Source organism: Spirillospora sp. NPDC029432, assembly GCF_040703975.1.
Taxonomy (GTDB): Bacteria; Actinomycetota; Actinomycetes; order Streptosporangiales; family Streptosporangiaceae; genus Spirillospora.
In genome coordinates this window covers 112411-156964 of sequence record NZ_JBEZWH010000014.1, presented here as the reverse complement: position 1 = coordinate 156964, position 44554 = coordinate 112411, and the positions used below count along the sequence as shown (strand labels likewise).

Annotated in this window: 38 protein-coding genes (1 of these 38 cut by a window edge); 10 read left to right on the top strand and 28 right to left on the bottom strand. The window is 73.2% G+C overall.

Features of this window, described 5'->3' with window-relative positions:
• Positions 1–13: 13 nt before the first annotated feature.
• The 9 genes from AB0881_RS14485 to AB0881_RS14445 all read right to left on the bottom strand — a co-directional run bounded on the left by AB0881_RS14485 (position 14) and on the right by AB0881_RS14445 (position 11277).
• Positions 14–397, bottom strand: a complete 384-nt coding sequence (locus tag AB0881_RS14485; protein ID WP_366617194.1) for a hypothetical protein — start codon at positions 395–397, stop codon at positions 14–16.
• 94 nt (positions 398–491) lie between these two features.
• Complete coding sequence (locus AB0881_RS14480; protein ID WP_366617192.1) at positions 492–1709, bottom strand: hypothetical protein; 1218 nt, start codon at positions 1707–1709, stop codon at positions 492–494.
• Between the two features lie 97 nt (positions 1710–1806).
• Positions 1807–2484, bottom strand: a complete 678-nt coding sequence (locus AB0881_RS14475; RefSeq protein ID WP_366617191.1) for a response regulator transcription factor — start codon at positions 2482–2484, stop codon at positions 1807–1809.
• Positions 2481–3815 carry a HAMP domain-containing sensor histidine kinase gene (locus AB0881_RS14470; RefSeq protein ID WP_366617189.1) on the bottom strand — a complete coding sequence of 445 codons (1335 nt, stop codon included), beginning with the start codon at positions 3813–3815 and terminating at the stop codon, positions 2481–2483. The genes AB0881_RS14475 and AB0881_RS14470 overlap by 4 nt, the downstream gene beginning before the upstream one ends.
• Before the next feature lie 145 nt (positions 3816–3960).
• Positions 3961–4947 carry an inorganic phosphate transporter gene (locus tag AB0881_RS14465; RefSeq protein ID WP_366617202.1) on the bottom strand — a complete coding sequence of 329 codons (987 nt, stop codon included), beginning with the start codon at positions 4945–4947 and terminating at the stop codon, positions 3961–3963.
• Positions 4948–5171: 224 nt separating this feature from the next.
• Positions 5172–5789, bottom strand: coding sequence for a DUF47 family protein (locus AB0881_RS14460; protein WP_366617187.1), 618 nt, complete (start codon positions 5787–5789; stop codon positions 5172–5174).
• A gap of 325 nt (positions 5790–6114) precedes the next feature.
• Positions 6115–6312: a hypothetical protein gene (locus tag AB0881_RS14455; RefSeq protein ID WP_366617186.1), complete on the bottom strand. Its 198-nt coding sequence runs from the start codon at positions 6310–6312 to the stop codon at positions 6115–6117.
• 140 nt (positions 6313–6452) lie between these two features.
• Complete coding sequence (locus AB0881_RS14450; RefSeq protein ID WP_366617185.1) at positions 6453–10556, bottom strand: hypothetical protein; 4104 nt, start codon at positions 10554–10556, stop codon at positions 6453–6455.
• Positions 10557–10755: 199 nt separating this feature from the next.
• Positions 10756–11277 carry a gamma carbonic anhydrase family protein gene (locus AB0881_RS14445; RefSeq protein WP_366617183.1) on the bottom strand — a complete coding sequence of 174 codons (522 nt, stop codon included), beginning with the start codon at positions 11275–11277 and terminating at the stop codon, positions 10756–10758.
• 338 nt (positions 11278–11615) lie between these two features.
• Here AB0881_RS14445 and AB0881_RS14440 point away from each other — a divergent pair, with 338 nt between their 5' ends.
• Entirely contained in the window at positions 11616–12887 is a 1272-nt protein-coding gene (locus AB0881_RS14440; RefSeq protein WP_366617182.1) for a DivIVA domain-containing protein, read from the top strand.
• Positions 12888–12963: 76 nt separating this feature from the next.
• Positions 12964–13491, top strand: coding sequence for a peptide deformylase (def, locus tag AB0881_RS14435; RefSeq protein ID WP_366617181.1), 528 nt, complete (start codon positions 12964–12966; stop codon positions 13489–13491).
• Between the two features lie 7 nt (positions 13492–13498).
• On the opposite strand, the gene arfB is transcribed toward def, so the two are convergent.
• The 5 genes from arfB to AB0881_RS14410 all read right to left on the bottom strand — a co-directional run bounded on the left by arfB (position 13499) and on the right by AB0881_RS14410 (position 19728).
• Positions 13499–13924: an alternative ribosome rescue aminoacyl-tRNA hydrolase ArfB gene (arfB, locus tag AB0881_RS14430; RefSeq protein ID WP_366617180.1), complete on the bottom strand. Its 426-nt coding sequence runs from the start codon at positions 13922–13924 to the stop codon at positions 13499–13501.
• A gap of 90 nt (positions 13925–14014) precedes the next feature.
• Positions 14015–14878, bottom strand: a complete 864-nt coding sequence (locus tag AB0881_RS14425; RefSeq protein ID WP_366617178.1) for a trypsin-like peptidase domain-containing protein — start codon at positions 14876–14878, stop codon at positions 14015–14017.
• Between the two features lie 236 nt (positions 14879–15114).
• Positions 15115–16578, bottom strand: coding sequence for a HAMP domain-containing sensor histidine kinase (locus AB0881_RS14420; RefSeq protein WP_366617176.1), 1464 nt, complete (start codon positions 16576–16578; stop codon positions 15115–15117).
• The gene (locus AB0881_RS14415) at positions 16578–17327 is read right to left on the bottom strand and encodes a response regulator transcription factor (protein ID WP_366617174.1); all 750 of its coding nucleotides are present in this window, start codon (positions 17325–17327) and stop codon (positions 16578–16580) included. The genes AB0881_RS14420 and AB0881_RS14415 overlap by 1 nt, the downstream gene beginning before the upstream one ends.
• A 241-nt stretch (positions 17328–17568) precedes the next feature.
• Positions 17569–19728 (bottom strand): BTAD domain-containing putative transcriptional regulator, encoded by a 2160-nt coding sequence (locus tag AB0881_RS14410; protein WP_366617172.1) that lies wholly within the window; start codon positions 19726–19728, stop codon positions 17569–17571.
• Between the two features lie 99 nt (positions 19729–19827).
• Here AB0881_RS14410 and AB0881_RS14405 point away from each other — a divergent pair, with 99 nt between their 5' ends.
• Positions 19828–21339, top strand: coding sequence for an MFS transporter (locus tag AB0881_RS14405; RefSeq protein ID WP_366617171.1), 1512 nt, complete (start codon positions 19828–19830; stop codon positions 21337–21339).
• Between the two features lie 49 nt (positions 21340–21388).
• Here the strand turns inward: AB0881_RS14405 and AB0881_RS14400 are convergent, their stop codons facing one another.
• Positions 21389–22978: a HEAT repeat domain-containing protein gene (locus AB0881_RS14400; RefSeq protein ID WP_366617170.1), complete on the bottom strand. Its 1590-nt coding sequence runs from the start codon at positions 22976–22978 to the stop codon at positions 21389–21391.
• A gap of 57 nt (positions 22979–23035) precedes the next feature.
• Positions 23036–24901, bottom strand: coding sequence for a hypothetical protein (locus AB0881_RS14395; RefSeq protein ID WP_366617168.1), 1866 nt, complete (start codon positions 24899–24901; stop codon positions 23036–23038).
• Between the two features lie 299 nt (positions 24902–25200).
• Here AB0881_RS14395 and AB0881_RS14390 point away from each other — a divergent pair, with 299 nt between their 5' ends.
• The gene (locus AB0881_RS14390; protein ID WP_366617166.1) at positions 25201–26061 is read left to right on the top strand and encodes an LLM class F420-dependent oxidoreductase; all 861 of its coding nucleotides are present in this window, start codon (positions 25201–25203) and stop codon (positions 26059–26061) included.
• A gap of 25 nt (positions 26062–26086) precedes the next feature.
• Here the strand turns inward: AB0881_RS14390 and AB0881_RS14385 are convergent, their stop codons facing one another.
• From AB0881_RS14385 to AB0881_RS14365, 5 genes are all read right to left on the bottom strand, one after another.
• Positions 26087–26650: a class IV adenylate cyclase gene (locus tag AB0881_RS14385; RefSeq protein WP_366617165.1), complete on the bottom strand. Its 564-nt coding sequence runs from the start codon at positions 26648–26650 to the stop codon at positions 26087–26089.
• Entirely contained in the window at positions 26647–27666 is a 1020-nt protein-coding gene (locus AB0881_RS14380; RefSeq protein WP_366617163.1) for a helix-turn-helix transcriptional regulator, read from the bottom strand. Before AB0881_RS14380 ends, AB0881_RS14385 begins: the two co-directional genes overlap by 4 nt.
• A 620-nt stretch (positions 27667–28286) precedes the next feature.
• Positions 28287–29351, bottom strand: coding sequence for a hypothetical protein (locus AB0881_RS14375; RefSeq protein WP_366617162.1), 1065 nt, complete (start codon positions 29349–29351; stop codon positions 28287–28289).
• Between the two features lie 126 nt (positions 29352–29477).
• Positions 29478–30242: a crotonase/enoyl-CoA hydratase family protein gene (locus tag AB0881_RS14370; protein WP_366617160.1), complete on the bottom strand. Its 765-nt coding sequence runs from the start codon at positions 30240–30242 to the stop codon at positions 29478–29480.
• An 8-nt stretch (positions 30243–30250) separates the two neighbouring features.
• A complete protein-coding gene (locus AB0881_RS14365; protein ID WP_366617158.1) occupies positions 30251–31024 on the bottom strand; it encodes an SDR family NAD(P)-dependent oxidoreductase in 774 nt (257 codons plus the stop codon).
• Between the two features lie 132 nt (positions 31025–31156).
• Here AB0881_RS14365 and AB0881_RS14360 point away from each other — a divergent pair, with 132 nt between their 5' ends.
• Complete coding sequence (locus AB0881_RS14360) at positions 31157–32005, top strand: SDR family oxidoreductase (RefSeq protein ID WP_366617157.1); 849 nt, start codon at positions 31157–31159, stop codon at positions 32003–32005.
• A 17-nt stretch (positions 32006–32022) separates the two neighbouring features.
• Positions 32023–33042, top strand: coding sequence for a DNA topoisomerase IB (locus AB0881_RS14355; protein WP_366617156.1), 1020 nt, complete (start codon positions 32023–32025; stop codon positions 33040–33042).
• A 48-nt stretch (positions 33043–33090) separates the two neighbouring features.
• Here the strand turns inward: AB0881_RS14355 and AB0881_RS14350 are convergent, their stop codons facing one another.
• From AB0881_RS14350 to AB0881_RS14330, 5 genes are all read right to left on the bottom strand, one after another.
• Positions 33091–33864, bottom strand: coding sequence for a metallophosphoesterase (locus AB0881_RS14350; protein WP_366617154.1), 774 nt, complete (start codon positions 33862–33864; stop codon positions 33091–33093).
• On the bottom strand, positions 33861–34124 hold the full coding sequence (locus AB0881_RS14345; RefSeq protein ID WP_366617152.1) for a BON domain-containing protein: 264 nt from the start codon (positions 34122–34124) through the stop codon (positions 33861–33863). Before AB0881_RS14345 ends, AB0881_RS14350 begins: the two co-directional genes overlap by 4 nt.
• Positions 34121–34765: a hypothetical protein gene (locus AB0881_RS14340; protein WP_366617151.1), complete on the bottom strand. Its 645-nt coding sequence runs from the start codon at positions 34763–34765 to the stop codon at positions 34121–34123. Before AB0881_RS14340 ends, AB0881_RS14345 begins: the two co-directional genes overlap by 4 nt.
• 318 nt (positions 34766–35083) lie before the next feature.
• Positions 35084–35479, bottom strand: a complete 396-nt coding sequence (locus AB0881_RS14335) for an SCO5389 family protein (protein WP_366617149.1) — start codon at positions 35477–35479, stop codon at positions 35084–35086.
• A 112-nt stretch (positions 35480–35591) separates the two neighbouring features.
• Positions 35592–36905: a family 1 glycosylhydrolase gene (locus tag AB0881_RS14330; protein WP_366617148.1), complete on the bottom strand. Its 1314-nt coding sequence runs from the start codon at positions 36903–36905 to the stop codon at positions 35592–35594.
• 843 nt (positions 36906–37748) lie between these two features.
• Here AB0881_RS14330 and AB0881_RS14325 point away from each other — a divergent pair.
• A complete protein-coding gene (locus tag AB0881_RS14325) occupies positions 37749–38267 on the top strand; it encodes a C40 family peptidase (protein ID WP_366617147.1) in 519 nt (172 codons plus the stop codon).
• 56 nt (positions 38268–38323) lie between these two features.
• On the opposite strand, the gene AB0881_RS14320 is transcribed toward AB0881_RS14325, so the two are convergent.
• Entirely contained in the window at positions 38324–39400 is a 1077-nt protein-coding gene (locus AB0881_RS14320; RefSeq protein ID WP_366617201.1) for an alkene reductase, read from the bottom strand.
• 111 nt (positions 39401–39511) lie between these two features.
• Between AB0881_RS14320 and AB0881_RS14315 the strand changes: the two genes are divergently transcribed.
• Both AB0881_RS14315 and AB0881_RS14310 read left to right on the top strand, forming a co-directional pair.
• Positions 39512–42127, top strand: coding sequence for an AAA family ATPase (locus AB0881_RS14315; RefSeq protein ID WP_366617146.1), 2616 nt, complete (start codon positions 39512–39514; stop codon positions 42125–42127).
• A 16-nt stretch (positions 42128–42143) separates the two neighbouring features.
• Entirely contained in the window at positions 42144–43004 is an 861-nt protein-coding gene (locus tag AB0881_RS14310; protein WP_366617145.1) for an ADP-ribosylglycohydrolase family protein, read from the top strand.
• Between the two features lie 3 nt (positions 43005–43007).
• Here AB0881_RS14310 and AB0881_RS14305 read toward each other — a convergent pair whose 3' ends face one another.
• Positions 43008–43421: a PaaI family thioesterase gene (locus tag AB0881_RS14305; RefSeq protein WP_366617143.1), complete on the bottom strand. Its 414-nt coding sequence runs from the start codon at positions 43419–43421 to the stop codon at positions 43008–43010.
• Between the two features lie 24 nt (positions 43422–43445).
• Between AB0881_RS14305 and AB0881_RS14300 the strand changes: the two genes are divergently transcribed.
• Positions 43446–44554: the 5' portion of a cytochrome P450 gene (locus tag AB0881_RS14300; RefSeq protein ID WP_366617142.1), read on the top strand. 163 nt of this gene lie beyond the right edge of the window; the window shows 1109 of its 1272 coding nt (coding positions 1–1109); its start codon is at positions 43446–43448; its stop codon lies beyond the right edge, outside the window.

Genomic DNA, 44554 nt, shown 5'->3' with positions numbered 1-44554 from the left:
CCCACCGCGCGGATCACCGCGCCGGGCGCCCGGCCGGCCGCCGCCGCGCCGCCGGTGCCGGGACCGCGGCCGTACGGCGCGGCGCCTTCGGGCGGGCCGACGGCCTGGACGGGGACGGCGACGGCGAGGACGACGGCGACACGGTCACCGCGGGCACGCCGGGCCGCCACGGCCCCGGCGGCGGCCCGGCCCATCTGTTCGTGCCGCCGGCGGGACGGTCGCCGAGGCCGCCGGCGATCCACTGGCCGGTCACCGCGATCAGCGCCACCGCGAGGACGCCCCAGCCCCACACGTGCCGCCGCCGCAGCGGGGACGTGCCGGGACGGCGGTGGGCCGGGCCCGAGATGCGCACGGGCGGTCGGCTCCCTTCCAGGGAGGCGCGGTTCCTGTCGGTCACCGCGCGAGCCTTACATGATCATCTGAACCGGGAATGGCGGGCACGGGAACGATCGTGTGCGCCCGTGCCCGCCGCGTACCGGGACCGGCCGGCCTCAGCCGCCGGTGAGCCGCCAGCGCTGCAGGTCACCGCCCACGCAGCCGAAGACGCCCACGGTGCCGCCCTGGTTGCCGGGGTCGGTCAGGCAGTGGCCGTTCTCGTCCACGATCGTGTACGTGTCGCCGCCCGCGCCGACCAGCCGCCAGCGCTGCCCCGCGCCCTTCCCGTCCGGGCTGATAAGGGCGAACGGCCCGATGCCCTGGTCCATCCGGTTCGGGTCGTCGTTCTTGCCGAGGGCGTGGCCGGGCTTGATGACCGGCTCGATGTGGACGCGCCCGTCGTCCTGCTTCCTGACGTTCCACTTCTGCCCGTCCGCCTGGTTGGCGGGCATCGCGCGGACCTCGGCGCGTCCCCCGTCCACGTCGGCGGCCCGTCCGGTGCTGACGTTCACGAGGGCCTTGGAGTCCTGCGGCGCCTCGTCCGCGGGCGGGTCCGAAGGCGGGTCGGACGGGTTGTCGGACGGGTCGTCCGAGGGGGTGTCGCCCGGCAGCTCGTCGAGGTTGCAGAACGTCTTGAGCTCCTCGGGCGTCATCGGCCTCGTGCGGCCCGCCCAGGCGTCCTGCGTCTCCGGGTCGGGCGAGGTCAGCTCCACGCCTTCGAGGTGGTGCACCGGCTTGCCCGGGTACATGTAGCGGGCCTCGACGTTCATCTTGACCTTGCGGAGCGCGGGCCGCACCTCGTACCAGCCCATGTGGAACGGCTTGATGGTGAACGACTGCCCGTAGGTGCTGGTGCGGGTGTTGACGAACGTCCAGCCGAACCGCGCCTGGATACCCGGCTTGATCTTGTTCGCCACCTCCTTGTCGACCTGGACCTGGAAGCCGATGTGGAAGTTGGTCCCGGTGGTGTGCGCCTCGCTCTTGCTGGCGGTCGCCTCCGCCTCGCAGGCCGGCACCTCCTTGTTCTTGCCGTCGGCCCACTTCTTGCTGGCCTCGCCCCAGGTCAGACCCAAATCCTCGACCGGCTCGAACTCGCAGTAGACGTGGAAGACCTGCGGCCGGATCATGTGCGGCGGCTGCGGCATCGCGTCCGGATCCGGGATCGGTGTCGGGTTGTTGCAGTCCTCCAGGATCCGCTTCTTCAGCTCGGGGCTGACGTCGTCGGCCACGGCGGAGCCGCCCGGCAGGCCCGCCAGCGACACCCCGGCGGCCACCGCCGCCACGGCCAGCGAGCCCGCGGCGATCGCGGCGGGACGGCTGCGTACCTTGATCATCGACTTTCCTCCGGCGCACTCGACAGGGGAACCAAAGCGCAGGAGGAGACAAACACCGGGCTCGCTTAAGGGACCATGAAGGCCACCGCAACCTTCGTTAGGACGGGACGTCGAAGCGGACCCCGACGCCCCGCACCGTGTGCAGCAGCCGCGGCGCCGCGGCCGTCTCGCCGAGCTTGCGGCGCAGCCACGACAGGTGCACGTCCACGGTCTGGTCGTTGCCGTACGGCTGCCGCCACACCTCGCGGCGCAGCTCGGTCCGCGAGACCACCTGGCCGGGCCGGGACGCCAGGTAGGCCAGCAGCTCGAACTCGCGCGGCGCCAGATCCAGCGGCGCGCCGTCCAGCCACGCCTGGTGCCGGCGCAGGTCCATCCGCAGCCCGCCCGCCTCGATCACGGCGGCCGGGGCGCCGCCCGCCATCCGGCGCAGCACCGCGCCGATCCGCGCGTCCAGCTCGCCGGTGCGGAACGGCTTGACCATGTAGTCGTCGGCGCCGCCGCGCAGCAGCGCGACGACCTCCTCCTCGGCGTCCCGCGCGGTGATCACCACGATGGCCGCGTCCGACACCGCCCGGATCAGCTTCAGCAGCTCGCGGCCGTCCATGTCGGGAAGCCCGAGGTCCAGCACCACCACCCGCGGCGGGCTGTCGGCGACCTCGCGCAGCGCCGCCCACGCCTCCCCCGTCGCGCGGACGGAGTAGCCCCGCTCGGCCAGGTCCTCGACCAGGACGGAACGCACGTCGGCGTCGTCCTCCACCACCAGCACGCTGATCACGCGGCGCCCTCCGGTTCCAGCCGGGTCCAGAACAGGATCCGGGCGCCGCCCGCCGGCGAGCGCCCCATGCGCAGCCCGCCGCCGCCCGACTCGGCGATGCCGCGCGCGATGTCCAGGCCCAGCCCGGTCGAGCCGGCGCCGCTGCCGCCGCGCCGCGCGGCCGCCTCCGGGTCGGCGATCCCCGGACCGGCGTCGGAGACGACGATGACCGCGCCGTCCGTGCCGGGTTCGAGCGCGACCTCGTACGCCGTGCCCTCGGGCGTGTGGTGGAAGACGTTGCCGAGCAGCGCGTCCAGCGCCGTCGCGAGCCGGTCGCGGCCCAGCGGCACGGGGACCGGGCGGTCCGGGCACGAGAGCCGCCACCGCCTCCCCTGGTCCTCGGCCAGCGCCGACCAGTACGCCGCCCGTTCCGCGACCACCTCCGCCGCGTCGCAGGCCGGGTCCGGGCCGTCCGGGATGCCGCCGGGCACCCGCGCGGTCCGGATCAGCAGATCGACCTCCTGCTCCAGCCGGTCCAGCGCCGCCCGCGCCGCGTCCTCGCGGGCGCCGCCGCCCAGCCGGTCCACGCGCAGCCGCAGCGCGGTCAGCGGGGTGCGGAGCCGGTGCGGCAGGTCGCCGGCCATCCGGCGCTCGGCCGCGAGCCGCGAAGCCACCCGTTCCGACATCGCGTTGAACGCGGCCGCCGCCTCGCGCAGCTCCGCCGGACCGGCCGGTTCGATCCGTACCACCACCTCGCCGGTGCGGACCGCGCCCGCCGCCCGCCCGAACCGTCCGGCCAGCCGCGCGCCGCGGGCTCCGAACCGGTGGCCGGCGACCGCCGCGCCGCCGGCCGCCGCGAGCGCGAGCACCGCCAGGCCGGACCAGAGCGCGCCCGTACCGGCCGGGGCCTCCCCCGCGGGCGTCCAGTACTGGATCACCGCCGTGCCGCCGCGCGCCGCCGGAACGGGCTGCAGGACGATCCGCGCGCCGCCGCTCTCGATCTCGACCGCGGCCGTCCGGGCCCGCACCCTGGCCAGCTCGCCGTACGGGACGGGCGGCGCGGCCATCACGGCGGCGCCGGTGCCCACCCGGTGCCCGTCCGGCATGATCACGATGATCCGGCCGCCGCCCGGCCCGTCCGGCAGCCCGCCGCCCGGGGCCAGCGCCGCCGCGACGGCGGCCGGGTCGGCCGACCGCGCCACCACGAACCCGACCGCGGCCATCTCCCGCTGCGCCGCCGCCGGCTCGCGGCCCGCGGCCAGGCTCCGCGCGGCCAGCGCGGCCGGTACGGCGATCACGAGCGCCACCGCCGCCGCGACCGCCAGGGCGGCCAGCGCGAACGTACGCCTCACGCCGAGGTCCGCATCGCCGCCCAACAGGTCATGAGAAATTCGGAGAGATACGAGAGATAAGAAAGGTCCCCGCGCGCCGGGAGGGGCGCGCGGGGACCTGTCTACGCGTTCGAGATCGAACCGGGCAAGCGCCCGCGGGTGAACGTCAGGCGCCGAAAAGGTGGACGAGCCAGTAGACGAGCGCGGCCACGGCGGCGGCCATCGGCATCGTCAGCACCCACGCCATCACGATGTTGCCGGCCACGCCCCAGCGGACGGCCGACAGGCGCTTGGTGGCGCCCGCGCCCATGATGCAGGACGTGATCGTGTGGGTGGTGGAGATTGGAGCGTGCCAGATGTACGCGGCCGCGTACAGGATCATGGAGGCCGTCGCTTCGGCGGCGAAGCCCTTCGGCGGGTCGAGTTCGATGACCTTCCGGCCCAGCGTCCGCATGATCCGCCAGCCGCCCGCGTACGTGCCGAGCGACAGCGCGCCGGCGCACGCGATGATGACCCACAGCGGGACGGTTTCGCCGCTGGCGTGCCCGGTCGTGACCAGCGCCAGCACGATGATGCCCATCGTCTTCTGCGCGTCCTGGAGGCCGTGGCCGAGCGCCATCGACGCCGCCGACAGCGACTGCGCGATGCGGAAGCGGCGGCCGACCCGGCCCGGGTGCGCCCGCCGGAAGATCCACAGGATCGCCACCATCACCAGGTACGCCAGGCAGAACCCGACGACCGGGGAGATCACCATCGGGACCGCGACCTTGTCGACGACCTTGTCCCAGCTGACGTGCGAGGCCGAGGCGAGGCCCGCGCCGACCACACCGCCGATGAGGGCGTGCGAGGACGACGACGGCAGCCCGAAGTACCAGGTGATCATGTTCCAGGTGATCGCGCCGAGCACGCCGGCGGCGACCACGGTGAGGCCGTGCAGCCCGGTCGGCGGGGTGATGACCTCGCTGACCGTCTTGGCCACCTCGACGCCCAGCAGGGCGCCGATCAGGTTCATCACGGCGGCCATGATCAGCGCCGCTCTGGGTGTCAGCGCCCGCGTCGACACCGAGGTGGCGATCGCGTTGGCCGCGTCGTGGAACCCGTTGGTGTAGTCGAACACCAGCGCCACGACGATGACCAGGATGAGCACGGCCATCTGGGCGTCCGAGCGCAGCCCGAGCGCGCCCATCGCCATGACCAGCACCACCGCGACCAGCAGCAGCGGCCAGAACTTCACCGGCCCCCGGCGCGCCTGCTCGGCCAGCGACGGGTCGGCGCCGGGCGGCTCGGCCAGGGCCGTCGCCGCGCCCGTGCCCCCGCCGGCCCCCGCTCCGGAGCCCGGATCCGGCCTCTCGCTCGCCGGTGCCTCTTTCGGCGAACTCATGATTCCTTGACCGCGATGGTCTCGACCGTGTTGGCCACGTGCTCGAAGGCGTCTGCGGCCTCTTCCAGCCGGTCGATGACCTCCTTGAGCTTCATCACCGTCAGCGCGTCGTACTCGCCGCCGAACAGGTGGGCCAGCAGCTTGCGGTAGACCTGGTCGCCCTGGTTCTCAAGCCGGTTGATCTCGATCCAGTACTCGTTGAGCTCCTTCATCGAGCGCAGCCGCGGCATCGCCTCGGCGGTCAGCTCGGCGGCCCGTTCGAGCACCTCCACCATGTGCACGATGCCCTTGGGAAACTCCTCGATCTTGTAGAGGACGACGAGGTCGGCTGCCTCTTCCATCTCGTCCATCACGTCGTCGATCGTCGAGGCCAGCCGGTAGATGTCCTCGCGGTCGAACGGGGTGATGAACGTTTCGTTCAGCCGGCGCATGATCGCGTGAGTGCACTCGTCGCCTGCGTGCTCGCAGGCGCGCATCTTCTCCGCGATCGCTTCCCGGTCGGCGCCGTCGCTGATGAGCTCCACGAGCAGCCTGGCGCCGGTGACCAGGTTGTTCGCCGAGTCGGCGAACATGTCGTAGAAACTGTCCTCACGCGGCGTGAGACGCAAGCGCACGTCGTACTCCTGAAGTGCCGGAACGGTCCGCAGAGGATCGTAGGCGCAACCAGGCGTAAAAAGAACCTTTGCCCCATCTTCGGCTGGCGTCTTCCATCCTCTCACCTACAAGACTGCCCTAGCGGAACGGATGCACACGCGCCGGGGCACCGCACCGGCGGGCGTTGTCGATCACGCTGCGCGCAGTGCCGAGCACGTTGAGACGATCTCGAAGAAACGGTTCCGCGAACCGGCCGTGATATAGATAACAGCCTCGAAGCAGAGAAAAGCGGGGCGTAGCCGAGCCGGGGCGCCTACCTCGGGGCGTCCCCGGCCTCATGCGGAACTATTGATCCTGCGGCGTCAGCTCGCGACGACCGGCCTCGCCGGAACGCACCCCGAGCACGATGTCGATCTCCGCGAGGGTCAGCGGCCGCTCGGCCGCCGCAACCGCGCTGAGGATCTCGGCATAGAGCTCGATCTCGTCCAGTGCGACACGGTCGTGGACGCGCAGGTCGAACATCTGCTGGCGCACCGCGTCCACCTCCGTTCGTTCCCCACACCCACCGTCGAGGCTACGCGTCCCGTACCGGCGGGCACATGACCCAAGAGGGCCATTCGCGGGTCACTCTCCTAGCCGGTCTTCCCGGCCACGCGCCAGAGATGCGGACTATCTGCGGGTGGTCACCCCCGCTGGCGGAAATCCCCCATCATCTGCTCCAGCTCGGACTCCGGCAGGTCACGCGCGGTGAGCCGGGCGACGGTCGCCGCGTTGACGTCCACGCCCGCCAGCCGGGCCGCCTGCCGCGCCGCCGTCTGCTCGAACAGGGCCCGGACGGTCCGGGCGAACGCGAACTGCGGATCCTCCCGAAGCCGGGCGAACCGGGCGAGCAGCTCCACCCGCAGCTCCTCGTCCAGGATGTAGAGGTCGCGCTCGGCGTACGCCTGGAAGAGCCCCACGAGATCGCGGTCGCCCATGCCCTCGAACTCCATGCTGCGCCCGAACTCCGCGCGGAAGTGCGGCGACCCCGCGAGGAAGCCCTCCATCTCGGCGGCCGGGCCGGAGCAGACCACCATCAGCCGGCGGCCGCGCTGCCGCATGCAGCGCAGCAGCTCGGCCACCACGGCCGGGGTGCGGTCCAGCCGGTACGCCTCCTGGATCAGCAGCACGCCGCCCAGCGCCTGCTCGACCATGCTCGCCACCCGGGTGACGGTGTCGGTCTGGTCGCGCCCGGCCAGGTGGACGGGGCGGCACGCGACGACGTGCCCCGAGTCCAGCAGCCCGAGCGCGGCGTAGATGCCGCCGAGCAGCCCGGCGACGGTGGTCTTGCCCGTACCGGACGGCCCGTTGAAGATCAGGTGCAGCGGCTCGCCGCCGCCCACGCCGTGCCGCGCCCGGTCGGCGGCCAGCTCCGCCGCCTCGGCCAGCTCCCGCACCGCCTGCTTGACGTCCTCCAGCCCGGTCAGCTGGTCGAGGCGCTGGAGGTAGCCGTCGATGTCGCCGGGCGGGCGCAGCGCCGGCTCCAGGCCCTCCGCGACACCGGTGAGGTCCTCGGGGAAGAGCACCAGGCGGTCGCGGGACGCGCCGCCCGCCCGTTCGAGGTGCCGCTGGCAGGCCTGGTCCAGGTACGCCTCGACCAGCCGCGCGTTCACCAGGTCGCCCGGGCCGCGCAGCCGTTCCAGGTCGGCGCGGGCGACCTCCAGCGCGGACGTCCCGACCGTGACCCGCCGCTCGTCGCCGAGCAGGTGCAGCAGCGTCATCCGGCGCTCGATGTCGCCGAAGTCGGGCAGGTGGTAGACGCGGAACGTCTCGACGAGCCGCGGGTGGTCGCGCAGCAGCCGCTTGTACGCGCTCGGCTCGCAGGTGGCGATCAGCGGCGCGGAGACGGCCGGGCTGCGCCGCGCCCGGCGGACCGCGGTCGCCACCGCCACCGGGTCGCCCGCGCCCGTGACGACGGAGTCGAGCCGCTCGAACAGGATGGCCGGGCCGGGCCGGGTGAGCAGGGTCGGCAGCCGCTCGGCGGGCGCGTCGCGGACGTCGTCGGCGTCGTGCGCGCGGATCGAGCCGTCGCCCAGCCCGGCGTCCGCCAGGGTCAGCGCGATCAGCCGGGCGAGGCGGCGCTGCCCGCTGTGCGGCCGGCCGACGATCAGCACGCTCGGCACGCCCTCGCCCGGCCCGCCGGAACCGCCGCCACGGCCTCCACCCAGGCCCCCGCCCGGGCCGCCGTCCACGCGGGTCATCCCGCCGACGCCGGCGCCGGCGTCGTCGCGGCGGGTGCCGTAGTCGGCGTCCAGGCGCGTGCTCGGACCCGCGGCGTTCCTGAAGTCGGCGTCCAGCCGGGTGCCCGGGCCGCCGTCGAGGCGGGTTGCGGGCCCGGCACCGGCGGCGGGGCCGCCGTCGATCCGGGTCTCGTCCATGCCGCCGGCGCCCGCCGCGCCTCCGCCGCCCGGGCCCGTCCAGCGCTCCGCCTGCGCGCGGAGGGCGTCGAGCAGCTCGGCCGCGTCCTGCGTACCGGAGATGAAGCCGATCCCGAAGCGTTCGAGCGATCGGCGCTCGGAGCGGTCCGCCGGGGGCGGGATGTTCTCGACGGGCGTCTCGGGCGACGGGGTGTCGTCGAGGAAGTCGAAGTTGCCGACCATGGTCTCGGACATGATCCGCGTACCGCCGCCGTCGGGGGCGGACGGCTTGGGCGGCGCCGGCGGCGTCGCCTGCTGCTGCCCGGTCCCGGCGTCCTCCAGGTCGGCCGGACCCATGACGCGCGTGCGCGGGCGCTCCTCGGGCTGCGCCGGCGGCACGGGCGGGCCCTGCGGGTGCGCGGCACCGCCCGAGCCGTCGTCCATGCGCGTCGAGTACATGTCCGCCGGCGGCTGCTGCTGCGGCTGGGGCGGCTGCTGTACAGGGGACTGCTGCATGGGGGGCTGCTGCTGCACGGGCGGCGGCGGCCCCTGGGGAGCGCCCGAAGGCTGGTAGCCGAGCATCGTGTACGGAGGCACGACGTCCTCTTCCGGCTTCTCCTCTTCGGGAGGCGAGAAGCCGGGAGCCTGGAAGGCCGCCGCCGCGGGCTGCTGCGGCTGCGGCTGCTGTGGTTGCTGCTGCGGCTGCGCGTACGGGTGCTGCTCGGGCGCGGGCGGCACCGGCGGCGCGGGCGGGTTGGGCGCACCGGGCATCCCGAACGCCGCTCCCTGCTGCGCGGCAGGACCGGGCGGCGGAGGCGGCGACGGGGACGGGGACGGGGACGGGGAGGGCCCGGGAGCGGCGCCGGGACTCTGGAAGCCGAGTGCCGTGTACGGCGGCGCCGCGCCCTCGTCCTGCTGCTGCTCCTGCTTCGCCGACTGCGCGGGCGGCTGCACGAAGGGGCGGTCGGGCTGGTTCGGCTGCTGCGACGACGCCCGGGCGTCCGGCGGGAAGCCGGGCTGGGACTGCGCCCCGGACCACTCCGGCGGCACGGCCTTCGGCGGCGGCGTGGTCTGCCCGGTCGGCGCCATCGTCGGGGCGCCCGCCGTGGCCCGGACGCGGCCGCGCCCGATGAGGCCCGCGACGACGGCGTTCGGTACGGGGAACCCGCGGGGACGCGCGGGCATCCCGCCGGCGAGCTTGCACCAGGCCAGGTCCAGCTCGTACATCGTCGCCAGGAGCGTCTCGGCCTTCTCCCCCGACACCGAACGCAGCGGCCGGGAGAGGCGCATGTCGTCCGGCCATAGGCGACGCAGCGGATGGCCGTTCTGGTCCAGTACGGCTTGCACGGTGTACCGGATCTCAGGGTCCAGCCAGGGGACGACGTTGGCGGCCACGTCCTTGCGGACTACCGCGAGGTCCGCCGCCAGCAGCGCGGCGGCGACCAGGCGGGGCTCCACGTAGGAGGGGTCGCCGGGGTCGCCCACATGGCGCGCGACCTCCTCCGAGAGGGAGTAGAACGCGTGCCGGAAGTTGTCGCCGGGGGAGCTCTCGTTGCGCAGCGCCGGTACGAGGTTGGGCGGGCAGCGGGTGAGCCACTGCTGGACGATCGCCTGGTCTCCGTAGGGCAGCGCGCCGTAGTCGACGGTCGGGTTGCTGAGCGTCGCGCTGAGCATGGACAGCAGCGCGTCCGCCCTGACCTGGAAGCGGGCGTCCTCGCGCAGCGCGCTCGCCACGGCCCACATGGTCCGCAGCACGACCACGGCCGCGTCGACCCGGCCGGCGCGCAGCCGCTCCGCGTACAGCGCGACCAGGCTCTCCAGGGGCGGCGGGGTGAGCCAGCGCGGCCCGTCCACGTCGGGCAACGGCTTGGCGCGGTACTGCTTCCAGTGGTCGAGCATCTTCGCGTCGAGGCGGGAGTCGAAGACCGGCGCCGACGCGCTCCACAGCATCACGCCCCAGGACGCGGCCACGGTGGACGGCGTCTGCGGCGTGAACTGCCCCGACCAGTGCGGGTACTCCTGGACGGACAGCGCCGCCGCGGAGTCGACGGTCGCCCGTACCCGCAGGCTCAGGTCGCCGTCGAAGTCCCGCCCGACGAACGGCCGCGCGAGCGGCGGGTCGTAGGAGAAGTCGGGCCCGGCCGGGACGACGTGCGGCGGCAGCGGCGGGACCTGCACGCCCGCCTGGGCGACGGGGCGGGCCGACATCCGGATCTCGGGCGCGTGCGGCGGCGGGCACAGGTACCACTGGCCGTCGGACGGATGCAGCCGGTACCACCGGGCCCACGCCCCGAACAGCCACAACGTGCCGTCGGGCAGGACGAGCAGCCGCCCCCCGATCGCGTGCTGGCGCTGCTGAGGCGGCGCCGACGGCCACCATCCGGCGGCCACCGTCGCCCTCGTGTCACGCTCTGCCGCCGAGAACGGATCTTCCCCCCGAGAGGGGCGGGGCGGCGGAGCACTGCCATAGCCCGGTCCCCACACCACGTGGTCATCGTAGTCAGACCGGCCGCCGCCGGACTCCCCACGATGTACGGCAATTCACATCATCGCAGGCCATCGGCCGCCAATCACCGCGTTCAGAACGGGCTCAGGCCCAGGTGGCGGCGCGGTGCAGCTCCGTCTTCTGCTGGTAGACGTCGGCCGTGTACTCCAGTCCGGCGCGGTCGTCGTCGGTCAGCTCCCGCACGATCTTGCCGGGGGTCCCGGCGACCAGCACCCCGGACGGGATCTTCTTGCCGGGCGGGACGAGCGCGCCGGCCGCGATCAGCGTCCCGGCGCCGACGCGCGCCCCGTTCAGGACGATCGCGCCGATGCCGATCAGCGAGCCGGTCTCCACGTGGGCGCCGTGCACCATGGCCTTGTGGCCGAGGCTGACGCGGTCCTCCAGGATCGCGGGCAGGCCGGGGTCGGCGTGCAGGCAGCTCAGGTCCTGGATGTTGCACTCCTCGCCGACGACGATCTCCTCGTCCTCGCCGCGCAGCACCGAGCCGTACCAGACACTGGAGGCGCGGCCCAGCGTCACCCGGCCGACGACCACGGCGCCGGGCGCGATCCACGCCTCGGGGTGGATCCGCGGTTCGATCTCGCCCAATGATCCGACATAGCTCATGGCGCCGATGGTAGGACGCGGCGGGCGCGGGACCGTGCGGCGGGTGCCCCGTCCGCCGGTCGCCCAGCGCAGGGGCTCGGACGCGAAATGTCACGACATTCGGTAACTTGGCAGGACGCTGCGGGCGAAGAAACTGCAGCGAGAAGGCGCGTTCCGCTTGCGCGAATGGGGTGGACCGGACAAGAGTCGACTCTGGACGTTTCCGATGATGCAGAGCCCACCGTGACACGTGGGCCCGTGACACGTGTGGGCGCAGATCCCGTTCTGTGCCGCCGGGTCCGTAGCCGTCTCCGACCCCGACGGGGTGATCAGCCCCCGCCACGACCCCCCAAGGCACCATGAGCAACGAAGCCGAGATCCTGCCGAACCTCCTCCGCGAGGAAAACTTCGAGATCGTCATGCGCGGCTACAACCGCCGCCACGTCGACGAGTACATCGCCCGCTGCCAGAACCAGATCCGCGAGCTGGAGACCCGGCTGGCCCGCGCGCTCGACGACGTCGAGCGCACCCGGCGCGAGATGGCCGAGGTCCGCGAGGCGCGCAAGCCCACCGGGGACGACCTCAGCGACCGGCTCAAGCAGATCATCAACCTGGCCGAGGACGAGGCCAAGGACAAGCTCGCCGAGGCCGAGGCCAAGGGGGCGCAGATCCGCAAGGACGCCGAGAACGAGTCCAAGCGGATCATCGACGACGCCCGCGCGCGCGCCGACAAGGACCTCGCCCAGGCGGAGCAGAAGGCCGAGCAGGTCTACGCGGCGGCGAAGAAGGAGTCCGACAGCGTGCTGTCGGCCGCCACGCAGGAGGCCGAGCAGACGGTGACCAGCGCCCGGCTGGAGGCCGAGCGCACCCTCACCGCGTCGGAACGGCGGGCCAGCGTCATCAACGAGGGCGCGACCCAGCGGCTCACCCAGCTCACCAAGAACCACACCCAGGCGCTGCAGCGGCTCACCGAGATCAGCGAGACCCTGCACCGGCTGCTGACGGCCGAGAACGAGGCCGGCCCGCTGGAGAAGATGGTCGAGGACGCGGTCAAGCAGCACACCTCCCCGGCCCCCGCGCAGCGCAAGCAGCCGCCCGCCCCGGCCGCGTCGCCGGCCCCCGCCGCGGCCAAGCCGGCCGCCGCTCCGGCGCCGGCCCCCGCCCCGGTCAAGGCCGCGCCCTCCCCGTCGCCCGCCCCCGCGCCGTCCGCGTCCCCGGCCGCGTCGTCACCGTCGTCCGCGGGCGCGTCCACGGCCAAGCACGCCGCCCCGGCGCCCAAGCCGGCCGCGTCGTCGCCGTCCTCCGCGTCCTCCTCGTCGTCGGTGTCGTCCGCATCGTCTTCCCCGTCTTCCCCGTCTTCCCCGTCTTCCCCGTCTTCCCCGTCTTCCCCGTCGTCTCCGTCTTCCCCGTCGTCGGCGCCTTCCCCGAGCCCCGCACCGGCTTCCGCGCCGGGCGCGAACTCGCCGGAGCCGCACCCGGTGATGAAGAAGCAGGACCACGAGGCCACCCGGATCGACAAGGCCGCCCCGCACGTCCCGTCCCACGGCAAGACGGCCCCGCCCGCCGACCCGGACGGCCCGTCCGACGGCCCGCTGCCGCCGTCCGGCCGGGGCCCCACCGACACGTTCTGAACGCGTACGCCCACAGCACCGCGAAGGGTGCCCGGATCCTCCCGGGCACCCTTCGGCGCTTTATAAGATCTTGTACATGAGCCAGGGCACCCGGGGACGCGGCACCGTACGACCGATCCGGCGGCTGGGCGATCCCGTACTGCGCACCGCGTGCGATCCGGTCCGCGCGTTCGACGCCTCGCTGGAACGGCTCGTGGACGACATGTTCGCCTCGATGTACGAGGCGCACGGCGCGGGCCTGGCCGCCAACCAGGTCGGCGTCTCGCTGCGCCTGTTCGTCTACGACTGCGACGACGACCGCGGCCGCCGCCATGTCGGCCATGTCGTCAATCCCACGCTGGTCGCGGCGGACGGCGAGATCCTCGACGAGAACGAGGGCTGCCTGTCCGTTCCGGGCCTCAACTTCAGCACGCCGCGGCACGCGCACGCGGTGGTCGAGGGCGTGGACGTGAAGGGCAGGCCGGTACGGATCGAGGGCACCGGCTACTTCGCCCGCTGCCTCCAGCATGAGTGCGGGCACCTGGACGGCGGCGTCTACATCGACGTCCTGTCAGGGGACGCGCGCCGCGAGGCGATGCGCGCCATCAGGGCCGCGAACCTGTAGCGAGGGTTCAGTGCCAGCGCCGCGAGCGCTGGCGCTTGATGTCGGAGCGGCGCTTCTTGTTCTCCAGGCGCCGCTCGTTGATGCCGCGCGGCACCTTCTTCGGGATGCGCTTCTTGGGCGGCGGCGCGATGGCCTCGGCGAGCGTCGCGGCCAGGCGCGCGCGGGCCGCGTCCCGGTTGCGGGCCTGCGACCGGTACTCCTCGGCCCGGATGCTCAGCACGCCGCCCGAGAGGCGCCCGGCGAGCCGTTCGAGGGCGCGCCGCCGGTACGGCTCGGGCAGCGAGGGCGAGTTCGCGACGTCGAACGACAGCTCGGCGGCCGTCGCGCTGGTGTTGACGTGCTGGCCGCCCGGCCCCGAGGAACGCGAGAAACGCCAGCTGAGCTCGGTCTCCGGGATCGAGACCGAGCCGCGGACATGGATGTCGCCGGGCATAGGGCCCATTATCCCCGCCGCTGGGCGATCATGTCGCTCCGTTTTCCGCGCGGAACGCCGGACGCCTGTCGCCGGCCGGCCGCCGGCCGGCTATCGCTGGCCGTTGGTGACGATCGCCTCGGCGGCCTTCCTGGCGTCGTTGATCGGGATCGCGAAGCCCACCCCGATGTTGCCGGTCCCGCTGCCCGAGGTGGCGATCGCGGTGTTGATCCCGATGACCTGGCCCGCCGAGTTCACCAGCGCGCCGCCCGAGTTGCCGGGGTTGATCGCCGCGTCGGTCTGGATCGCGTTCTCGATCGTCGTGGTCTGCTGCTCGGAGAGCTGCTCGCGCAGGTACGGCGGCAGCTGCTGCGAGTCCGGCTGCTGCCCGCTCTCCTGGATCTCGCGGCCCAGCGCGCTGACGATGCCGGAGGTCACCGAGCCGTCCAGGCCCAGCGGGCTGCCCATCGCGAGCACCGTGTCGCCGACCGCGAGCGCATCGCTGTTGCCGAGCGTGGCGGGCTTGAGCCCGGACACACCGGACGCCTGGAGGACGGCGATGTCCTGCGCGGTGTTCGCGCCGAGCACGGTCGCGCGTGCCGTCTTGCCGTTGCTGAACTTCACCGTGACCTGCCGCGAGCCGTCCACGACATGGGCGTTGGTCATGATGAGGCCGTCCGCGTTCATGATCACACCGGAGCCGCCCGAGCCGCCCTGCGCGGTCTGCGCCTGGATCGACACCACGCTCGGCTGCACGGCCGCCGCGACCTGCGCGACCGTCGCGTTGTTCCCGACCCCGGCCACCGGGGTCGGGCTCGCCGCGATGCCGCTCCCCGAGCCCACCAGTTCCACGGCGGCGATCGCGCCCGCGCCGCCCGCCCCGAGCGCCAGCGCCAGCACGGCACCCCCGGCGGCGATCTTGCGTCGGACCGACCACCGCGCGCCCCGCGGCGGCTGCGGCGCCTCCGGCGGCATCGGCTGCCCCTGCGGCGGCGTCTGCGGCCCCTGCGGTCCCTGGGGCCCCTGCGGTCCCTGTGGTCCCTGCGGCGGTCCGTACGGTCCGCCCTGCCAGCCCCCGTACGGTGGCTGCCACTGGTTCGTCTGTTCGGCGTTCATGAGATCCCCCTGATCCTGTGTGCCTCTTTCAGAGTCACCGGCGGGACTTCACCCAGCCTGAGAGGAACCTGAACGTCCCCTGAAAAATCCGGCGCTCAGCCGGCGAGCGGCAGCAGGACCCGGAACACCGCGCCCTCGCCCTCGGCCGAGTCCACCTCGACCGAGCCGTCGTGCGCGGCCACCAGGGCCGCCACGATCGCCAGGCCGAGCCCGGTGCTGCCGTCCTCGCGGCCGCGCGCCGGGTTCGCCCGGTAGAAGCGCTCGAAGACGCGCTCGGCCTGCTCGGGCGAGAGCCCCGGCCCCTCGTCGGCGACCTCGCACACCGCGGCGGGCTCCCCGTTCAGCGTCCCGGGCCTGAGCCGTACGGTCACCGACGTTCCGGCCGGGGTGTGCGTGACGGCGTTGGTCAGCAGGTTCCCCAGCACCTGCCGCAGCCGCGGCTCGTCCCCCAGCACCTGGTACGCGACGCCGCCCTCGACCGACAGCTCGACCGACCGGTCCGCCGCCACGATCCGCGTCTCCTGGACGGTGTCGGCGGCGACCGCGAGCAGGTCGACCGGGCGCAGCTCGATCGGGCGCTGCCGGTCCAGCCGCGCGAGCAGCAGCAGGTCCTCGACGAGGAGGCCCATCCGCTGCGCGGTGTCCTCGATGCGGCCGATCAGCCGGTCCAGCTCCTCGGGCGTGCGGGCGGCGCCCTGCCGGTAGAACTCCGCGAACCCGCGGATCGCGGTCAGCGGCGTCCGCAGCTCGTGGCTGGCGTCGGCGACGAACCGCCGCATCCGCTCCTCCGAGCGCAGCGCCGTCTCCTCCGACCGCCGGGCCTGCGCCTCCGACCGCGCCCGCGCCCCGAACGCCGCCTCGATCTGCGCGAGCATGCTGTTGAGCGACCGCCCGAGCCGGCCGACCTCGGTACGGGGATCGGCCTCGGGCACCCGCCGCGACAGGTCGCCCGTCGCGATCGCCCCGGCCGTCTCCTCGATCGCCGCCAGCGGCCGCAGGCTGGCCCGCACGACCCACACCCCGACCGCCGCCAGCACGGTCACCACCATCAGGCCCACGATCAGGTCGATCACCACGAGCCGGTTCACCGTGCGGCTGACCTCGTCCAGGCTGAGCCCGAGCACCAGGATCCCGCCGCCCGGCAGCGGCTCGGCGAAGATCCGCCACGGCGCCCCGGAGCCGCCCTGGCCGGGCACCGTGAACGGCTCGCCCAGCCGGTCCTCCAGATCGGCCGGGACCTTCGGGCTCCCCGCGTCGCCGAACGCCGGGATGCTCTGCCGCCGGCGGCCCTGCTCGTCCTGGATGAGGACGTACATCTCGCTCGGCAACCGCACCTGGATGTCGCCGCGCCGCATCTGCGGGACGACCTGCGTCACCACCCGGTCGATGGTGCCCTGCAGCTGGTCGTCCGACCGTCCCACCAGGTACTGGCTCAGCACCGACACCCCGGCGAAGCTCATCACGGTCATGCCCAGCGCGACCAGCACCAGCATGCCCGCGATCAGCTTGATCCGGAGCGGGGTGCGTCCGGACAGCGAGCGCAGCGCCTGGAACGCCATCAGCCCGGATCCGGCGGCAGCCGCAGGACGTACCCGACGCCGCGCAGCGTGTGGATCAGCCGCGGCTCGGCGTTGTCGACCTTGCGGCGCAGCGCCGACACGTACGACTCGACGATCCCGACGTCGCCGCCGAAGTCGTAGTTCCACACGTGGTCGAGGATCTGCGGCTTGGACAGCACCCGGCCGGCGTTCGCCATCAGATACCTGAGCAGCTTGAACTCGGTCGGCGACAGCTGGATCGGCCTCCCGCCGCGCCACACCTCGTGGCTGTCCTCGTCCAGCTCGATGTCGGCGAACACCATCCGCGGCGTCGGCTCCTGCGCCCCGCCCCGGAACCGCCGCAGCACGGCGCGGATCCGCGCGATCACCTCTTCCAGGCTGAACGGCTTGGTGACGTAGTCGTCGCCGCCGATCGTCAGGCCCTTGATCCGGTCCTGGACGGCGTCGCGCGCCGTGAGGAACAGCACCGGCGTGTGGTCGCCCCCGGACCGCAGCCGCCGCGCCACATCGAACCCGTCGATGTCGGGCAGCATGACGTCCAGCACGATCAGGTCGGGGCGGCGGCGCCGGGCGGCCTGCACCGCGTCCGCCCCGTTCGTCGCCGTGATCACCTCGAAGCCGGTGAAGCGCAGGCTCCCGGCGAGCAGTTCCAGGATGTTCGGCTCGTCCTCGACGACGAGCAGCAGCCCCTCCGGCGCCTTCCCGGCCCGGTCCCGTTCCCGTTCACCCAAGGTCAGTTCCCCTCCCATCCTGCCGAGGCTTCCATCCGTTCCTGAAAGCCCGCTGAACCTTCCCTGAGCCTTGCCTCCCGAACCCGGAAACGGGAACGGCCCGCCCTCTCGAGGAGGACGGGCCGTTCGTGCCGAACGAGCTTCCCCACTCGCCGACGTGATCAGGTTACATCCGCGACCGGCCGAACGTACGGAGGTCGGCGTGGCCGGTTTCGCCCACGCGCCGCGACCTGCGCCTTCCCTCGAAACACGGCGCGGCTCACCCGGCGGCCGCGGCCCCCGCCCGGTCAGCGCCGGCGGAGAGCGGATCGCAGGCGATCTCCGCGGCCGCGGCGGCGTCCGCGGTCGCCGTGACCGCCGCGGTGCCGTTCGCCGCCCGCCGGGCCAGGTCGGCCGCGGCGAGGAGGCGGGCGGCCTCGCCGTCGCCGGCGGCCGCGGCGCGCAGGCGCGGGTCCCCGGCCGCCTCGGCGAGGGCCGTGCGGAGGGCGCGGTGGCCCTCGCCCGTCCGGCCCCGGTCGATCCAGAACCAGGCGAGCGCGGCGGTCAGCCGGAGCGCGCGGCGGGTGTCGCCGCGGCGGACCGTGCTCTCCAGGGCGGCGCGCAGGTTGGCCGTCTCGTCGTCCAGCCGGGCGAGCCAGCGGAGGCGGGCGTGCCCGGCCCGGTACTCCTCGGCGCATTCGGCGAGGCGGGTGTAGTAGTCGTCGTGCAGCTCCTGGACGCGGCCGTCCTCGCCCGCCTCGCGGAGCCGTTCGAGGGAGTACGCCGCGACCGACTCCAGCAGGCGGTAGCGTCCGCCGGCCATGGTCACCAGCGAGCGGTCCACCAGCCGGGCGATCACATCGGCGATCTCGGGCCGGGCCACCTCGCCGCCCGCGCAGGTCAGCTCGGCGGCGAGCAGCGTGCAGCCGCCCGCGTGCACGGCGAGGCGGCGCAGGACGGCGCGTTCCGCCTCGCCGAGCGGCTCCCAGCTCCAGTCCATCATCGCGCGCAGCGTCCGCTGGCGGGCCGGGGAGCCGCGGCGGCCCGAGTTCAGCACCGCGAACCGGTCGTCCAGGCGTTCGGCCAGCTCCCGGACGCCCAGCGCGCGGACGCGGGCGGCGGCGAGTTCGAGGGCGAGCGGGATGCCGTCCAGGCGGCGGCAGACGGCGGCGACGGCGGCCGTGTCGGCATCGGCGGCGAAGCCGGGCGCGGCCGCGGCGGCGCGGGCGGCGAACAGCCGTTCGGCGTCGGCCTGCGCCAGCGGCGGCACGACGTGCAGCAGCTCGCCGGAGATGCCGAGCGGCTCCTGGCCGGTGGCGAGGACGCGCGCGCCCGCCGCGAGCAGCCGGCCGGCGGTCTTCGCCACGGCGTCCACCGCGTGCTCGCAGTTGTCGAGGACGAGCAGCGCGCCGCCGCTGGGCTCCGGTCCGGCGACCGCGGTGACCGCCTCGTCGATCGCGTCCGGGTCCGGCGGGAGGGCCGCCAGCTCGACCAGGAACACGCCGTCCGGGTACGCCCCCGCCGAACGCGCCGCGGCCTCCAGCGCCAGCCGGGTCTTCCCCACGCCGCCGGGCCCGGTCAGCGTCACCAGCCGGGACCGGGCGAGATGCCCGCGGACGGCGTCCACCTCGGCGTCCCTGCCGATCAGCTCGGTCAGCGGAACGGGCAGGTTCGTCCGGGGAACGGCACGGGCCGGCGCCTGGAGGGACGGGTCCTGCTCCAGGATCGCCTGGTGCAGCGCCGCCAGCTCCGGGCTCGGGTCCAGGCCCAGCTCCTCGCGCAGCCGGTCGCGCAGCCGCCGGTACCCCTCCAGCGCCTCGTGCTGCCGCCCGGACCGGTAGAGGGCGCGGATCAGGTTCGCCTGGAGCCGCTCGCGCAGCGGGTGCCGTACCGCCAGATCGCCCAGCTCGGCGACCAGCGCGTGGTGCTCGCCCAGCGCGAGCCGCGCCTCCGCCAGGTCGTCGAGAGCGGTCAGCCGCTCCTCCTCCAGCCGGGCGGCGGCGCCCCGGGCGAACTCCTCGTCCGCGAAGTCGGCGAGCGCGGGACCGCGCCACAGCGCCAGCGCGCCCGTCAGCAGCCCGGCCCGGACCGCCGGCTCGGCCGCCGCGCGGGCCCGGGCGACGCGTTCCCGGAAGCGGTCCGCGTCGAGGTCGGCCCGCAGCCGGTAGCCCGCCCGGCCCGACTCCACCAGCTCCCGGCCGCCCGGCTCGGCGTCCTCCAGCGCCCGCCGCAGCTGGGACACCTTGACCCGCAGGGCCCCGGCCGGATCGCCCGGCCGGTCCGGACCCCACAGGTCGTCGATCAGCCGCCCGGACGACACCGGCGCCCCGCCATGCACCAGCAGGTCCGCGAGCAGCCCGCGCACCTTCAGCTCCGGGATCCGGACCGGACGGCCGGCGTCCGTCGTGACCTCCAGCGGACCGAGCACCCCAAAGCGCATGCGACCACGGTAACCGGGCCATAAGCGCACCCGAACACCGTCATAACGCCCGCCGCCGAGGGTGGAGATCACTACTTCCCTTGAGAAAGGCGTTCTCCCATGTCAGTGACCGTCGCACCCGCCGCGGAGGCACGGGCGGGCACGCGCGAATGGGCGGGACTGGCCGTGCTCGCCCTGCCCATGCTGCTGCTGTCCCTCGACAACAGCGTGCTGTTCCTCGCGCTCCCGCACCTGACCGCCGACCTGCGGCCGGGCCCCGCCGAGATGTTGTGGATCATGGACGTGTACGGGTTCATGATGGCCGGTTTCCTCATCACGATGGGCAACATCGGCGACCGGATCGGCCGCCGCCGGCTGCTGCTCATCGGGGCCGCCGCGTTCGGCGCCGCGTCCGTGCTGGCCGCGTACGCCTCGTCCCCCGCGCAGCTCATCGCCGCGCGCGTCCTGCTGGGCGTCTCCGGCTCCGTCATGGCGCCCTCGTCCCTGGCCCTGATCAGCGCCATGTTCCGGGACGCCCGGCAGCGCGCGCTCGCCATCGGCGTCTTCACCGCCTGCTTCATGGGCGGCGCCGCGCTCGGCCCCGTGGTCGGCGGGGTGATGCTCGAATCGTTCTGGTGGGGGTCGGTCTTCCTGCTCGGCGCGCCCGTCATGGTCCTGCTCCTGGCCACCGCGCCCGTCCTGCTGCCCGAGAACCGCGGCGGCGCGGGCGGCCGGATCGACGTGCCCAGCGTGCTGCTCTCCCTCGCGGCGATCCTCCCGGTCGTCCACGGCCTCAAGGAGATCGCCGCGGACCCCGCCCACCCGCTGCCCTACCTCGCCATCGGCGCCGGCGTCGCGGCCGGGACCGTCTTCGTACGGCGGCAGCGCGTGCTGGCCGACCCGTTCCTGGACCTCTCCCTCTTCCGGAACCGGTCGTTCGGCGCGGCCATGGCGCTGCTGCCGCTCGTCATGATCATCCAGAGCGGCGTCTACCTGTTCGCCAGCCAGTACCTGCAGACGGTCCGGGGCCTGCCGCCGCTGCGCGCCGGGCTCTGGCTGGCGGTCCCGGCGCTGGCGCTGGCCGCCGGCTCGATCGCCGCCCCGGTCCTCGCCCGCCGGGTCCGTCCCGGCACCATCGTGACCGCCGGGCTGACCGTCGCCGCGATCGGCTTCCTGGTGATGGCCCGCGCCGACGACCCCGGCACCCTGGTCACCGGCCTGTCCGTCGGCTTCGTCGGCACCGCGCCCATCGGCGCGCTCGGCCTCGGCCTGATCGTCGGCGCCGCTCCGCCGGAACGGGCCGGCGCGGCCTCGGCGGTGGCCGAGTCGTCCGGCGAGCTCGGCGTCGCGCTGGGCATCGCCCTCCTCGGCAGCCTCGGCACGGCCGTCTACCGGCACGCGCTGACCGCCCCGGAAGGCGCACCGCCCGCCGCGGCCGACTCCCTCGACGGCGCCGTCTCCGCCGCCGAGGGCCTCCCGCCGGACCTGGCCGCCCGGCTGCTGGACGAGTCCCGCGAGGCGTTCATGACCAGCCTGACCGTCGCCGGCGGCGCCTGCGCGCTGCTCGCCCTCGGCCTCGCCGCACTGACCCTCGCGCTGCTACGACACCTACGCCCCATCGGCCAGGACTGACCACCCCGCGCGGCGCGGCCACGCTCCGGGGGCCCGGGGGTGGAGTTGGTCAGGGAGAGGTGTTCAGCCGGTCCAGGACGCGGCGGGTCTGCTCGCGCAGGTGGAGGTCGGCCGCTATGACGTCCGGATCGGAGGCTTCCGCCACTACCTTCCGGCCGTACGCGATCTCCTTCAGCCGGTCCCGTGCCTTGTCCGGTACGGGACCGGCCGGTGGCCGTTCGGCCAGGGCTCGTACGGCCAGGGTCGGCGAGCCGTGCAGGGCGTCTAGCACCTCGGGGAGCGACTCCCCGGTGAGCCGGTAGGTGACGCAGGCCGCCACCGGTCCGCCCGGCAGTAGCGGGAGTGCGGGCCGTGCCGCATCGCCCAGGTCGAGCAGCCGCCCTGCCGACTCCTCGGTCAGCGCGTCCGCGAGCGCGGGCTTGAGGACGTCGAGCGCCGCGCCCGCCTCGCCGGAGATCGCCCAGTACGCCCAGGCGCACTCGGTCCGCTCCGGTCCCGGCCGGCCGGCCATCCGTTCGCGCAGCGCCGGGAGGGCGGGCGCCGCCGCGGGCCCGATCGCCGCCAGGACGGCCGCGGCGGACGGCTCGGTCCCGGCCAGCCCGATCAGCTCCGGCACGAGCGGCGCCGCCCCCGGCCCCCAGGCGCGCAGCCCGGCGAGCACGTCCCCGGTGAGCCGTGAACGCAGCAGCGGGACGAGCGCCTCGGCATGCTCGGCGAGACCGGCGACGGCGCGTTCGGTGTCGTACGGGAGGTCGCGGGCCAGGGCGGGGACGCAGCGCGCGTCGCCCGCCCGCGCCAGCGCGTCCAGGGCACCGCCCGCGAGGCGCGGATCCGGGTCGTCCAGCAGCGGAACGAGCAGGTCGGTCACCGGCGCCAGGAACGGCCCCATCGTCGCCAGCTCCCGTACGGCGGCGGCCCGCAGCGCGGCGTCCTCGGCGGCGAGCTGCTCGACCATCGGCGGCAGCAGCCGCGGCGGAACGTGCCGCCACCGCCGCATCAGCTCGCCCGCCTCCCGGACGAACTCCGCGGCGTCGTCCGAGATGCGCATCATGATGCCGGCCATGTAGACATGCGCGGCCAGGCTCTCGTTCCATCCGGCGGTCAGCAGCTCGGCCCGGCCCCCGCGCGTCCACGGCAGCCCGTCGAGCGCCGACTCCTCGGCCTTCACCTGCTCGTTCAGGGTGTTGAAGTGGAGGCCCGAGACCTCCTCCACATCGCACTCGATCAGCGCGACGACGGCGGCCGCCCGCACCTCGCCGGCGGGCGAGGACGCCAGCACCTCCCCGAGCCACCCGTACGGCGGCGCCTCCGATCCCGCGCCGAGCCGCCCCACGGCCAGGACGAGGCTCGCCGCGGCGCCCGGATCGTCCTCGGCCTCGAACTGCTCCCGCAGCGGCGGGACCAGCTCGGGGCCGCCGCAGGCCAGCAGGTACGGGACCGCGCGCCGCACCGCGGGGTCCGGGTCCTCCAGCAGCTTCAGGAGGCGCGGCGCCTCCGCCCGTACCGCCTCCGCCGCCTCTGGAGTTTCCCGCACCAGCGAGACGAGCGCGTCCAGGGCCTGGCCGCGCTCCCCTCCGGTGAGGCTCGCGACCAGTTCCGGCACGCGCCGTTCGGCGCCGGGCTCCTCTTCAGGCGGCACGATTCCGGCTCCCTCCGCGCGGGTCCCTGTAGACGATCACCCGACGCAGGGTAGACGTCAGGTCCGCCAGGCGAGCCCCTTCGCCGAACCGGAGGCGATCCGCCCGGTCTCCGTCCCGTAGTGGATCACCTGGAACCGCACCCGCGCGCCCCGCGACACCGTGTCGGCCGAGACGACGTAGTGGACGAACGTCGCCCCGCCGCTGGCGACGTACTCGTCCATCGGGCCGACCTCCTCGTTGCCGCTCTCGTCGTCCCGCTCGACCACCCGCGCCTGCAGCTCGGTCCCCGGTGCCAGGCCCTCGACCTGCACGTTCGCGGTCAGCGCGTACCGCGCGGGCCCCTCGATGATGGACGGGCCGCCGCGGTCCCAGTGGTGGTGGTCGGAGTCGGCGTACTCCTTGCCCCAGTCGACCGTGACCCACACGTCCGGCGGGAACTCCTGGGCCTCGGCCATTCCGACGCTGACGTAGTCGGGCATGTCGTCCTCCTCGCTCGGCGCCTTGCCGAAGGTTCCGTTCTTGACGAGCCGGTAGAGCCGGTCCCCCGGGCAACTGGTGGAGATGAAGTCCCGATGGCCTCGCACGGCCCCGGCGACGCCCTTGCCCATCAGCCAGGCCCGCAGCTCCCGTACGGCCTGGACCTGCGCGTCGGTGGGCGACTCGTCGGGCCCGCTCATCAGCGTGCACGAGTACCACGTCGAATTCCCGCCCGGCTGCGCCGCCTGCTGCCGGTTGAGCCCCCGCCCCTCCATCACGTATCCGTGCGGGCACGCGGAGAAGGAGTTGCCCGTGAAGTAGACGGTGCCCGCCCTCCTGGCCAGCCAGGTCGCGTTGGGGGTCCGGACGCACCAGACATGCCCCTCGTACCGCTCCCGAGTGATCCGGAACGCCGGTCCCCTGGCCGCCTCCGCGTGCGGTGAGAACGCGGCCGGCCGGTCGAGGTGGACGTCCCACATCCCCGCCGGCGTCCGCCGCAGCGTCGTCGCCTTACCCGCCAGCGTCGCGGCGTACTGGAGCGCCTCCGCACGTGCCCGGCTCCCCGCCGTGCCCCCGCCCGCCAGCAGCGAGACCTCCAGGAAGAGCGCCAGCTGGGAACGGGTCAGCGACCGGAGGAACCCGAACCGCACGACCCGGTCGGGCGCCCGTTCCAGGAGGACGGCCCCCGCGTCGGCGGTGAGATGGAAGTCGACGAACCCGCCGTCGGCTGCCTCCCGCCACAGGGGACGGTCCTCCGCCGGCGCCCCGAACAGTTTCTCCAGGGAGGTGCGGATCCGCTCGGCGTGCTCGCCTTCGCTCTGGCGGATGACCACGCCGGTGCCCGGCTCGGCGCGCCCTCCGGTCCAGAACCACGCGACCGCCTCGACGAGGGCGTCCGGCCATCGAGCCTCGATCGGCAGGTCCGCGCACTCGGCCGCGACGGGGATCCGGTCCTGGCCGGTCAGCGTCCCGGTGGTGGCCCACCCGCGCTCGCCGCCCCGCGGCGCGCGCCCGGAGTTCCGCTCGACGGGCCAGCGGTGGTTCGGAGTGGTCAGCGACGAGTGCCGCCGCCCCTCCATCCGGATCATCTCGCGCGGCCCGGCGGGGAAGACGAGGACCTCCCGCACCGGCTGCCATTCCGAAAGGCCGCTCTCGTGGTCCAGGGTGAGGACGGCGTCGCCCTGGCGCACGTCGCGGAACGTCTTCCAGCCGTCCTCGGTGAGGATCTCGGTCTCCTCGTCCACGCAGTACCCGATGTCCGACCAGCCGCGGGTGTTCATGTGGAACTGGCGGGTGGCCTTCCAGTACGAGACGCACGCGGAATGGGACTTGCCGGCCAGCCCCTGGTTCGCGCCGTCGTAGTGGATGACGAGCCCCGAGCGCGGGTCGGCGTACCCGCCTCCGGACGCGCCCCAGCCGAACGTGCCGCGGTCCTGGAACCTCATCTGACCTCCCGGGTGGTCGGCGAACCGGCGACCAGCACGATCCCCCACACTCGCGTGCGACACGCCGTGAACGTGAACACTCACCCGGAACCGCCACACCAAACGCCCGTTCAAGAAACGGCATCCCCACCTCGGAGGACAGTCCCGGCCCCGGGCGGCCCCGCTCACCCGGAGCTCTCTCCACGCCGCCGCCACCGTCGCGTACCACCGCCGCCGCACCGCACGGGGTTGACCTTGACACCGATGTCAGGCTCTAGCTTCCGGACGACGTGATCAGAACGAGTGGACCAGAGGCCGCCATGCGATTCGCCATCAGCTACAGCACGCCCCTCCTCGGCATGGATCCGGACCGGATCGCGGCCTATGCCAGGAAAGCCGAGGAGTGCGGCTTCGAGGCGTTCTACATGCCCGAGCACGTCGCGCTCTACCCCGGCGCGAAGCTGGGGGAGATGCCGCTCGATCCGACGCTGCCGTACGGCGACCCGCTGGACTGCCTGAGCTTCGTCGCCGCGGCCACCGACCGGATCCTGCTCGGGACGGGCGTCCTGCTGCTGCCGTACCACCATCCGGTGACGCTCGCGAAGCGCCTGGCGACCGTCGACCTGCTGTCCAAGGGGCGGATGCGGCTGCTGACCATCGGGGTCGGCTCGCTCCCGGACGAGGCCCAGGCCGTCGGCGTCGACTTCCGTACCCGGGGCCGCCGCACCGATGAGGCGCTCGAAGTGCTGCGGCTGCTGTGGGCCGGAGACGAGAACGGCGTCGATTTCGATGGCGAGTTCTACTCGTTCAAGGACGTCTGCAGTTTCCCGAAGCCCTCCACGGGCGGGCTGCCGATCCATGTCGGCGGCTCCAGCATGGCGGCCGCCCGCCGGGCCGGACGCCTCGGCGCCGGCTACTTCGCGGGAGGCATGCTCACCGAGGAGGAGCGGTCCGCGCAACTGGAAGCCGCCCGCTCCACCGCCGCCGAAGCCGGACACGACCCCGCGGCCTTCGAATACACGCGATGGGGATCGATGGGAATGTCCCTCGACCGTGCCGAGCGACTGGCCGCACAAGGCGTGACGCGCGTCGTCGTCAATCCCACCACCACCGAACCACACGAACAGCTAGATGAAATGGCCACCTTCGCCGACCGCTTCGGCCTCACCCCCCAACGCTGACAGATCCAGGCCGGGTCGGGCTTCCTCACCACTCAGCGGCGCGGGCACGGATCACGGCGTCCGTGTACTGCTCGGTCGTCAGATCCCTGTCCGTGACGTCCAGCTCCTTCAGAACGGCGCGGACCGCACCGAGCGCGTCCTGCAATTCGTCCTCGGACGCAAGGGTCTCCAACTCGATGAAGGCCCCGTCGAGTTCGGGCACGGTCACCACGGTCGCGAGCATGTCGCGCCCATGAGCGGTGAAGCGGTAATTGGCGCAATGCTTGGTGAGCCGCACGTACTCGACGGCTCCCAGGGCACGAAGCGCGGTGTCGATCACCTCCGGGTCATCGATCCGCGTCTCGTGCTCGGGCTTGGAGCCGGAGGCCCGGTCCACGGCCGGCTCCTTGTAGGTCAGAACCGTACGGCGGGCGCCGCCGCGGTCTACGACCCGGACCCGGAGTTCCCGCCCCTCTCTGAGGAAAGAGCCGTCCGCCCGGTCGTAATAGGTATCGCGATAGACGCTCCGCTGCTCCTCCGCGAGCCTTCGCAGTCGCTCCCGCAATCCGTCGGGATCACGCACACGCGCTTTCAGTTCCGCCTCGATCACCGGCCGCCCCTCTCCGGACGCCACGACCGGCGCCACATGTCGTCGTAGTACCGCCTGAATCCCGCGTGCAGCATGCCGTCCGCCGCCGCGGTGAGCTTGTAGACCCCGGACCGGTGTCCTTCGTGGGCGGCGCCGAACGCCGAGAGGTACAGCGTCTCGTCGAACGAGGCCATACGCCAGGTCGGCAGATCGCCATAGAGCCGAAGTTCGAGATGCAGGCGGGGATGCCGGTCCAGCTCCGCCAGGCGGGCGAGCGACAGCCGGATGCCCGCCGCGAAGGACTCCACCGACTCCGCGATCTCCCGCGCCCGCTGCGCGGCCGCCGGCGCGTCCGGGTCCAGGAGCAGCATCCGGACGCGTACGGGGGTATCTCGCGTGGTGAGCGGCCCCCGCAGCAACGAATCGTTCAGGGCGACCAGGCCGAGGGCACGTACGGCGAGGATGTCGACCGAGCCCGCTGAACGCGCATGCTCGCGCAGTTCCCTGCTGACGCGCTCCTGGCTGGCGAAGGTACGGGAGATCTCGGCTTGCCCGGTCAGAGGGCCGTCCGCCGCACGACTCGGGGCGAGGCCGAGCAGCGCGCGCGAGGCGTCCGGCATGGCCAAGCCGTCGGCGATGCGTTCGTACACGTCCAGCCGGGTGATCATCCGCTTACCGTTGATGATCTCGTTCATTCTCCCCTGGCCGATGCCGGTGGCATGGGCGAGCCGGGCCTGGCTGGCTCCGGCGTACCGCTGAGCGATCCGGAGGAGAGCGGCCACGTCCCGGCCGATCAGGGCGCTGCGGGTCTCCTCCCGCTGCCATGCCATGGCGGGAAGCTTCACTGGGCCGTACGCGCTGCCGTCCATCTCGCGGCGAGCGTACATCTCAGGGTGAGATACCCGCTGGGGAATCGAGCGATCGCCGAGGGTAAGGGCACCGTGAGGGCCATGCCCTTCATCTCGCTGTACTCGTGGGACGTCCACGCATGCCGAACGGGCGGCGTGACCGACGATCCCGGCGAAGCCCTCCAGCATGTACTGTCCACCCTCCTGGACGCCCCCACCGGCGCCGATGGACACGTGCGGCGCGTGACGCTTCCAGGGTCGGGCCACCCCATTTACGTCGTCCTAGGAGAAGTGGCCCGGGCACGTCGCACGGCCGACGGCGATGTCGTGTCATGGGTGGCCCCCCACCTGACGCCCGCGAGCACCAGGCGATGACCGTGGCATCACCGTGGACGGCCGCCGAACTGGATCCCCAACGTGTGGTGGCCGAACTGCGGTGGCGGTTTCCGTGGGCGTGCGCGTGGTGGGGGGAGTTCACGGGGGCGTGGTGGGCCGTGACCAGGGATCGGTACGGGCGCTACCTGCTGATCGAGGCGCCGACGGCCGCCGAGCTCGGCCGGATGCTGGAGGCGCTCCGAGGCGTCCCCGCTTCACGCGCACGGCCCCCGAGGCCGCGCATGCGGCACGACAGGTCTCACGACCGTCCCGCAGGCCGATGGGGACCACCGCGTACGGTCGCGGCCCGCAGCCTCCGCGCAGGTCGAGGCGAAGCCCGCTGGACGTCCTGCTCGGGCGCCGGCGCTTGCCCCGGCGCGCGTGAGGCCAAGCGAGCACCGCGCCCGGCGCCTCAGGCGATCGAGGTCGGCCGGTCAGTCGAACTTTTCGGTGAACGGGGTCTTCTTCGACGGTTCGGTGGCGGTGCCGACGCTGATGACCTCGCCGGTTCCGGGGCGCGGGTCGGCGTCGGTGGCCTGGGCCTTTCCGGTACGGGCGGGGCCGTTCACCGTCGTCCAGGTCGAGCCGTCGTAGTGCATGTACTGGGTGTTGGGGCCGTTGGTGATCGGGAGCATGATGACGCCGCCGGCGCCGTCCGGTGAGAGGCCGATGCCCGAGACGTTCAGCGGGGTGGTGATTTCGCGCCAGGACGTGCCGTTCCAGTGGACGAGGGCATTGGTGGTCTGGGCGTTCTGGCGGACGCGGAGGGCGTAGACGTCGGTGGGCGAGAGGGCGACGATGCGGTGCAGGGTGGCCTGGAAGCCGGGGGTGCCCATGGCGCCGGGGAGGTCGTGGCGCGTCCAGGTGGTGCCGTTCCAGTGCATGACAAGGCCGGTGACCGCACTGCCGTCGGACGTGGTGCCGGCGAGCCAGACGTCGTCGGCGGAGCGGACGTCGACCGAGGTGATGGCGGAGCTCGGCGGCAGGGGGACGGTCGTGTCGACCCAGGCGGTGCCGTCCCAGCGCATGATGGCGCTGAGGCCGCCGGCGGCGGCGTCGACGCCGGCGACGGAGTACGCGGTGCCGTCGGGGGCGGCGGAGACCTGGGACGGGATGCCGACGAGCGGGTAGCCGACGTTGGTCCAGGTGGTGCCGTTCCAGTAGAGGCCGGCCATGCCGGTGAGGGTGTAGCCGATGACCCAGGCGCGGTTCGGGTTGCCGACGGCGATGTCGGTGGCGGTGAAGTTCGCGGGGCTGGGCTGCGCGGCCCAGCCGGACGGCGTCCAGCGCAGGAGGTGGGTCTTGGGGCCGAAGAAGGAGCCGGAGGTGCCCACGGCCCAGCCGGTGTCCGGGGCGGCGAAGTCGACGCGGTCGAGGCTGCCGTTGAACGAGAGGGCGGGGCCGGCGACGTTCGTCCAGGACGCGGCGTGTGCGGGAGGGGCCAGGGCTAGGGCGGCGGCAAGGGTGGTGGCCGTCGCGATGGCGGCTGTCCTCTTCAAGGGCGCTCCCAAGATCACGAATGTGCCTTGAGAGTACGGGAGCACTTACCGGGGCTTAAGGGGGCGGCCGGATGAGGACACGGAACGGGCCCGGGGAGGCGCCCCCGGGCCCGTTCACGGGTGCGGCTACTCGCCCTTCCAGACCGGCTTGCGCTTCTCGGCGAAGGCGGCCGGGCCCTCCTGGGCGTCCTTGGAGACGAAGACCGGGTTGATGATCTCGCCCTGCTTCTGCCAGCGCTCGGCGTAGCTCCAGTCGGGCGCCTCGACGATGACCTTCTTGGTGGCCGCGAGCGCCAGCGGGGCGTTCTCGGCGACCTTGAGGGCCAGCTCCTTGGCCGCGGCGAGGGACCCGCCGGGCTCGGTGAGGCGGTTGACGAAGCCCAGCTCGGCCATCCGCTCGGCGGGGTACTTGTCGCCGGTGAGGGCCATCTCCATGGCGATGTGGAACGGGATCCGCTGCGGCAGCCGGAACAGGCCGCCGGCACCGGCGACCAGGCCCCGCTTCGGCTCGGGCAGCCCGAACTGGGCCTCCCGGGACGCCACCACCATGTCGCAGCTCAGCGCGACCTCGCAGCCGCCCGCGAGGGCGTACCCCTCGACGGCGGCGATCAGCGGCTTCTCGGCGGGACGCTCGGTGATGCCGGCGAACCCGCGGCCCTCCACGATCGGGTTGTCGCCGGTGAGGAAGCCCTTGAGGTCCATGCCCGCGCAGAACGTGCCGCCGGCGCCGGTCAGGATGCCGATCGACAGGTCCTTACGGGAGTCGAGCTCCTCGACCGCGGCCGCGATGCCCTGCGCCACGGCGCCGTTGACGGCGTTCCTGGCCTCGGGACGGTTGATCGTGATGACGAGGACGGCGCCATCTTCTTCGGTGAGAACAGCGTCGGACATTCAGCGCCTCACTTCGGCTGGAAACGGATGCCACCGTCGAAACGGATGGTCTCGCCGTTCATGTAGTCGTTCTCGATCAGGGACTTCACCAGGTGGGCGAACTCCGCGGCGGTGCCCATCCGCTTGGGGAACGGGACGGGCGCGGCCAGCTTGGCCTTGAACGCGTCGGCCGCCTCGCCCTCGCCGTAGATCGGGGTGTCGATGATGCCGGGGCAGATGGTGTTGACCCGGACGCCGATCGCGGCGAGGTCGCGGGCGGCGGGCAGCGTCATGCCGACGATGCCGCCCTTGGAGGCGGAGTAGGCGACCTGGCCGGTCTGGCCCTCCAGCGCGGCGACGGACGCGGTGTTGATCACCACGCCGCGCAGGCCGTCGGCGTCGGCGGGCTCGGTCTTGGAGATGGCCGAGGCGCCGATGCGCATGAGGTTGAAGGTGCCGATCAGGTTGACCTTGATCACGTTCTCGAACGCGGTCAGGTCGTGCGGGCTCCCGTCGCGGCCGACGGTACGGGACGCCCAGCCGATGCCGGCGCTGTTGACGATGACGCGCAGCGGCGCGCCGGTGTCGACGGCGGCCTGGACGGCCGCCTGCACCTGGCCCTCGTCGGCGACGTTGGTCTGGACGAAGACGCCGCCGACCTCGTCGGCCAGGGCCTTGCCCTTGTCCTCGTTCAGGTCGGCGATCACTACCTTGGCGCCGTTGGCGGCCAGCGCGCGGACGGTGGCCTCGCCGAGACCGCTCGCACCCCCGGATACGACGGCGGAAACTCCGTTCAGGTCCATAAGCAGCACCTTACGTGAGGGACCGAATGTGGTTCGGGGCGATGTTACCCAGAGGTCACGATACGGGGCGCGTTTGCCCCCTCGCCTTCCGGGCATGCGCGTCCCCAGAACGCGCCGACCAGGGGGACGAGGATGACCGAACCACCTGCACAGAGCCAGCCCTACCCAGGCCGTACCGCCGATATGGCACCCGAGCCGCACGACGAGATGCGCGGGTACCAGGGCAGCGGCCTGCTCGCGGGCAAGCGCGCCCTGATCACCGGCGGGGACTCCGGGATCGGCCGCGCCGTGTCCGTGGCGTTCGCCAAGGAGGGCGCCGACGTCGCGCTTACCTACCTCAGCGAGGACGACGACGCGCGGCACACCGCCGGGCTCGTCGAGCGGGAGGGGCGCCGCTGCTTCACGTTCGGCGGCGACCTCGCCGAGGAGCGGCACGCGCGCGAGGTCGTCCACCACGCCGCCCGCGACCTCGGCGGCCTGGACGTGCTGGTCCTGCACCACGGCACCCAGGAGCCGGTCAAGGACCTCCGCGAGATCGACGGGCACCAGCTGCGCCGGACGTTCGACGTGAACGTGCTGTCGCTGTTCTGGATCGTCCAAGAGGCCCTGGACCACCTCCGCGACGGCTCCGCCATCGTGATCACCGGCTCGATCAACGGGCTGCGCGGCAACAAGACGCTGATCGACTACTCGGCCAGCAAGGGCGCCGCGATGGTGCTCGCCCAGTCGCTCGCGCAGAACCTCATGGACGACGGCATCCGCGTCAACTGCGTCGCCCCCGGACCCGTCTGGACGCCGCTGATCCCCGCGACGCTCGGCGAGGAGAAGGTCGAGGGCTTCGGCCAGCAGTCCCCCATGGGACGCGCCGGGCAGCCCGACGAGATCGCGCCGTCGTACGTCTTCTTCGCCTCCGGCCGGACGTCCTCGTACTACAGCGGCCAGACGCTCGTCCCCGCCGGCGGGGAGATCCACCCGGGCTGACGGCGAACCGAGCGGCCATGGAACTGCGGCGCAGCGACCCCGAGGAGCCGGGGATCACCCGGCGGCGATGCGGGCGCGGCTTCCGCTACCTCGATCCGGGCGGCCGCACGCCGGAGCCCGAGCAGCTGACCAGGATCAGGGCGCTGGTGATCCCGCCCGCCTGGAAGGACGTGTGGATCTGCCCGGACGGCGACGGCCACATCCAGGCCATGGGCACCGACGCCGCCGGCCGCCGCCAGTACCTCTACCACGAGGAATGGCGCGAGCAGCGGGACCGCGAGAAGCACGAGCGCGTCCTCGAACTGGCCGAACGCCTGCCTGAGGTCCGGGAACGGCTGACCGCCGCCATGGCCGGCCGCGGCTTCACCCGCGAACGCGTCCTCGCCGCCGCCGTACGGCTCATCGACCTCGGCTTCTTCCGCGTCGGCGGCGAGGAGTACGCCGCCGGGAACGGCACGTTCGGCCTGGCCACCGTGCTGCGCGAGCACGTCCGCTGCCGCCGCGACGAGGTGATCTTCGAGTATCCGGCCAAAGGCGCCAAGGAACGCCACCAGGCCGTCGCCGAGGAGGACGTCCGCCGCGTCGTCAACGGCCTCAAGCGACGCCGCGACGGCGGCCCGGAACTGCTCGCGTACCGGACGCCCGGCGGCTGGCACGACGTCCTCACGTCCGACATCAACGACTACATCCGCGAGGTGACCGGCGGCGACTTCACCGCCAAGGACTTCCGGACCTGGCACGCCACCGTGCTCGCCGCCGTCGGCCTCGCCGTCTCGGTACCGCGCGCGGCGGACGGCGAACGCCGCCGCGCCCAGGCCGTCACCCGGGTCGTCCAGGAGGTCGCCGGCTACCTCGGGAACACCCCGGCCGTCGCGCGCGCCTCGTACATCGACCCGCGCGTCATCGAGCTGTACGAGCGCGGCGAGACGATCGCGCCCGCCCTCACCGAACTGGGCGTCGACACCGAGACCGGCGAGCTGGCCACCCAGGGCCCGGCGGAACGGGCCGTCCTGGAACTCCTGCGCGAGCACGGCTGAACGGCCACGGGATCACGCCCCTCCTGCCAACCGCGATCCCGTGGCCGGTCACCCCGGCGCGCCCTGGCGCGCCGCCCCCGAGGCCACCACCGACGGGCGGGCCCCGTCGAAACCGTCGACGCAGTACATCGCGTACGCCTGGCGGATCACCGGCAGCGCCACGTTGCGGACCCGTACCCCGCCCGGCGTCTCGCCCTTCTCCGTCCCCTTGTGGGCATGGCCGTGGATCGCGAGCGTCGTGTCCGCCGCGTCGATCGCCTCGGCCATCAGGTAGCTGCCGAGGAACGGGTAGATCTCCGGCGGCTCCCCCGCCAGCGTGTCCTCGACCGGCGAGTAGTGCGTCAGCGCGATCCGCACGTCCGCGTCCAGCTCCAGCAGCGCGCACCCGAGCCGCCCCGCGAAATCCTTCGTGTGCCCGACGAACGCCTTCATCTCCGGCTCGCCGAAATCGCTCGCGCACCTGCCCTGGAAACCGCCCCCGAAGCCCTTGCCGCCCGCCACCCCGAGCCGGATGCCGTGGCAGTCGACCACCGTCCCGTCGCCCTCCAGCACCGTGATCCCGGCCTCCCGGAGAACGGCGGTGATCTCGTCCTGGGCGTCGGAGTGGTAGTCGTGGTTCCCCAGCACGGTGATCACCGGGACGCCGAGGTCGCGCAGCTCGCCCGCCGCGACCCGGCCCTCCTCGACCGTCCCGTGCCGGGTCAGGTCACCGGCGACCAGGAACACGTCGGCGTTGCCGGCCAGCCGGCCCAGCCGCTCCCGGTACGAGCCGGCGACCTCCGGCCCCACATGCAGATCGCCCACCGCGGCCACACGGATCATGACAGCGTCTCCTCCCCGTCCGGCTCCCGCACCGAGACCACCGACACCTCGTTCCTGATCCGCCGCCCCTCCGCCGCGCCGTGCGCGGCGTCCTCGATCTCGCGGCGCTGCCCCTCCGTCATCACCTGGCCGCGCAGGTACACCACGTCCCCGCGGACGTCCACATGGACGCCCAGCTCGTGCACCCGCTCGGCGAGCTTCTCCTGGATGTGCGCGGCCACGTACTCGGCCTGGCCGCCATGGCCGGATCCTTCGCTCACAGGAAATCCCCCTCGATCACTCCGAGCCGGGCCAGCAGGACGAGGAACGCGTACGCGTACGGGGAGTCCGCCGTCTCCGCGGCGACATGCGGCCAGTCGACCTGCTCCCGCAGCGCACGGCAGACATGCAGAAAACCACCGAAGTCACACGAAGTCTCGCTGAACGCGAGAATCCGCATGATCACCAGATCGGTCGCGCGCAGCACCGGCATCAGCACCGCCGCCACCGACATCTTCTCCGCCCGGCCCAGCAGCGCGTCGTCCACCGGACGGCCCGACGGCGCGTAGATCAGATCGATCAGCTGATCGCCGTCATAGGCCTTCGCCAGCCAGTTCTCCGGCGCCTCGTACCGCCGCATCCCCGCCTCGCCGAGCGCCGCCAGCGCCGCCTCCACATCACGCTCGCGCAACACGAAATCCACATCGTGCGTCGAGACCGCGGCACCGTGCACGTACGCGGCGAACCCGCCCGCAAGCGCGAACTCGATCCCCGCCTGCTCCATCACGGCCGCCGCCCGCTTCAAACTCGTCAGCAGCCCGTCCTCGACCGACCCCGACCCCGCGCCGGATCCGGATCCGGATCCGGCGCCGGAGCCGGCGGGCGGATCGAACGCTCTGGCCCCAGCGTGCACTTCCTCCACACGTTCCCCTGGATTGTTGGCGTCGCGAAGCCGGTACCCACACAACCAAGGTCTAGTCCTGTCACTGTGGAGGGGCGACCCTCCACACCACCCGGGCCCGGGGTGAGTGCCCTGCGCTCGTTCCTCGCTTCGGGCACCCGCCCCGGGGCAGGGGACTCCGTCCCCCGCACCCCCTGCGAGGGGCTTCGCCCCCTCGACCCCCTTTTGGGGCTTTGCCCCTCGCCCCTCGCCCCCGGCGCGGGCTGGGGTGGAATGGGTATGTGCGCAGGCCCGGTCACGGGGTCTCCGTGGCCGGGCCTGTTGGGACGCTGGGCTGGGCTAGCAGTCGACTAGATCAGGGGACTGGTTGAGGAGCTGGGCCCGGGGCGAGACGAACGTGGCGTGGCGGTCGGCGGTGCCGGCGGCGCCCGGCTCGAACGCCGCGACGCGGTGACAGTTCTGGAACGCCAGGCGTACGCCGAAGTGGCGTTCCAGCGCGCCGCGCATCGCGTCGCTCGCCAGGGCTCGCAGGAGTTCGCCGCGGGCCTTCTCGTCCGGCGGCGGCACCTGGTTGTCGGCGAAGCCGTCGTCGGACGCGCGCATCCGGCCGACTACGTCGCCGATGACCTGCCAGGCGTACGGCAGCGAGTCGCGTACGCAGGCGACGAACGCGGCGTCGTCCACCTCGCCCTGGCGGGCCTGCTCCAGCAGCCGGTCGTCGACAGTCAAGGACATGGCCGTTCTCCCCTCTCGCCATCGGCCCGGGGTGATCCGGGCCGGAGAACAGGCTTGCATGAAAACGATATTCATTCCAGCGTGGCGAGGTGGGAGTTTCCTCTCCAATCGGTCAGGGGACCCGGTACGGGGCGGGCGGTGTGGGCGTCGTGCCGAAGCAGGTCGCGATCGGGTCCTCGATCGAGCACCACGCGGGCTTGCGCACCGGCACGTACCCGCCGGGGACGCCGCGGTTCGCGATGATCGAGCGGTACGCGGCGACGCCGTCGGTCGGCCGGCGGGTCAGGGCGGGGTCGTTCAGGACGTCCACCGTGTAGAGGCCGAAGCGGGGACGGTAGCCGCCCCACTCGTAGTTGTCGGTCAGGCTCCAGTGGTTGTAGCCGATGACCTTCACGCCGTCGGCGATGGCGCGCTGCACCCAGTAGAGGTGGTCGCGCAGGTGGTCGGTGCGGCGGTAGCCGTCGGGACGGGGCTTGCCGTCGTCGGTCGGCATGCCGTTCTCGACGATGTAGAGGGGCAGGTGCGGCAGCCGGCGCTGGTAGTTCCTCAGGACGTAGTAGAGGCCCTCGGGCTCGGGGTCGACCTTCCAGTACTCGCCCGTGGCGGCGTTGATCGCCGACCAGTTCTGCAGGCTCGCGCCGTAGTAGTAGTCGATGCCGATGAAGTCGAGCTTGTCGGTGACCTCGTTGAACAGCGCGGCGTCGAAGACCCCGTTGAAGACCGAGCCGTACGCGACGTTGGTCGACACCGGCGCCCCGGGATCGACCTCGTGGATCATGTCGTACGCGGCGCGGTGCGTCCTGATCAGCGCGTCCCGCATCGCGAGCAGCTGGCCGGGGTGCATCGGCCGCATCATCGTCTCGTGGTAGATGTACTGGCTCGCCTCGTTGAAGGTGATCCAGATGACGCCCTGGCCGCGGTAGCGCTCGACCATGAAGCGGGCGTGCCGCAGCCAGTCCGCGGACGTGCGAGGGTCGTCCCACGAGCCCTGGTCGACCACCCAGCCGGGGTGGACCCAGTGGTCGAGGGTCAGCATGGGGCGCATCCCGGCCGCCTTGATCCGGCGGACCAGGTCGTCGTAGTACGCCAGCTCGCGCTCGTCCCGCACGCCGCGGCGCGGTTCGATCCGCGCCCACTCCAGTGAGGTGCGGAAGACGTTCACGCCGAGGTCGCGGGCGCGCTGGACGTCCTCGGGGTAGCGGTGCCGGAAGTCGACCGCGTTCTTGTACGGGTCCTTGATGCCGGACGCCTTCTTCTCGACGTACCGGCTCCAGTTGCTGTCGGGGGCCGACCCTTCGGACTGGAAGCCGCTCGTGGACACGCCCCACAGGAAGTCCGCGGGGAACTTGGCCACCCCGGGCGCGGTCTCGGCGGCCTGGGCGGGGGGCTGGAACGCGGCGGCGGCCACCGCGGCGGACAGGAGCAAAGCGGACAGGGTGTGGGGGATGCGGCGCGGGCGACCGGCTCTGCCGAACACGGTGTCTCCCTCCGGAGCGATATGAAACTTCTTCGGATATCAGGCCCCGCGGCGCCTCTTGTCAACCCCCTGGGCGCCGGAGAGTGAGGGGCGGGCTCCGTTCCGTGGCGGTCATGGGAATCGTTTCGGGGGCGGAATATCCAATTCTGAAAAGTGTGGCGTTCATCACAGGGCAGTAAATGATCAAATCGAGAATCCGTGACAGGGCACTGACGGACAGCCAGGGAATGCGAGGCCGATCTTTCGTCGCGAGAGGGTCCCGGAAGGGCGTAAGGGGCCCGTAAATGTGCCGAGTTCCCAATAGTGACTCACATCACTTTCGCGGTACGGGAAGCCCGAGAAAACGCAGCTTGCGGGCTCCTGTGGCCACCGTTCCAGACGGGCGTCCAGGGCCATTCGATCTACCTGGGATTTGCCTGCGGCGGAGATCCGTGGCTACGTTCTCACCGTTCCGTGCGGCACAGGCGCCGCCCAGACAACAGAACACTCACGCCGACGTGCGGTGCGGCCCCCTGACCTTCCGCCGCCCGAGGATCCCGCGCGATCGGCCGCCGCGTCCGTGCAGACACGAAGCACGGAGCCGGAGAGCGCCGGCGGCACATCCGATGACACCCGACCCCTGGGCATCGCCGTGCCGGTACGCGCCGCAGCCCCACACACCCCAAGCGGAGTCCCCGCTCGCGGTGCGGGCTGCCCGGTAGGCACCCAACCGCGAGGTCAGGAGCCATCCTGAGTACGTCCCGTAACCCCCGGAAGACCGCCGTCCCCTTCAAGCCGTTCACCGGTGGCGTCGTGCTCAGCGCCACGGCCGCGCTCGGAGCGTCGCTCCTGGCCGCCGGCCCGGTGCACGCGGCCACCGCGCCGCAGGCGGCTGCCGCTCCCCAGCAGGCGACGCTGGTGAGCGCGAAGGCCAAGGTCACCTCGGCGCAGAAGTCCAAGCAGAAGAAGCGCGCGGCCAAGGCCGTGTCGTACGCCTACAAGCAGATCGGCGACCCGTACCGCTACGGCGGCACCGGGCCCGGCTCGTGGGACTGCTCGGGCCTGGCCGGCGGGGCGTGGCGCAAGGCGGGCGTGAAGCTCCCGCGCACGACCACGCAGATCTACAAGAAGCTCAAGAAGCACAGGGTGTCCTGGAAGGGCGCCGTCAAGGGCGACCTGCTGTTCTTCTACTCCGGCAAGAGCCACATGGGGATCTACGTCGGCAACGGCTACATGATCCACGCGCCGAGCTCGGGCAAGAAGGTCAAGAAGATCAAGCTCACCAAGTACTACAAGCGGAACTTCAGCGGGGCCGTGCGCCCCGGCTACTGATCCGCCAGACCGCGGGCCCGCTCCTCCCCCCGGGGAGCGGGCCCGCGCCCGTGCGGTCAGCCGTCCAGGGCGGGGTAGTCGGTGTAGCCGCGGTGGTCGCCGCCGTAGAAGGTGCTCGCGTCCGCCTCGTTGTACGGTCCGCCCGCCCGGATCCGCGCCGGCAGGTCGGGGTTGGCCAGCCACATCTCGGCGAACGCCACCGCGTCCGCGACCCCCTCGCGCAGCGCCTCGGCGCCGTACTCGGGACGGGACGGGAACGCGTCCGGCGCCGGGTGCGGGTTCAGGACCAGCGCCGACGGCCACTCGGCCCGCAGCCGCCGGGTGAGCTCCCGGTCGCCCAGCTCCATCACGTGCAGGTACGCGAGCCCCAGCGGCGCGAGCGCCCGGACCAGCGCCGGGTACAGGTCGGCGGTGTCGCTCTCGGAGACGCCGTTCGCGGTCGTCCCGGGCGAGATCCGGAAACCGACGCGCTCGGGGCCGACGGCCTCGCCGACCGCGCGGGCGACCTCGACCGCGAACCGGATCCGGTTGGGGATCGAGCCGCCGTACTCGTCGGTGCGCGTGTTGCTGCCGTCCGCCAGGAACTGGGTGACCAGGTAGCCGTTCGCACCGTGGATCTCCACGCCGTCGAAGCCCGCGTCGATCGCGTTGCGGGCCGCGTCCGCGAAGTCCTGGACCGCCGCCGCGATGTCGTCCAGGGTCATCTCCCTCGGCACCGGGTGGTCGAGCATGCCGTCCGGGCTGTACATCCGCTCGCCGCTCGCGATCGCGGACGGCCCCAGCGGCAGCCCGCCGTCCGGGTAGAGGGACGGGTGCCCGACGCGTCCCGCGTGCATCAGCTGCGCGAAGATCCGGCCGCCCGCCGCGTGCACCGCGCCCGTCACCTCCCGCCACGCCGCCACCTGCGCGGCCGTGTGCAGGCCGGGCGTCCACATGTAGCCCTGCCCCCGCTCGCTCGGCTGCGTGCCCTCAGTGATGATCAGTCCGGCGGCGGCGCGCTGCGCGTAGTACTCCGCGGTCAGCGCGGTCACCTTGCCCGCCTCGTACGCGCGGCTGCGGGTCATCGGCGCCATCAGCAGCCGGTTCGGCAGCTCCAGCTTGCCCACGGTCACCGGCTCGAACAGCTCGTCCATCGCGTTCTCCCAAGATGTCGTCATCGCGTTCCTGCTGCTGACGACGTTAGGAGCGGGCGGGTACGGGGCGAATCCGTATGGTTTCGGTACCGGGCACCGTAGTTTTGAGGGGTGCTCTACGGGCGGGAAGAGGAACAGGCGCGGATCGCGCGGCTGATCGCGGACGTGCGCGACCACGGGCGCAGCCATGCCGCGGTGATCCGCGGCGAGCCCGGCATCGGGAAGTCCACGCTGCTGGAGTGGGCCGTCACGCAGGCCGCCCCGGGCGAGGGCCGGCTGCTCCGGGCGACCGGCTTCGAGGCCGAGGCGACGATCGCGTTCGCCGGCCTCAACCAGCTGCTGTGGCCCGTCCGGGACCGGCTGGACGCCCTGCCCGGCCCGCAGGCCGCCGTGCTGCGCGGCGCGCTCGGCCTCGACGCCCCGGCCGGCGGCGCCGACCGCTTCCTCGCCGGGCTCGCCGTCCTCACCCTGCTCGCCGACCTCGCCGAGGCCGGCCCGCTGCTGTGCGTGGTCGACGACGCGCAGTGGCTCGATGCCGCGACCGCGGAGGCGCTGCTGTTCGCGGCGCGGCGGCTGGCGGCCGAGGGCGTGCTGATGCTGTTCGCCGCCCGGGACGAGGGGTTCGACGGCGGCGGCTTGGAGGAGCTGCGGCCGCGCCGGCTCGGCCGCCAGGACGCCGTACGGCTGCTGCGCGAGCACGACGGCGTACCGGCGCTACTGCGCGAGCAGATCGTCAAGGAGTCGGCGGGCAACCCGCTGGCGCTGATCGAGCTGGGATCGGCCTGGAACGGGCGCGGCGGCGCGCCGGGCACCGCGACCGCGCCGCTGCCGCTCGCCGACCGGGTGACCGCCGCGTTCCGCGAGCAGATCGCGCGGCTGCCGGAACGCACCCGGCTGATGATGCTGATCGCCGCGGCCGAGGGGCGTGGCCACCTGCCCAGCACGCTCGTCGCCGCCGGGGCGCTCGGTGCCGGCCTCGGCGACCTGGAGGCCGCGGAACGCGCCGGGCTGATGGAGGTGGCGCCGCCCGCGTACCGGTTCCGGCACCCGCTGATCAGCGCCGCCGCCTACCAGGGCGCCACCGCCGCCCGGCGCCTGGAGGTGCACCGCGCCCTGGCGGACACCGCCACCGACGTCGACTGCGTCGTGCGGCACCGGGCGTCCGCGGCGGTCGCGCCCGACGAGAGCGTCGCGGCCGACCTGGAGGCCGCGGCGGAACGGGCGTGCGACCGCACCGGGTACAACGTCGCCGCCCGCCTCTACCAGCAGGCCGCCGAGCTGACGCCCGAGCGCGTCGACCGGGCCCGCCGGCTGGCCACCGCGGCCGCCGCGATGCTCCAGGCGGGCGAGACCCGCGGCGCCGAGGACCTCGCCGCGGCCGCCGAGCGGATCACCGACGACCCGGCCGGGCACGCCGTCCTGGCGCGGCTGCGCGCGACGGTCGAGTTCGAGCGCGGCGACCCGCGCGCCGCCGCGCGGATGCTCGCCGACCAGGCCGGACGCATGGACGGCGGCGACCGCGACGCGCTGCTGCGGACCGCCGCGGCGTACGCCTGGATGGCCGGCGAGTCGCCCGTGCTGTGCCGGGCCGCCGCGCTGCTGCCCGCCACCGACCGGGCCGTCCAGGGCATGGCGCGGCTCATCGAGGGCGACTACGGGCGCGGCCTGCCGCTGCTGGCGGGCCTGGACGCCGGCGGGGTGGACGACCGGATCGAGGCCGTCCAGGCCATCCTCGCCGCCCTCATCGTCGGCAACGACGCCGGCGCGCTCGACCGCGCCGCCGCCGAGGCCGCGCTCTGCCGCCGGCAGGGCCTCATCGGCGCGCTGCCGAACGTCCTCCAGCTGCTCGCGCAGGCGCAGATCGCCGCCGGGCTGCACCAGGACGCGCGGGCGACCGTCGCCGAGGCGACCGGCCTCGCCCGCGACACCGGCTTCGAGCGGCGCGCCGAACGCCTCGCGGACGTCCTCTCGCGGGTCGCGGCCATCGAGGGCGACGAGCGCTCGGTCGCGGGCGCCGACGGCGGCTCGCTCGGGCTGCTCGACCTGGGACTCGGCCGGTACGAGGACGCCGTCCGCCGCCTGGAGCAGGTCGTGCGCGGCCCGCACCGGCACACCGCCGACGTCATGATCTCCGCGGCCGACCTGGTCGAGGCCGCCGTCCGGGCCGGTTCCGGTGAACGCGCGCAGGAGGCGCACGAGACGTTCGCCGCCTGGGCCGAAGCCGGCCGGCAGCCATGGGCCCTGGCCGTCGCGTCACGTTCGCAGGCGCTGCTGACCGACAGCGAGAAGCCGTTCACGGACGCGCTCGCACTGCACGCCGGACGCCCGTTCGAGAAGGCGCGGACGGAACTCCTCTACGGGGAGTGGCTGCGGCGGGCGCGGCGGCGCTCCGACGCACGCGTACCGCTGCGTTCGGCGCTGGAGGCGTTCGAACGGCTGCGGGCCGAACCCTGGGCGGAACGGGCGCGCGCCGAGCTGCGCGCGACGGGCGACGGCGACCACGCCCAACCGGCGGCGCCCGCCCTGCTCGACCGCCTCACCCCGCAGGAACGGCAGGTCGTCCGGCTCGCCGCCGACGGCAACAGCAGCCGCGAGATCGCCGCCCAGCTCTTCCTCAGCCCGCGGACGGTCGAATACCACCTGTACAAGGCATATCCGAAGCTCGGCGTCTCCTCCCGCAAGGAACTCACCCGCCTGCGCGAACTCCTGGAACCGGTGGCCGGCTGAGCCAGAATGGTCGGCGATGACCGCCTATGACCGCGCCCACGCCTCCCTGCTGGGGCTGGCACTCGGAGACGCCCTCGGGTCGCAGTTCTTCATCCCCGCCAACCGTCCCGCCTATGAAGAGCAGACCCTCCCGCCCCCTCCCTGGGAATGGACGGACGACACCGAGATGGCCGCCTCGGTACTGCTCGTCCTGTCTCAGCATGGGCGCATCGACCAGAACGCCCTTGCAGCGGCCTTCGCCGAACACCACGACTTCGACCGCGGCTACGGGCCGTCCACCAACCGGCTGCTGCGCCTGATAAGAGAGGGCGGCGACTGGCGCGTCCTGGCACACGAACCGTTCGACGGGCAGGGCTCCTGGGGGAACGGCGCCGCGATGCGGGTCGCGCCCCTCGGGGCCTGGTACGCCGACAACGTCGAGAAGGCCGCCCGCGAAGCGGAACTGTCCGCCGCCGTTACGCACCCGCACCCCGAGGCGGTAGCAGGCGCGATAGCGGTCGCAGTAGCCGCCGCCATCGCATGCGAACGGCCCTCCCCCGGCGCCTTCATCGACACGATCCTCCGGCACGTGCCCCACGGGAACGTCCACGACGGCATCCAGGAAGCGCGGCGGCTCCTGACCGTACGGGATCCCGCCCTGGCCGCCTCCGTCCTCGGCAACGGCCGCCAGGTCGCCGCCCGCGACACCGTCCCGTTCACGATCTGGGCCGCCGCCCACCACCTGGACGACTACGAACGGGCCTTCTGGACCACCGCGGCCGCCGGCGGCGACATCGACACGACATGCGCGATCGTCGGGGGGATCGTCGCCGCCCATACCGGCCTCCCCGCCTCCTGGCTGGAGGCGTGCGAACCCCTGCCGTACTTCCTGGGCTGACGGTCAGCCCAGGATCGCGTACACGGTCGAGGCTCGGGCCGCCGGCTCGTCCTCCCCATCGGCGGTCATCGTCACATCGGCGAACGCCAGCGTCCGCCCCAGCTTCGTGATCACCACCTCGACCAGCACGTCCTTGCCGGCCACCGGCCGCTGGAACGTCGTGTTCTGCTGCACCGTGGTCATCGGCACGAACCCGCCCCGCGCCGCCGACACCGCGATCACCGTCGCCGTGTCGGCCGCCGCCATCAGCGCCTGCCCGGACAGCCCACCGCCCTCCCGGGCCAGCCGCTCCGACCAGGGCAGCCGCAGCACCGCGCGCCGCTCCCCCACGTCCTCGACCTTCAGTCCCAGGTCCCGGACCCAGGGCGCGAAATTCTCGCGCAGGATGTCATCGCCGTCCGCGGGCTTCACCGTCACCCCGCCATGATGCACGCTGAAGGCATGCGTGAGGAGATCTTCCTGCCCGCCACCTACGCCGCGGGCGTCCCGTACGAGGCGTTCCGGCGCCTCCGCGCCGAGGCGCCCGTCTGCCGGATCCCCGAACCCGCCGTCGGCCCCTGGCCCGCCGGCCCCGGCTACTGGGCCGTGTTCCGGCACGCCGACGTCAAGCACGTCCTGCGTTCCCCGGACCTCTTCTCCTCCCACCTCGGCGCCACCCAGATCCGCGACCCCGACACGCCCGAGGACCTCGAGTTCGTCCGCGCGATGATGCTCAACCAGGACCCGCCCGGCCACTCCCGCCTCCGCCGCATCGTCGCCGCCGCGTTCACGCCGCGCGCCGTCCGCGCCCTCGAATCCACCATCGAGGACCGCGCCCGCACCCTCGTCACCGCCGCCCGCGGCACCGAACTCGACTTCGTCGAACTGGCCGCCGACCTGCCCGTCTGGACGCTCGCACGGCTCATGGGCGTCCCCGACGAGGACCGCCGGCTCCTGTACGACTGGGCCTCCCGGGTGATCGGCTACCAGGACGCCGAGTACGCCGGCCTCTCCACCGCCGACCTGGACTCGCTGACCCCCATGGGCCGCACCGCCGTCCGCTCCCGCCCGCACTCCCCACATCGCCCCGACGGCCGCCCGATGAACCCCCGCTCCCGCGCCGCCCTACGCGACATGTTCGCGTACGCGCACGCCCTCGCCTCCAGCAAACGCCAAGGGGACGACATCATGTCCCGAATGCTCGCGGGCGGCCTGACCCCCGACGAATTCGAGAACATGTTCTTCCTCTTCGCCGTGGCAGGAAACGAAACACTCCGCAACGGCATCCCCGGCGGCCTCCTGACCCTCCTGGAAAACCCGGACCAACTCCGAAAACTCCAGGAGGACCCCGGCCTCCTCCCCGGCGCGATCGAGGAGATGCTCCGCTACTGGCCGCCGGTCATGGACTTCCGCCGCACCGCGACCCGCGACCTGACCCTCGGCTCCCAGCACGTGAAGCGCGGCGAGAAAGTGGTCGTCTACCACGCCTCCGCCAACCGCGACGAGTCCGTCTTCCCGTCCCCCGACGTCTTCGACATCACCCGCACACCGAACGACCACGTCAGCTTCGG

Coding starts and splice junctions, on each gene's coding strand:
- AB0881_RS14480 (WP_366617192.1), bottom strand. CDS start 1,709: ATGATCAAGGTACGCAGCCGTCCCGCCGCGATCGCCGCGGGCTCGCTG.
- AB0881_RS14465 (WP_366617202.1), bottom strand. CDS start 4,947: ATGGCCGTGCTCATCCTGGTCATCGTCGTGGCGCTGGTGTTCGACTAC.
- AB0881_RS14445 (WP_366617183.1), bottom strand. CDS start 11,277: ATGAGCTATGTCGGATCATTGGGCGAGATCGAACCGCGGATCCACCCC.
- AB0881_RS14440 (WP_366617182.1), top strand. CDS start 11,616: ATGAGCAACGAAGCCGAGATCCTGCCGAACCTCCTCCGCGAGGAAAAC.
- def (WP_366617181.1), top strand. CDS start 12,964: ATGAGCCAGGGCACCCGGGGACGCGGCACCGTACGACCGATCCGGCGG.
- arfB (WP_366617180.1), bottom strand. CDS start 13,924: ATGCCCGGCGACATCCATGTCCGCGGCTCGGTCTCGATCCCGGAGACC.
- AB0881_RS14425 (WP_366617178.1), bottom strand. CDS start 14,878: ATGCCGCCGGAGGCGCCGCAGCCGCCGCGGGGCGCGCGGTGGTCGGTC.
- AB0881_RS14420 (WP_366617176.1), bottom strand. CDS start 16,578: ATGGCGTTCCAGGCGCTGCGCTCGCTGTCCGGACGCACCCCGCTCCGG.
- AB0881_RS14415 (WP_366617174.1), bottom strand. CDS start 17,327: ATGGGAGGGGAACTGACCTTGGGTGAACGGGAACGGGACCGGGCCGGG.
- AB0881_RS14410 (WP_366617172.1), bottom strand. CDS start 19,728: ATGCGCTTTGGGGTGCTCGGTCCGCTGGAGGTCACGACGGACGCCGGC.
- AB0881_RS14405 (WP_366617171.1), top strand. CDS start 19,828: ATGTCAGTGACCGTCGCACCCGCCGCGGAGGCACGGGCGGGCACGCGC.
- AB0881_RS14395 (WP_366617168.1), bottom strand. CDS start 24,901: ATGAGGTTCCAGGACCGCGGCACGTTCGGCTGGGGCGCGTCCGGAGGC.
- AB0881_RS14390 (WP_366617166.1), top strand. CDS start 25,201: ATGCGATTCGCCATCAGCTACAGCACGCCCCTCCTCGGCATGGATCCG.
- AB0881_RS14380 (WP_366617163.1), bottom strand. CDS start 27,666: ATGCTGGAGGGCTTCGCCGGGATCGTCGGTCACGCCGCCCGTTCGGCA.
- AB0881_RS14370 (WP_366617160.1), bottom strand. CDS start 30,242: ATGTCCGACGCTGTTCTCACCGAAGAAGATGGCGCCGTCCTCGTCATC.
- AB0881_RS14365 (WP_366617158.1), bottom strand. CDS start 31,024: ATGGACCTGAACGGAGTTTCCGCCGTCGTATCCGGGGGTGCGAGCGGT.
- AB0881_RS14360 (WP_366617157.1), top strand. CDS start 31,157: ATGACCGAACCACCTGCACAGAGCCAGCCCTACCCAGGCCGTACCGCC.
- AB0881_RS14355 (WP_366617156.1), top strand. CDS start 32,023: ATGGAACTGCGGCGCAGCGACCCCGAGGAGCCGGGGATCACCCGGCGG.
- AB0881_RS14350 (WP_366617154.1), bottom strand. CDS start 33,864: ATGATCCGTGTGGCCGCGGTGGGCGATCTGCATGTGGGGCCGGAGGTC.
- AB0881_RS14335 (WP_366617149.1), bottom strand. CDS start 35,479: ATGTCCTTGACTGTCGACGACCGGCTGCTGGAGCAGGCCCGCCAGGGC.
- AB0881_RS14320 (WP_366617201.1), bottom strand. CDS start 39,400: ATGGACGAGCTGTTCGAGCCGGTGACCGTGGGCAAGCTGGAGCTGCCG.
- AB0881_RS14310 (WP_366617145.1), top strand. CDS start 42,144: ATGACCGCCTATGACCGCGCCCACGCCTCCCTGCTGGGGCTGGCACTC.